This window comes from Haloferax marisrubri, from assembly GCF_001469875.2.
Taxonomy (GTDB): Archaea; Halobacteriota; Halobacteria; order Halobacteriales; family Haloferacaceae; genus Haloferax; species Haloferax marisrubri.
In genome coordinates, this window is the sequence record NZ_LOPW02000016.1 from 109,376 (window position 1) to 156,050 (window position 46,675).

General features: G+C 58.6%; 47 protein-coding genes and 7 pseudogenes. 11 read left to right on the top strand and 43 right to left on the bottom strand.

Annotated elements, in window-relative coordinates; translation table 11 throughout:
- From AUR65_RS11825 to AUR65_RS11840, 3 genes are all read right to left on the bottom strand, one after another.
- Window positions 1-661 (bottom strand): hypothetical protein (locus AUR65_RS11825; protein WP_058567099.1); only part of this gene is annotated, 661 nt, incomplete at its 3' end.
- A 1,113-nt stretch (window positions 662-1,774) separates the two neighbouring features.
- Entirely contained in the window at window positions 1,775-3,013 is a 1,239-nt protein-coding gene (locus AUR65_RS11835) for an orc1/cdc6 family replication initiation protein (RefSeq protein WP_058567067.1), read from the bottom strand.
- An 896-nt stretch (window positions 3,014-3,909) separates the two neighbouring features.
- Complete coding sequence (locus tag AUR65_RS11840; RefSeq protein WP_058567068.1) at window positions 3,910-4,233, bottom strand: hypothetical protein; 324 nt, start codon at window positions 4,231-4,233, stop codon at window positions 3,910-3,912.
- Between the two features lie 149 nt (window positions 4,234-4,382).
- Between AUR65_RS11840 and AUR65_RS11845 the strand changes: the two genes are divergently transcribed.
- A complete protein-coding gene (locus tag AUR65_RS11845) occupies window positions 4,383-5,309 on the top strand; it encodes a MarR family transcriptional regulator (RefSeq protein ID WP_058567069.1) in 927 nt (308 codons plus the stop codon).
- Window positions 5,310-5,412: 103 nt separating this feature from the next.
- Window positions 5,413-5,622: a hypothetical protein gene (locus AUR65_RS19555; protein ID WP_146047421.1), complete on the top strand. Its 210-nt coding sequence runs from the start codon at window positions 5,413-5,415 to the stop codon at window positions 5,620-5,622.
- A 250-nt stretch (window positions 5,623-5,872) separates the two neighbouring features.
- Here AUR65_RS19555 and AUR65_RS11850 read toward each other — a convergent pair whose 3' ends face one another.
- The 9 genes and pseudogenes from AUR65_RS11850 to AUR65_RS20545 form a co-directional block, all read right to left on the bottom strand.
- Entirely contained in the window at window positions 5,873-6,700 is an 828-nt protein-coding gene (locus AUR65_RS11850; protein WP_058567100.1) for a hypothetical protein, read from the bottom strand.
- A gap of 90 nt (window positions 6,701-6,790) precedes the next feature.
- On the bottom strand, window positions 6,791-7,738 hold the full coding sequence (locus AUR65_RS11855; RefSeq protein WP_058567101.1) for an ArdC-like ssDNA-binding domain-containing protein: 948 nt from the start codon (window positions 7,736-7,738) through the stop codon (window positions 6,791-6,793).
- Between the two features lie 86 nt (window positions 7,739-7,824).
- Window positions 7,825-8,163: a hypothetical protein gene (locus AUR65_RS11860; protein ID WP_058567070.1), complete on the bottom strand. Its 339-nt coding sequence runs from the start codon at window positions 8,161-8,163 to the stop codon at window positions 7,825-7,827.
- Window positions 8,164-8,406: 243 nt separating this feature from the next.
- Complete coding sequence (locus AUR65_RS19560) at window positions 8,407-9,639, bottom strand: hypothetical protein (protein WP_146047422.1); 1,233 nt, start codon at window positions 9,637-9,639, stop codon at window positions 8,407-8,409.
- A gap of 203 nt (window positions 9,640-9,842) precedes the next feature.
- Window positions 9,843-11,060, bottom strand: a complete 1,218-nt coding sequence (locus tag AUR65_RS19565) for a homing endonuclease associated repeat-containing protein (protein ID WP_146047423.1) — start codon at window positions 11,058-11,060, stop codon at window positions 9,843-9,845.
- Between the two features lie 191 nt (window positions 11,061-11,251).
- Complete coding sequence (locus AUR65_RS11875) at window positions 11,252-11,473, bottom strand: hypothetical protein (protein WP_058567073.1); 222 nt, start codon at window positions 11,471-11,473, stop codon at window positions 11,252-11,254.
- Window positions 11,474-11,764: 291 nt separating this feature from the next.
- Entirely contained in the window at window positions 11,765-13,810 is a 2,046-nt protein-coding gene (locus AUR65_RS11880; RefSeq protein ID WP_084816446.1) for a restriction endonuclease, read from the bottom strand.
- Between the two features lie 60 nt (window positions 13,811-13,870).
- Window positions 13,871-14,002, bottom strand: coding sequence for a hypothetical protein (locus AUR65_RS20450; RefSeq protein ID WP_269844095.1), 132 nt, complete (start codon window positions 14,000-14,002; stop codon window positions 13,871-13,873).
- Window positions 14,002-14,687 (bottom strand): annotated as a pseudogene (locus tag AUR65_RS20545) (DUF6166 domain-containing protein). Before AUR65_RS20545 ends, AUR65_RS20450 begins: the two are co-directional and overlap by 1 nt.
- Window positions 14,688-14,805: 118 nt before the next feature.
- Between AUR65_RS20545 and AUR65_RS11890 the strand changes: the two are divergent.
- Together AUR65_RS11890 and AUR65_RS11895 are read left to right on the top strand one after the other, a co-directional pair.
- Window positions 14,806-16,172: pseudogene (locus AUR65_RS11890) on the top strand (restriction endonuclease).
- Window positions 16,173-16,522: 350 nt separating this feature from the next.
- Window positions 16,523-16,864: a hypothetical protein gene (locus AUR65_RS11895; RefSeq protein ID WP_058567075.1), complete on the top strand. Its 342-nt coding sequence runs from the start codon at window positions 16,523-16,525 to the stop codon at window positions 16,862-16,864.
- 87 nt (window positions 16,865-16,951) lie between these two features.
- Here the strand turns inward: AUR65_RS11895 and AUR65_RS11900 are convergent, their stop codons facing one another.
- The 9 genes from AUR65_RS11900 to AUR65_RS11940 all read right to left on the bottom strand — a co-directional run bounded on the left by AUR65_RS11900 (window position 16,952) and on the right by AUR65_RS11940 (window position 21,565).
- Window positions 16,952-17,524, bottom strand: coding sequence for a hypothetical protein (locus tag AUR65_RS11900; RefSeq protein WP_058567076.1), 573 nt, complete (start codon window positions 17,522-17,524; stop codon window positions 16,952-16,954).
- Between the two features lie 74 nt (window positions 17,525-17,598).
- Complete coding sequence (locus AUR65_RS11905; RefSeq protein ID WP_058567077.1) at window positions 17,599-18,192, bottom strand: hypothetical protein; 594 nt, start codon at window positions 18,190-18,192, stop codon at window positions 17,599-17,601.
- A gap of 58 nt (window positions 18,193-18,250) precedes the next feature.
- A complete protein-coding gene (locus tag AUR65_RS11910; protein WP_058567078.1) occupies window positions 18,251-18,646 on the bottom strand; it encodes a DUF7567 family protein in 396 nt (131 codons plus the stop codon).
- A 73-nt stretch (window positions 18,647-18,719) separates the two neighbouring features.
- Window positions 18,720-19,085, bottom strand: a complete 366-nt coding sequence (locus AUR65_RS11915; protein ID WP_058567079.1) for a DUF7568 family protein — start codon at window positions 19,083-19,085, stop codon at window positions 18,720-18,722.
- Window positions 19,086-19,088: 3 nt separating this feature from the next.
- Window positions 19,089-19,580, bottom strand: coding sequence for a hypothetical protein (locus AUR65_RS11920; protein ID WP_058567080.1), 492 nt, complete (start codon window positions 19,578-19,580; stop codon window positions 19,089-19,091).
- A gap of 104 nt (window positions 19,581-19,684) precedes the next feature.
- Window positions 19,685-20,101: a hypothetical protein gene (locus tag AUR65_RS11925; RefSeq protein WP_058567081.1), complete on the bottom strand. Its 417-nt coding sequence runs from the start codon at window positions 20,099-20,101 to the stop codon at window positions 19,685-19,687.
- Between the two features lie 73 nt (window positions 20,102-20,174).
- Window positions 20,175-20,837 carry a DUF6735 family protein gene (locus AUR65_RS11930; RefSeq protein ID WP_058567082.1) on the bottom strand — a complete coding sequence of 221 codons (663 nt, stop codon included), beginning with the start codon at window positions 20,835-20,837 and terminating at the stop codon, window positions 20,175-20,177.
- Window positions 20,838-20,904: 67 nt separating this feature from the next.
- Window positions 20,905-21,285 carry a hypothetical protein gene (locus AUR65_RS11935; RefSeq protein WP_058567083.1) on the bottom strand — a complete coding sequence of 127 codons (381 nt, stop codon included), beginning with the start codon at window positions 21,283-21,285 and terminating at the stop codon, window positions 20,905-20,907.
- A 91-nt stretch (window positions 21,286-21,376) separates the two neighbouring features.
- Window positions 21,377-21,565: a hypothetical protein gene (locus AUR65_RS11940; protein WP_058567084.1), complete on the bottom strand. Its 189-nt coding sequence runs from the start codon at window positions 21,563-21,565 to the stop codon at window positions 21,377-21,379.
- A gap of 212 nt (window positions 21,566-21,777) precedes the next feature.
- Here AUR65_RS11940 and AUR65_RS11945 point away from each other — a divergent pair.
- Window positions 21,778-22,277 (top strand): annotated as a pseudogene (locus tag AUR65_RS11945) (DUF7342 family protein).
- 43 nt (window positions 22,278-22,320) lie between these two features.
- On the opposite strand, the gene AUR65_RS11950 reads toward AUR65_RS11945, so the two are convergent.
- The 3 genes from AUR65_RS11950 to AUR65_RS11960 are packed head-to-tail and all read right to left on the bottom strand — an operon-like array spanning window position 22,321 to window position 24,106.
- The gene (locus AUR65_RS11950) at window positions 22,321-23,142 is read right to left on the bottom strand and encodes an SWIM zinc finger family protein (protein WP_058567085.1); all 822 of its coding nucleotides are present in this window, start codon (window positions 23,140-23,142) and stop codon (window positions 22,321-22,323) included.
- Between the two features lie 2 nt (window positions 23,143-23,144).
- On the bottom strand, window positions 23,145-23,597 hold the full coding sequence (locus AUR65_RS11955) for a hypothetical protein (RefSeq protein ID WP_058567086.1): 453 nt from the start codon (window positions 23,595-23,597) through the stop codon (window positions 23,145-23,147).
- Window positions 23,594-24,106: a winged helix-turn-helix domain-containing protein gene (locus AUR65_RS11960; RefSeq protein ID WP_058567087.1), complete on the bottom strand. Its 513-nt coding sequence runs from the start codon at window positions 24,104-24,106 to the stop codon at window positions 23,594-23,596. Before AUR65_RS11960 ends, AUR65_RS11955 begins: the two co-directional genes overlap by 4 nt.
- Window positions 24,107-24,216: 110 nt before the next feature.
- Here AUR65_RS11960 and AUR65_RS11965 point away from each other — a divergent pair.
- A pseudogene (locus tag AUR65_RS11965) lies at window positions 24,217-24,609 on the top strand (ABC transporter ATP-binding protein); the annotation flags it as partial.
- A 415-nt stretch (window positions 24,610-25,024) separates the two neighbouring features.
- Here AUR65_RS11965 and AUR65_RS11975 read toward each other — a convergent pair.
- The 8 genes and pseudogenes from AUR65_RS11975 to AUR65_RS12010 all read right to left on the bottom strand — a co-directional run bounded on the left by AUR65_RS11975 (window position 25,025) and on the right by AUR65_RS12010 (window position 29,081).
- Entirely contained in the window at window positions 25,025-25,945 is a 921-nt protein-coding gene (locus tag AUR65_RS11975) for a DUF2255 family protein (RefSeq protein WP_042662726.1), read from the bottom strand.
- A 98-nt stretch (window positions 25,946-26,043) separates the two neighbouring features.
- Window positions 26,044-26,301 (bottom strand): annotated as a pseudogene (locus tag AUR65_RS11980) (hypothetical protein); the annotation flags it as partial.
- Window positions 26,298-26,894: a DUF7437 domain-containing protein gene (locus AUR65_RS11985; RefSeq protein ID WP_058567089.1), complete on the bottom strand. Its 597-nt coding sequence runs from the start codon at window positions 26,892-26,894 to the stop codon at window positions 26,298-26,300. The gene AUR65_RS11985 and the pseudogene AUR65_RS11980, both read right to left, overlap by 4 nt.
- Before the next feature lie 48 nt (window positions 26,895-26,942).
- On the bottom strand, window positions 26,943-27,278 hold the full coding sequence (locus AUR65_RS11990; RefSeq protein ID WP_042662724.1) for a DUF7558 family protein: 336 nt from the start codon (window positions 27,276-27,278) through the stop codon (window positions 26,943-26,945).
- The gene (locus AUR65_RS11995; protein WP_058567090.1) at window positions 27,278-27,571 is read right to left on the bottom strand and encodes a hypothetical protein; all 294 of its coding nucleotides are present in this window, start codon (window positions 27,569-27,571) and stop codon (window positions 27,278-27,280) included. Before AUR65_RS11995 ends, AUR65_RS11990 begins: the two co-directional genes overlap by 1 nt.
- Before the next feature lie 159 nt (window positions 27,572-27,730).
- Window positions 27,731-28,195, bottom strand: coding sequence for a hypothetical protein (locus AUR65_RS12000; protein WP_042662722.1), 465 nt, complete (start codon window positions 28,193-28,195; stop codon window positions 27,731-27,733).
- The gene (locus AUR65_RS12005; protein WP_042662721.1) at window positions 28,192-28,443 is read right to left on the bottom strand and encodes a ribbon-helix-helix protein, CopG family; all 252 of its coding nucleotides are present in this window, start codon (window positions 28,441-28,443) and stop codon (window positions 28,192-28,194) included. Before AUR65_RS12005 ends, AUR65_RS12000 begins: the two co-directional genes overlap by 4 nt.
- 215 nt (window positions 28,444-28,658) lie before the next feature.
- Window positions 28,659-29,081 (bottom strand): hypothetical protein, encoded by a 423-nt coding sequence (locus AUR65_RS12010; protein ID WP_058567102.1) that lies wholly within the window; start codon window positions 29,079-29,081, stop codon window positions 28,659-28,661.
- 250 nt (window positions 29,082-29,331) lie between these two features.
- Between AUR65_RS12010 and sugE the strand changes: the two genes are divergently transcribed.
- Window positions 29,332-29,655: a quaternary ammonium compound efflux SMR transporter SugE gene (gene sugE, locus AUR65_RS12015; protein ID WP_004967623.1), complete on the top strand. Its 324-nt coding sequence runs from the start codon at window positions 29,332-29,334 to the stop codon at window positions 29,653-29,655.
- Window positions 29,656-29,830: 175 nt separating this feature from the next.
- On the opposite strand, the pseudogene AUR65_RS12020 reads toward sugE, so the two are convergent.
- A pseudogene (locus AUR65_RS12020) lies at window positions 29,831-31,028 on the bottom strand (phage NrS-1 polymerase family protein).
- Window positions 31,029-32,307: 1,279 nt separating this feature from the next.
- Window positions 32,308-35,388, bottom strand: coding sequence for a PKD domain-containing protein (locus AUR65_RS12035; protein ID WP_233194364.1), 3,081 nt, complete (start codon window positions 35,386-35,388; stop codon window positions 32,308-32,310).
- Between the two features lie 295 nt (window positions 35,389-35,683).
- On the opposite strand from AUR65_RS12035, the gene AUR65_RS12040 reads away from it, so the two are divergent.
- Window positions 35,684-36,445, top strand: coding sequence for a helix-turn-helix transcriptional regulator (locus AUR65_RS12040; RefSeq protein ID WP_233194365.1), 762 nt, complete (start codon window positions 35,684-35,686; stop codon window positions 36,443-36,445).
- A 305-nt stretch (window positions 36,446-36,750) separates the two neighbouring features.
- Here AUR65_RS12040 and AUR65_RS12045 read toward each other — a convergent pair whose 3' ends face one another.
- From AUR65_RS12045 to AUR65_RS12060, 4 genes are all read right to left on the bottom strand, one after another.
- Window positions 36,751-37,485, bottom strand: a complete 735-nt coding sequence (locus tag AUR65_RS12045; RefSeq protein ID WP_233194366.1) for a hypothetical protein — start codon at window positions 37,483-37,485, stop codon at window positions 36,751-36,753.
- 284 nt (window positions 37,486-37,769) lie between these two features.
- Window positions 37,770-37,982 carry a hypothetical protein gene (locus tag AUR65_RS12050; RefSeq protein ID WP_058567094.1) on the bottom strand — a complete coding sequence of 71 codons (213 nt, stop codon included), beginning with the start codon at window positions 37,980-37,982 and terminating at the stop codon, window positions 37,770-37,772.
- A gap of 739 nt (window positions 37,983-38,721) precedes the next feature.
- On the bottom strand, window positions 38,722-39,192 hold the full coding sequence (locus AUR65_RS12055; RefSeq protein ID WP_058567095.1) for a hypothetical protein: 471 nt from the start codon (window positions 39,190-39,192) through the stop codon (window positions 38,722-38,724).
- Between the two features lie 384 nt (window positions 39,193-39,576).
- Window positions 39,577-40,188 (bottom strand): HD domain-containing protein, encoded by a 612-nt coding sequence (locus AUR65_RS12060; RefSeq protein WP_042665617.1) that lies wholly within the window; start codon window positions 40,186-40,188, stop codon window positions 39,577-39,579.
- A gap of 510 nt (window positions 40,189-40,698) precedes the next feature.
- On the opposite strand from AUR65_RS12060, the gene AUR65_RS12065 reads away from it, so the two are divergent.
- Complete coding sequence (locus tag AUR65_RS12065) at window positions 40,699-41,904, top strand: threonine synthase (RefSeq protein WP_394337342.1); 1,206 nt, start codon at window positions 40,699-40,701, stop codon at window positions 41,902-41,904.
- Between the two features lie 53 nt (window positions 41,905-41,957).
- On the opposite strand, the gene AUR65_RS12070 is transcribed toward AUR65_RS12065, so the two are convergent.
- The 3 genes from AUR65_RS12070 to AUR65_RS12080 all read right to left on the bottom strand — a co-directional run bounded on the left by AUR65_RS12070 (window position 41,958) and on the right by AUR65_RS12080 (window position 43,326).
- A complete protein-coding gene (locus AUR65_RS12070; protein ID WP_058567096.1) occupies window positions 41,958-42,470 on the bottom strand; it encodes a hypothetical protein in 513 nt (170 codons plus the stop codon).
- Entirely contained in the window at window positions 42,471-42,773 is a 303-nt protein-coding gene (locus AUR65_RS12075) for a hypothetical protein (protein WP_058567097.1), read from the bottom strand. It lies immediately after the preceding gene.
- Between the two features lie 301 nt (window positions 42,774-43,074).
- Window positions 43,075-43,326, bottom strand: coding sequence for a hypothetical protein (locus AUR65_RS12080; protein WP_058567098.1), 252 nt, complete (start codon window positions 43,324-43,326; stop codon window positions 43,075-43,077).
- A gap of 132 nt (window positions 43,327-43,458) precedes the next feature.
- Between AUR65_RS12080 and AUR65_RS12085 the strand changes: the two genes are divergently transcribed.
- Together AUR65_RS12085 and AUR65_RS12090 are read left to right on the top strand one after the other, a co-directional pair.
- A complete protein-coding gene (locus AUR65_RS12085) occupies window positions 43,459-43,755 on the top strand; it encodes a ribbon-helix-helix domain-containing protein (protein ID WP_042664891.1) in 297 nt (98 codons plus the stop codon).
- Window positions 43,745-44,029 carry a type II toxin-antitoxin system RelE family toxin gene (locus AUR65_RS12090; protein ID WP_049914854.1) on the top strand — a complete coding sequence of 95 codons (285 nt, stop codon included), beginning with the start codon at window positions 43,745-43,747 and terminating at the stop codon, window positions 44,027-44,029. Before AUR65_RS12085 ends, AUR65_RS12090 begins: the two co-directional genes overlap by 11 nt.
- A 232-nt stretch (window positions 44,030-44,261) precedes the next feature.
- Here the strand turns inward: AUR65_RS12090 and AUR65_RS12095 are convergent.
- Both AUR65_RS12095 and AUR65_RS12100 read right to left on the bottom strand, forming a co-directional pair.
- A pseudogene (locus AUR65_RS12095) lies at window positions 44,262-44,701 on the bottom strand (hypothetical protein).
- Between the two features lie 542 nt (window positions 44,702-45,243).
- On the bottom strand, window positions 45,244-46,675 hold a 1,432-nt coding region (locus tag AUR65_RS12100), incomplete at its 5' end, for a primase-associated protein (protein WP_058567104.1).

Below are 46,675 nucleotides of genomic sequence, written 5' to 3' on the forward strand. Positions count from 1 at the left end.
ACGTCCCTTCAATGCACACTTCACGTCGCGACACACCCTCCAGTTTCCCGATCGGTACCATCGTCCCCGGTGCGCCCTCGAGTTCCTCAAACACGCTCACCGCTGCCGACAGCATGTCTTTCCCGCTCAACACCGCCTCGCTCAGCCGCCGACTGATCGCCGCTCGCGACCACCCATCCAGCTTCTCTGCCAACCGTTTTGCCTGAGAGTTCACTGCGCCCAACTGTGCTTGGGTCAGCTCCGTCCGGGGATCTGCCCGGTCAGGGTCTGCCATCGGGTTCACACTTGCCGCGCGCTTCTGGAACTGCCGCCGTCGCTCAGCACTCCGTTCAGCCGCAATCACCCGCGACCGAGCCTCACGACCCTCTTGCGAGCCCAGTTCCGCACGGGCACTAATCCGTTCGAGTTCAGCTTCCCGCGCTCGAATGCGCTCTTCTTGGGCCAACGTCACGCCGTCGATCCGCTCGTCGCTCGTGTCTGCGATCCCATCTGGGTGGTTCGCATCCACCTTTGCTTGGATTTCCTGTTGCACCGTCGCCTGAAACTGCGGCGTCTCGTCGACAACCTCGAAGCCGTCTTCGTCGACTGTCGTCTCATCCGCGTGTTCGAACGCCTGTTCAGCCACCGAAACTACCTTGCGATTGGAATTGTTACTAGACATCGTTGTTCCTGAAGGCGCTAACGCGCCGACGCCCGCGACCTCACTCGCGGGATTCTCACGAACCAACCTACTCGAGCCACGGCCCCGACGTCGACCGATGACGCCGTCACCGAGGTGCCCGCGCCGCGCCTTCACGCCGGACCCTGTCCGGCGCGGCGCGGCACCGACGGCACCCCAACAAACGAGTGCGGGGGGTGAACCTCGAGGTGAGCGCGCGGTCACCGCCATATACCCAGCCGGTCACCGCGGGTCGGCGCCGCGCCGACGCCCGTCCGTCGGCAGACGCAACGGAAGCGGCCGCGGCGCCGAGACGGCACGGCCGGGGGGTATACGGTGGTGAACGGCGTCGCATACGGCCACAGCGAGGCCGCAGAGAGCGAGGACCCGCCGGAACAGCACCGCGCCCGGACCCGCACGAGCCTGTCCCGTCCGTCGCAGACGCAACGGAAACGCCTCGTGCGGCAGCCCGGTGCGGGCTGGACGCCCGCGGACCCACAGCTCGTCGCGGCCGAGTTTGAGCGCATGCCCGGCAGGCCGCACAGCCAGCCCTGAGTGAGCCCCGGACCGTGGCATACTGGGGGTGAGCACGGCGAGCCCCCAATAGCCACCGCAGCCCGGGCGAACGAGGGGTGAGGGCAATCGCCCGAACGGCGAGCAGCCCGCCCGGACCGCGCAAGCGGCCACGTCTGAGCCAGCCGTTGCGGTGGCGCGACCGCATCGAGGGAGCGCCGACCCAACGGCTGGTGAAGATGCAGCCAGCCCGGTCTCGGTCACGGCCCGGTCGCGGGCCGAGCGCTCGCAGGCCCGCCCTCGGGGCTGACCGGTATCGGGTGGCTGCACCCGGCCCGACCCGGCCCCGCGACCGTGCCCCGTCCGTCGCAGACGCAACGGCAGCGCGAAACGCCCGGGCCCGGCAGGAACGGACTGCCCGCCGGAGTGCGCACAACCCGAGCAGTCGCCCCCCCAAACGTACCGATAATCCTCACCACTCAAACACGTGCAGACGACTGATTTGATTCTCCTAGCCGGTCGTCAAGAACGTCGGAAACGTGGGGTCCCTCTGTGAACCATTTCGAGAACAGCGGTAACTGAGGAGAGAACCCAATTTCGAATTCAGATTGTCCGAAACTCCTCACCGGAGTCGGGAAGATACTCGAGAATACTTCGGTGGGCACCGAAGTCGCTGATAATCGTCTGTAGCGCGTCGACGACGGTCGCGATATCGCGGTTGAGCTCATGCTCACGATACGTACCCCCGTCCTGACCACGGTGTTCCATCTGCGAGAGCGTGAGATTGAGAATCTCGAAGTCGGACAGGAAGCTACGCATCCTGCGAGCCGTACGTGGGTCTCGACCCTGGAACTCACAGAGCTCTTTGTAACGCTGGTAGACGACCCGGGACCGCGCCGGCGTAGACTCCTCGGCAGCGAGCGTGGTCAGCGCGTAGAGTGTGAGTTGCTCGTGTTCGGTGAGGTCGCGCATGATGTCCATGCTCTGCTGTGCCTCGAGTTTGTCCTGGGCGCGTTCAACGTGGTCGGTCGTAACTGAATCCGCGTTCTCGGTGCGTGCAAGATCACCCGCCTTCCGAAGAAGGGTTATCGCTCGTCGGGCGTCACCACCATCCTGGCGACCGAGGGCTGCACACAGCGGAATCACGCCCTCTTCGAGAGCGCTCTGGTGGAACGCGATGTCTGCCCGCTGTTCGAGGACTTTCTGGAGCTCTTCCGTACCGTACGGGGGGAACGAAATCTCGGTTTCACATAGCGACGACTGCACCTTCGCATCGAGCTGCTCTCGGAACGTCGAGTCGTTACTGATCCCGATGAGGCCCAGCTGAATGTTGTCGATGTACCCGTTGTTGTCGGCACGGGTAATCTGGTAGAGGAACGTGTCGTCCGTGATGTGGTCGATCTCGTCGAGAACGATGATCACGGTTCCCGAGAGCTTGTTGAGTTCATCCCAGAGAAGTCGATAGACCTTGGATTGGGGATGGCCGGTTTCGGCGATGTGGTGCTCAGGTTCTCGGAGATTGTTCACCAGACTAATCGCCGCCTGGTAGCTCGTGCTGAGGCCGTCGCAGTTGAGAGAGATGACAGAGAGGTCGACGTCGAAATGCTCCGCCGAATCCAAGAGCTCGTTCAGGAGGAAGTTCGTTACAGCGGTCTTGCCGACGCCAGTCTTGCCGTAGATGAAGATGTTGTCGGGGTACTCACCGTTGATGATCGGCTGCAGGGCCGCTTCGTACTCCTCGATCTCGTTGTCCCGCCCGACGATGTCGTCTGGAACGTACTCGACTTTGAGTGTATTCCGCCGTTTGTACAGCGTATCGTCCGGCTGAAATCGGGGAGTCATATTGTCCTCGACTGATTCAGGCTAGAATCATAACTGTTCCGACCACCGTTTCTGCTATTTCCAGTATAACCGCCATGGGGCGTGAGTTCCACTATTCGATATCGACTCCGTCGTTTCCAGTCAATTGGAAGAATGTCGTGTTGACTGTCACGAGGAGAGAACACAGAAGACCCGACTCTCGATGAACAACCCACCCCACTATTTCCAGTAAACACAGCAGATCGCGGATGGCCGACCCACCCCGTCGTTTCCAGTAATTCGCGGTAACTCCAGGTAGCGAGTCACGAGTAAGACAGACCACAGGGTTCCAGTATTTCCAGTAAACGTTTCTTTATATACTCGATAGACTCTACTGTTTCCAGTATACTCGGTCAGAACACGAACCGATAGACTGCGGAGGGTAACAGCTGACGAGAATGACGGATCACCCCCTCCCCACTATTTCCAGTAAAGCACCACGAAAGAGAGCCACCTAGTGAGAAGCAACTCTAAATTAGAGAAAAGTTTGTATTAATAGCGTTTGAGCTAGTCCGTAGGAGAGCTAGAGGGCGGTTGCTGTTGCGGTTTACTCTAGTGAAAGAAAGCAACTCGAGAGTCCGGGAGACCTTCGTCACTAGCTTTACTGGAAATAGTGGGGGGGGGAGAGTGGGTGACTAGAGCCGCTAGCTCTCATCGTGTAAGTGTATTAGTGGAAATGGTGGGGTCTGACACTCGTCAGACATTCTGGATAGGTTAACCAACGTGGAGGGGAAGGCTGTTCACTCGTTGGTTAATGGCCAATCGTGAGTAGCACCAACGCCCACTCGTGTTCGACGAACTGATGAGACGAGACTGCCAGTCACCACACCACTATTTCCAGTAAAACACCGTCTCTCCGTCTCACCGACAAACGAGGACTAGTTATCCGAATCGACCGGCCCTTTGTACTTAGAAAGCACCCTATCGCCTTCTCTCCATTGCCAGTAGTAGTACCGATTGTCGTTGATCTCTTTCACCGTGATCGTTGCCTTCGAGGGGACGTCGTCCGGAAGGTCCTCTGGCCGCTCCTCGACCTGGTTGTTCTCTTCGTTTTCTGCTAGTCGTGCCTCTCGCTCTTGGTATTCCGCGAGCTCTTCGGCGTATCTTGCAATGTGTCGAAGGAGTTCGGGTGAGTAGTCGCCGAGGGTGTCGACGACGTCGGTGGGAAGTTCCTGTGGGGGTATCGGTGGCTCGTAGGACATGATAGCCCAACTCGTGTTAACCAACAATGAACGTCAATAGCATAGTTTTGTTGGTTAAGACTGTGTCAGACTGCAAACTGTCAACTACATTCCCTGATGTAACATTACTCGAAACCCATTTATAAATAAACTTCGTATTATGTTACAACGTGCTCCGTCGCATCGAACTTGAGGTTCTCGCCACCGTCGAACGCGGGGACACCAATTCCGAACTCGCCATGAAGCTTGACCATAGCGAGAGCTATCTCTCTCGTGCCGTCCAAGACCTCGTCGAGAAAGGGCTCGTCTACACAGAACGCGACGGTCGCCGGAAACGAGTCGTCCCTTCGGACGCTCGGGCGGTCGAACTCTACCAGGACTTGGTCCGACAACACTCGCACATCGACTTCCCCGAGTTGCTGACGGGCAAAGCTCTTGAGGTTCTCTATTATCTTGACCAACCACGATCTGTTACCGACATCTCCGAACGGAGTAACAACTACCGTAACACCGTCAACCGGATTCTCAAACGATTGCGAGACCATGGTCTCGTCGGTACCGATGATGGCCGTTACTTCTTCACTGGCGACTTCGACCGACTACACGAGTTTGCCTGTGAACTCGTGCATCACTTCCATCGGCAGCGTCTCGAATCGGTTGTTCCGGACGGGACGATTCTCTGGGAGGACTACGACGAATTTCTCGCGAAAACGGAGACAGAGATCGATGCTGAGCACTTCCACGAAACCGGACTGGCGCGATTCGCTGCGTTCGAGCTCCAGTTCCTGTTAACTCGCCACCGTTACTATCGCTACTCCGCAGGACTCGATGGGGTGTCGCCGGGAAAACTCTGTTGTCACACACTGTTGATCGACGACGGCCCTCGATATCGGTCGTACTGTCTCCTCCTGCTCAGCCATGTCGACGTCGTCGAGGCGGACCTCCGAGAGCAGGCGGCGAAGTATGGCCTCGAAGACGAAATCGACGCCTTGCTCCGCTACCTCGAGAGCCACGGCGAGGTCGACGACGACCGGCTCCCGGAGTGGGAAGAGTTCCAGGAGCTGGCGGCTGACTACGAGGTGCCACTACCACAATGAGACTGCCATAGACAGATATAGCGCCTGTCTCAAAACGGTACTTCGGGTCAATTTCGCCAAAGCGTCACGCACACCTAAGTGTGAGAAAGTCAGACCAAGGGGTATGGTATTTGCGAGTGCACTCAACGAGAACCTGTACGACTTATGGATGTGTCGTGAATGCGGTACTGTCCGTGCCCTCGGAATCTCGGAAAAGAACGCTGATGCTCCAGTTCGCCAGCAGAAACTCGAGGATCACGGGTTAGAATGCCTCGCATGTGGGAACAAAGGGATGGAAAAAATAGTCCCTGAGGAAGACGTCCCGGACTGGTAAGACGGAAGTGCGGAATTAGTTGTCGCCAATATCGGTACAACACTCCAGACCCATCTCTTCCACGCAGGACCGTCTGCTCCGCTTCCGCTAGTGAGGTTCCCTGGCTCGAAGTCGAAATTGCGACTAGTGAGGATACCGTACTGACTCAGATTGTAGACATCGGCCTAGGGTTTCCTGATATTGAACAGCCCGTTTGCTGTAGCGTGATTGAACCTTCTCGTATAGGGCAACGACCTGGGTTGTGGTTGATCTACTGAAACGTGAACTCATCAGGAAGCCGACCATCTGGGCGGGGAACACGTCCTCGTTTGATTTCGTGGTCGACGCGCCGGAGATACTTGCAGCCGCCTTCGGGTGAGCGCTGCTGCCAGTCGGGACAGGTACACGATTCGTCGATGACGTCGACTTCGTACCGGTTCCCGGACGCAGACTGTACCTCGTAGCGGCCACCCTTCGAGAGGAGTGAGACGTCCATCGCTTCGGCGACGGCACGCTTCGTGCGGGGCTCAAGATCGTCCTCCGACTGTGCGTTCTCGTCGACGACCAGTCGGTCGCGAACGTCGCCCGTTCGGCCACCGTCGGGAGCGACGGCTTCCGCAGGCCCCCTGAGCCGCTCGTGGAGCACTTCCTCCACCGGATGGCCTTCCGGCCACAGGTAGTGGACCTCGCGGCGCTCGCGATGGTCGTAGGAGCCGCACGCCGCTGCGCTCCCGGTCCAGACGCGCCAGCCCCCGAGTGCGGCCATCACGTCGACGATGTCACGGGGAACTGTCTGGTGGTCGTCCGGGAAGAACACCCGGAAGCGGGTACACGCCTCCTGCGGCGGGACGGTCTCCCACCAGTCTTCGCTGGAGCTCCAGCTGTCGTACATCGCCTCGTCGCTCCCGTAGCCGACGGTCGCGCCGTTGATCGGCGGCCAGTCTGCTGGGAGGTGGTCCGCCTCGCCTTCAAGCACCCGAAGAACGGCGTATCGGAGGTACTCGTGGGCTTGGTTGTCTGTCGTTCGGGCGACCTGATCGTGCTGCTCGGCGACGTGCTCGGCTTCCTCGAGGACCGTCGTGAGATAGGGTTCAGTCATCATTCGACGGAGGTCAGAACGCGCCTCCGCCCCTCGGCGGGCGCTGAAAAACTTAACCAACAGAACGGAAGGGATCCATCACTCTGTTGGTTAATTATGTTGGGGCGAGGATTCGCCTTCGAGCATGTCGATGAGCTCTTCTGCTGTGGAACTAATCCGTCCGAGCCGCTCGCGAACGACCTCGGGATCGTCCGACTCCCACGCAGCGAGGTAGAACGCCGACCCACTAGTGTCGAGCCCGCAGTACCGCCCAACGACGTACGCGACGGCTTCGGCCTCGGCTTCGCGTTTTGCCCGCTCGGTGTCGTCGTCGACGTCGAAGTGGAGCAGAGCGTGGGCGTACTCGTGAATCAGCGTCCGCGCGAGGTCGGCCTCGTTCTCACGATCACGCACCTCGACGAGCGGCTGGACGTCGACGAGGCTCAGCTGCTCGCAGATGCCCTTCGCCTCGCCGTGGGTCCACTCCTCGGCTGGAACGATCCGCACCGTCACGCCGAGGTCGTCAGCGGCGGCAGTCAACTGCTCGACGAGGTCGCCGGCGTCCCCGGTTGCTTCTGTGTCCAGGTCGGGAAGCGGCTCGCCCTCGGTCTGGGAGATGTCGAACACCGGCGCGGGCTTGAACCCGACCAGCCCCTCGGACCACTCCTCGGGCGGCGTCTCATCGTAGTCACAGTCGCTGTCCTCGTGGTAGCTCGGCGAATTCTCGCACTCCGGGCACTGCTTGGTGATGATCGGCGCCCAGATCCAGATGGCCGACTCACCCTCCTTGACGTGACGGTCGAACTCCTCCTGCCACGTCCGGTAGCCCGCCACCCGGCTCGCCTCGGGACACTGCCGCTTGATGAGGAGCGTGTTCCGGTAGGAGTAGTCGTGGAAACGACTCTGGACGTCCAGCCACTCTTGGAACTCTTCGCTGGCCTGCGCGTCGTCGACGCCGGCGACGAGGTCGTCGATCCACTGTTCGATGGTACTGTTCATCTCGTCTGATCGCGTGTCGGTCTGGTCGAAGGAGACCGACGAGTCTCTGGTCGTAGACATCGTGTTCACCGAATCGAGTTCACGGCGACAGCGTCTGTTCAGACCGCGCCGCACCCCTCAGGGGCGTTCAAAAACCGCTCTGTCGGTCAGCGGAGCTCGTGGCGTTCGTTCGCAAAGCCAACCGAGACGAGGTACTCGAGGAACTCGTCGAACCGCTCGACGTCACTGGGCGTGTCGGTCGCAAGATGACGCGCCCACTCGATGGCCCACTGGAAGGCGGGATCCGTGCCGCCCTTGCCGTGAATGTACCACCACCGGGCCGCTTTCAGCACGACGAGCGGATTCGTCGGCGGCTGCTCGCCGGCGAGCCCACGGGTGATAGATTCGATTTCGTCGGCGGGATCGACCTCCGCTGATTGCGTGTTGTCGATATCGACCGGAATCTCGTCGATCGAGACGTTGTCAGGACGCTGTTGTTGACTCACTGGAAGTCACCTCTGAGAGCTTTCGAAGGAGCCCTCGCCCTCTCTGGGGGCACGAAAAACAGGTCGCGAAGTCACGCCGGCGGGAGGTAGACGCTCTGTTCGCCGGCCACAAATTCTGAGCGTATCATAGTGACATTTTCAAGCGATTAGAGCGATAGGGATAATTCCCCGCAAATTGCAGTATGCTGGATTAGTCGAACAGTTCGTTTGGAGACTCTCTCATCGCTATCAAGGCGTTTCGTTTCAACCCATCCAGAACAGTTCAGCCGCTGCAATCGCGACGGTGACGGCTGTCAACAGTAATATTACGATGGTCAAGTAGTTGGTCGCTCGCTGCTGGCGGAGAGTAGCGGTCGTAGCGCGGACATTAATTTTGTCTTGGATGTAGTTCGACACCTCATCTAACTTGGAACCGATTCGATCGAGATCAGACGTTATTTGCTCTGTCTGTGTCGCCAATTGTTGGTCGTAGATATCCAAGAGTGAGTGTACAGGAGATCCTTCTGTGATTTCATTGACTTTCACTGGCTCGAGTTGTTGCCTGCGAGAACGTCTGAGAGGGGGTCTTGACTTCAGATCCGCAATTTCGTCTACGGTTTTGGTATAGCGGTTGGTCCAAGTCTCTCGAATGTCATCTAATTCGTTCTCGATTTCCAATACCGCTTGAAACTGACCCGTCTCACCTGAACCATTTCGCATGAGCCGCTCAATGCCGTGTGTCTCTTGATCCAACTCAGCGAGGAGGCTTACTCGGTGGTTGAACCATAGATATGCTCGAAGATATTCGTGAAGTGGTCTGAGTCGACGAAGCCATATTGGCTCGAAATCTGCCTCAGACTCCGGTGGGGAAGTCAAATTGAAAACAGTCAGTTTACCCCAAGGAAATGCCGTGCCTTGGGGTGCGATTAGGTCCTCTCCGTTGAGTAGCGACTGTTGGTGATCTACTCCGTAGTGAATCTTACTCAGTTCTTCCCTATTTTCCTCGAGAAATTGGGCTAACAACTCGTCTGACACGTCTCCACTATTACCGAATACTTGCTGTGCTTCTGGCGGCTCAACGTAGAATTGGACGGGTTGCCGATTGAAATCGGACGGTGCAACTGTGGGAATTTTTTCAGCTACTCCACTGAGCTGCTCAGCGAGATCGTCGATGACATATTGGGTTCTGTTCGCCTCCTCTTCTTCGATCTCTTTGACTTGCTCTTCGCTCAACTCGGCGACTGTTACAGCCTCGATAAGATGTCGAGTCTCGAAGCTGACGAATGTCTTTACTGAGTCGAATACACCAAGCGAATCATCAGTGAGTTGTAGGTCTCCTTCGAATCGGTAACGTTCCCATTGCTGACCGCCTAGAACCTGTTCACCAAATTGGTCCCCCTCATTATTGTACAGTCTTTGGAGGCTGCTCAGGAGTAAATCGCTCTCTGACTCGTGGCAAAGGTCATAACGAATCAAAGCAGCAGTATCAATCTCCATTTGTCACCGGTTTTTATTTACTACTCACCTAAAGACTGTTCAACCTGAAGGATTCGCAGAACGTGAATTAGTTCTACAATTTTTCGCATCTGCATACAGTTTCATCACTATTCAATGCTGAACACACACATGTATTCAGTAGCTGACTTCTGTCAGTCCCTAATGAGATTGTGAGGTACTGACCGGGATCTGTATTCGTCAGATCACTCAACTACTGGCTGGACTGGCATCCGCTCTATGCGCCGATGACACGGAATACAGAGAGTCAGCAGGTTACTCGGGACATCTGCATCGTCGACAGACCGATCTGAATCGTTGTAGAACCGCCGTCGTGGAATCCGGTGATGTACCGGGAGATCACGTCCGAATTCCTCGCGGTGAGCTTCGCGGCCCATACCGCAGCGCAGGCAGGACTCGTTGTCACGGGTGATGATCTCCTCACGGATCTGTGGCCAGTTCGAGCCAAACGGAACTGTCTCGGTATCTGACTGACGATAGTTTTCTAGATAGTCCGAGTCGGCCGCTTGAAGGGCCGTTCGCCACGTTCCGAATTCACGCTGATACGGTTTGATGGTGAACTTTCCGTGTTCGTTCATTTCCGTCGTTGTCGGTGGGTGGCCCAGCTCATTCGCAACAGCCCGCAGTTCGGCTAACAACTCCTTCCGTGGGATTCGCCACCGCTCATTCGGCTCGAAGCCGGCAGCTCGGAGAGCTTCATTCCACGACCCGAATCGCTCCTGATAGACTGCTGCACTCCATTTCCCTTGGTTCCGCATCTCGTCTTTCCGAGGGACATGGTCTAACTCTTCGGCGAGACTGTTGAGTTCGGATATCAGATCCTCCTCGCTCACATCCCATACGGAGTGGACTTCCAACCCCGCCTGCCGAAGAGCACGATTCCAGGTTCCAAACGCTCGCTTGTACGAATTCGAGGTGTAGGGGCCACTCCGGTCCATCTCCTCTGTTGTGGGCGGTCGACCCAGTTTCTCAGCGAACCCCTGTAAGGCAGTAATGAGTGTCTCTTCGGAGAGGTTCATTTCGACGTTCGGCTCAAAACCGGCCGCCCGTAGTGCTGAATTCCACCCTCCAAATCGCTTGCAATATGTCTTTACCGAATACTCTCCATGAGTACCGTATTCGCGCTCTGACGGAGTTCCCCCTACGATGTCGGCAACTGATTTGAGATCAGTAAGAAGGTCCTCTTCAGGCGTCACTGGTCGTCCATTTGGATCGTTCGTTCCGGTTTGAAGTCCGGCAGCCTCGAGTGCGCTATTCCACGACCCGAACCGATTTCCGTACGTCTTCGAAGCATGAGGTCCTGAATCGTCCATCTCACTCTGCGACGGGGGCCGACCGAGTTTCTCAGCGAACTTCTGGAGCCGATTGAGGAGTTCACCGTCTGAGTACAGCTTCTTGCTCATGATTCCTGAGTAGTTGAGTCACTCAGTTTGGTCCCGGTTCAGTATTTGAACGTCCGTTCTGAGGTCTGCGATGCGTCATCCTATCGATGCTGGCTGCCCCGCACCCATTCAGGGGCCCGAAAAATCGAGGGACAGGGAGATTAACCAACATTAGGGAAATTCACGCGGAACCTGTTGGTTAAGAATGGGGCTTACTCTTCGTTCTCACGCAGCTCTTCAGCCTTCCACTTGAGCCGGCGCAGAATCTGCGTTCGGTTCTGGTGGGTGTTCTCGTAGGCGACACACTCCTGAAGAGTCTCCATATCGGGAATCGTCACGATACCGGCCTCGACCAGTCGGTAATTCGATGCTTCGAGACGCATTTCGGGTGGGAATTCGTCGTCACTCTCGTCGCTGATCGTGGATTGTTCCATCTCTGTAGCCCTCCACCCGTCGAGGGCGAGAAAGACAGAACAGATGACTACGTCGCCGACGCGGCGTCAAGCCATCGCGTCTGGGAACCGATTTCGGAGTGTACCCTCTCGCTCTTCGACCCGCTCGACTTTCTCCCGCAGCTCGTCGCTGACACGCTCAATGCTTGCCAGCGCTCGCTCGCCGCCTAGCGAACCTTGTGAATCGTCGTCGCTGTCAGCTTCCAGCTGTTACTATAGTATCTGGGACAATAGGCTCGATCAGATACTCTCCTCTTCCCAAAAAGAGAGAAATTACGTCGGATTTGGAATTTGACTCTCTGAGAGTTTTTGTATTACATCACGTCCGGACAGTAGCTGTACCTCTACACCCTCTGTTTCCATAGCAGCTCGCCTCGCGTCCTGCGTAAATCCAGACGATGTTGCGACAACACAGACATCTGCGCCCTCTTGTACTGTCGAGCCGATTGCGTTTCGGACTTCTGGACCAGACACGTTGCCAGCTCCATTAGGATCGTAGCGTTTGGCCTGAATAGCGATTGTTCGCTGGCCCTTACGTGCAATAGCGTCAATTCCCCGATCTCCCGATTGCTGTGTAACTTGGACGTCGTATCCTTTCTTTTGATAGAGCTGCCCCAGAACCTCTTCAAACTGCGTTGGCGTTAACGAAAGCAGATCCGATGGCTGCCACGTCGAATCAAGTTGAGCCATTACTTCATCTCTGATAGATTTGATGTGAGTGTAGTCGTCAGTAGCGCGGGCTTGGTCGAGACGATTCTGCACCTCAGTCGGATCGATAGAACTGTGCGTCAGGTCAGTAGTTGTGAACGTCTCTGCTAATTCCTGCTCGGCGACCCACGCTTCGGCCTTCACCATCGCCTTCTCGATGCCATCTATATCTGCTTCCTGAACCGCATTACGGGCATTCTCGATAGTTGTCGCCTGGGCTTGGCCAGCTGATAAGGGATGAGACGACCCACTGTTGCTTCGAAGTGGTTCGGTCTGGGCTGCGAAATCTTCAACCGCCTTTGCTTGCTCGCAGAATTGATTGAGAGTTCCTACAGTCAAGATGGTATCAAGACGTTCCCAGATCGCTGTTGGCTCAACCACTTGGCTATCGACACGAACAGCCAGCTTACTTTTCCCCGAATCTGGCGGATTACTACTGGGCTGACTCCATCGTTCGACGGTGGTTCGTGCTTCCTCGAATCGATTAATCTCTGTAGCAGCCTGTTCAAGCTGGTCGTCTTTCGAGGATGGGAAGTTAGCAAGGGGTTTGTCAAGCAGCTTGGCTCCATCATAGCTTTGGCCACGAATTCTAACATCAAAGCCACTGTCAATCCCCGTAAGCACGTCATTTAGATCGTTTGCGGTTGCGGTATCGTTGTCAGTCCACGTCTGAGCTGCGAGTGATTGAACCTCTGTTCTTGTAACCGGTAACTCCCCAAAGGATAATCTCGAGAGCGTTTGGTTCAATACCGCGAACTGTTCAAGCCGTTGGCTCCAATCCTGGAGATTCTCACGTTGGGCTGTTTGAATAGACTGTACAACTGGTGATTCTCCCTCGGCTGAAGCATCTATGTCGAACTCGTTGTCGAGCGTCTGTGCTCTTGAACAGAGATCTTGGCGCCATTGTCGATCAGCGTAGCTTTTCACCGGTTCAGCGAGACGATTACGAACCGGCTGGCTGAACGTCGGTAGTGTTGTACCTAAGAGAACTATTGCGGCGAACAATCCCCATACCCGTGGGCGTTCCCAGAATGGTCGATAGACGGTGTAGGTCCGAAGTGTTTCAAAACGAGTGGTTCCGGCATTTGACGCCGCGTAATAGTATAACGTCGCCTCCGTAGGTCCAATCCCGTTCGGTGCGATTGACGCTGGCAAGTCCAGAACTCGTTCGAACGTCGCATATTCTCCTTGGTCGTATGTGGAACTGTTCGCAAAGAGGACTGTCCCCTCTCTAGCCGCCCGTTCGGGCCGCCAAGATGTAGGTGCGGCGACAATGGCGACCTCAAGTGGCGCCCTTGGTGGGCTCTCTGTGTTGGCATATGGATTCCCCCAACCGGTCTGCATCCGTATCCGGACGCTTCCGTTTGTGGCAATGCCAGTTGTTGGAGTCGTGATTTGGATATCGAAAGCGCCGTACTCCGTTTCACCACCTGTAGTCGTATACTCTAGCGGCACTGTCGTTGAACGCGTTACAGGATCGACTTGGTCGAACGCTCCTGTGACAGGAACTGAATAGACAAGTAGACATACTCCAAGAATGACGAGGATGGCCCGTGTCGCTTTGAAAGGAAAATCGGGTAGGTATTCGGAACGGTCCGTGGGGATCTCCATATTAGATTGCTATTTGATTACCAGAACAGTCTGGTAATTCTGACGGTTACTGTGTTGGGGTCACGAGTCGGTGTCGTCGGTGCGCTCCTGTCGGTCGTTGTATCGCTCCAGTTCGCGCCCGATTTTCTCGAGCGCCTCGACACCTCGTTCGAGGAGCTGGTGGATGGCTCGCGCCAGCCGAAGTGTCTCCATCAGTGCTCCCCCTCCCGGGGCTCGATGAGGCCGTTGCTTTCTTCGGCGAGTTCCCGGATTACCCGTTCCACGTCAGCCTCTTCGGCAACCGTCCGATGTGCGAACGGGGCAGGATATGCCCGGTCGCCTTGGCTGCAGAGTACGACCAACCACTCGTCGCTCCCATCCCCGAGTACGATGTAGTGGTCGCGATCAGCGCGCTGGAAGACCCGCCTGTCCGGGCGAGAGACGGTTCGCCAGTTCTCGGGGAGCGTCGGTGACGGCCGTCCGCCGTCGGCGAGGGCGACGACGTCGGCGGTAAGGGTCGCCATCGCGGCGTCGATCTCCTCGCCGGTGAGGTGCCAGCACGCCGCTGCACCGTCGCACTCCAACTGTGAGACCACCTGATTCCGGAACGCGATGTAGTGCTCACGGGCGAACTGCTCGTCGTCGTAGTAGTCGAGCAGGAGTGCGCACGCGAGCTGGGCGGGCCCGCTACCGTGTACCCCCACTCGAACCCGCTCGGACTGTGGTTGACGAGGTCCAGACTGCGCTCGAGGGAGAGTCGCCGATGCTCCGAGAGGTTCAGCACGACGGCTTGGCCGTCGACGCGGAAGCCGACGTATTCGACTGTGGCTTGGTGAGACTGAGCGGCCGATGCTACTGGAACCGATTCCGAACTTGCTACAGGTACATTCCCGTTCATTCGTTGCTCGCGGGCGGTTCGGTGACCCCCGCACCCCTCTCAGGGGTTCAACAAACAGGACGGCGTAGCGTTCACCAACGTATTTGACAGTTCCAACGTACTGTCCACATAATTGAGGATGGCTGTACTGGACGATCTCTCTGGCTTCGAGTTCGAGGACGTGATGGAGGACGTGTTCCGGAACCTCGGCTACGAGAACGTCCGCCAGGCCGACCGCACGGCTGACGAGGGTCGCGACGTCATCATGGAGGAGGTCGTCGACGGCACGCGGCGTGCGATTATCGTCGAGTGCAAGCACACGGGGACGGTCGGGCGGCCGGTCGTCCAGAAGCTCCACTCGGCGATCGCGACGTTCGACTTCGACGGCCCGAAACGCGGAATGGTCGTCACGACCGGCCGGTTTACGAACCCTGCTCAGGAGTACGCAAACCGCCTCCAGCAGAACGATGACCCACACCCGATCGAGCTGCTCGATGGCGAGGACCTCCGGGAGATCGCCGACGAGATCGGCCTCGACCTCTACAACGGGCGCATCGAGATTCTCTGCGACGAGACGCTCCGCCCGTACGACCCTGCCGCCGACGTCGACGCGCCGGTCACGGAGGCGTTCCGCGACATCGAGAACATCGAGGCTGCCGACCTGCCAGACCCACACTCATCGGTGACGTTCCGCCCGGTGGTCGCTGTCACCGCGGACACGAACGCTGTCTTCGAGACGTCGGTGGGCGTCATCCACCGGATCAACGACCGGACCCGATTCGTCGCCCACGCCGAACGCGGGCAGCCGCATGTCGTCGATGAGGACGTCGGGACGCTGGTCACCGAGAATCTCCACGCGACGGTCGACCTCGATGCCGAGCAGTTCGGAGAGGTGTTCGACGACGTCGAGGAGCGGCGGTTCGGGCAGACGCAAACGGAGTACAAGGAGTGGGCCGTCGAGCGCCTCCAGCAGCATCACACGACGACGGTCACCTACACGGCGACAACAACGTCACGTACAACAAGACCTGTGAGCCGAACCGCTCGGACATCTCTGTCCAGTCGATCGAACCAGTGTACCTCCCGGAAGTTCGGCACACTACCGACGTCCAGGAGTACACCTACCCCTACGAGTACTACGCGGCAGGCCCGTCACGAGTGACCGCCGAGGACGGCATCCATCAGTGCGTCCACTGTCACACGAGTGGCGTCACCGAGACGTACACCTACTGTCCGAACTGCGGGGCCATCGTCTGCTCCAGCCACACCAAAACGGAGCGGCTGGAAGGCGAACCGGTCTGTACGGGCTGCGCGGTGACGGAACGGTTCGCATTGAAGACGAAGTACTTCTACGACGAAGAGAATCTCGAGGCCTTCCGCGAGGAGTACGCCGCGATGCCGATCCACGAGAAGGTGATGGAGAATAAGCTCCTCACTGCTGGTGGGGGAGTAGTTACGGCTGTTCTACTACTGCTTGGCATCCTCGCACTTGGAGGTGTAATCTGAGTATCGAGGTGTCGAATTGGTTATCGCTCGGCCCAGGTCCGACGGTATTCAATAAAGTCTCGAGGATGTTGATGATCTCTCGCCCACTCTTTTGCTTCGCCAGGTGAGTCACACCGCTCAGCGGTTTCGCAGAGGGTACATTTCGCTGTTACCCGAATCACCATTACAGGATTTTCTGTTTCCGGCGGCTCATCCACGTAATCCATACTGGACCAATCGGACTTATCGATTAAAACGGGTATTGTTCTCTGTTGTCCTGGCAATGGTCTGCTCTGAGCGCAAACACCTCGTTCTGATACGACCCTTTGCTCCCCCTGTCAATTTCATCGAGCAACGACTATTCTACAGGTATGCCTTCCAATCAGGTCGGAGATGAGTGGACCGTCGAGTGGATGACGCCCAAGCCGAACAGCGATGAATACCTCGATAACTTGGTGCTGCGCCCGGAACAAGCAGCTGAATACGGGGACGACCTCGTTATGGCTCTGCGTGTCGACGACGAAATCCTTCGAGAGCGGGGATTAGACCCTAAAGAACCGTTTGGCTGGAAAATCGAAAACGGTGAGCTACTGATGAAACAAATTTCTCGCCAAGCGTTTGAATGGGTCGCGGAAAGCGACCGAGAGGATTCACTCTATGCACAGCAGGTATTGGATTCTCGAGCTCGACGGCGGATTCGTAACTCTCAGTAGCAATCTGCAAATCATTCGTTCCGAAGAATCATATACTGGGTGCTCCTTCTCTTCAGCACTCGAACCTTGGGAGTGTCCAATTAACGATTAGCTTGGTTGAGCTAGTAGTTCGTCGACGGCGGCCGAGAGCGGTCCTTCAAACTGCCAGCTAGCCCGATCGAAGGCTTCCTCGGTCGGACCATCCCAGCGCGGGAAGGCGGAGTGACCACTCACTTTGACGGTCCACTCGGACGGCTCCTCGAACGGATTCCGTGTCGGGAGTTCGACGACGTAGAGGTACTCTTCGTCGCCGTGGATGCCGTCGGCCGGATTCTCGACGCCGTGTCCGAGCAGAAACATCGGCTGGTTGAGGTGCTCCATATTGTCCGGGTCGAGGAGATCCGAGGGTTGGTCAGCGTGGATGCTCCGGTCACGCCCTTCGTCCACGTAGAGGGTCATCGTCGAGAGCATGTCGAGGAACAGGAATTGGGCAGCGGCGTACGCAGCCCCGCGCTCTGTTCGTGTCTCGTCAAGCAGCTGCTTCAGCTGGTCCAGGTCATGGAGGACGCTATCGGGATATCCGTCCGAGTGGCGGTAGATTTGTGCGATGCGGTCGGTATCGGACTGTTCGCCTGCGGTCTCGCTCCGTTGGATGAATCGGAGTTGACTTCGTGTCGACATCGATCACCGCCGACGCGGGTGCGCCGGCACCCATCGCCGGCGCAGAAACAACCGTCAGGAAACCTTCTCTCCAGTCACCGCCTCTTCTCCTGCATAAGATTGAACGCCTGCCATTTTGCAATTCCTTCAATTGCCTCATCTATCGTTTTCGGTCCGTTCCATTGGCTACTGAGCGCCTGATTAAATTGGGCAAGGTGTGCGAGCGCATCTGTTCCGTCCTCTACTTCCCTCATCCACAGTGTCATCTCAGAGTCGCCCCGATAGTAATCCGCTGAGAAATCAAGATCTTCTAATCGAGGGTCCTCGTGAAGCTGCATTGTGGGGATAGATTCCTCGAATTCGAGGTCAATTTTCACGATTGCTTGAAATGAGGCCATATCCAATATTCGCTTGACTCGATAACTGATCCCCGTCCCGTGTTCACGCACTTCTACATCCTTAATCCGATATGATAGGGTGTCGTGTTCGAAATCGAGATCACTCTTCTGAGGGGACATATACATGTCAAATAGAAGGTCTTCGTAATCTGGGCGTAGTCTAATTTCCTGAGCCTGTTCGATCGTGAATAAGGGCAAAGAGAACTGTACACCACCAATTTGTTCGCGTAGATCCGATTCCATTGATTTTCTTCGCTGTAGTCGTTCTACAGCGCCTTCGGTTTGGACCATAAACGATGTGTGCAATTGGTAGAGTAAAAACAAACAGGCTTGGCGTATTTGCTAAGCTCTACGCTAGGTGCGCCACCTCGTTTGGTTCCTCGACGTCGTCGAATTCGCCGCGCTCGACAGGTTCCCAATCCTCACCTGGCTCCGGACTCCACCAGTCGACCTCGTAGGCGCCCGGTGCGCCGAAGATCTTCACGCGCGCCGACCCATCAGGCAGTCCGCGGCGCAGTTTCTCGTCGACGTGGAGGTTCCAGGTCGTGGTAGAATCGAAGCAGGCGAGCACGGCCTCCTCGTAGCCGCGTGTCTCGCGGGATTCCTGGAGTTCGACCTGGGTGTTGCAGTTCTTGCAGAACACCCCCTCGAACGGGATGTGAGTGAAGACCTCCTGCCCGCAGACGGGACACCAGAGGAACTCGAATAGTGCCTCGCTGTGTCGGTCAAGTACTTCGAGGGTCATTGGTTGACTCACCCGGTCGTCCCGGGCCACCACCTCCTGCCCGGCCGAAAAACAGCGCCCAGCGCTCACTCACTCACCGTTCGGGGCCGTAGACGATGCGTGAGGGGGCTTCGTATCCACAGTCGGGGCAGTCGTACCACCGCTGGACTTTCGCCCCGTCTGCTGCCTTCTCGCCGACGCGAACGTCGTTGTTCGGACACTCCGGGCAGCTGAGGTCCGGGACCGGCCGCTCCCGGAGTTCGTCACGGAACGACGTCGCGTCCTTCGTCTCGTACCCCCGCGACCACACCGGGTAGCCGTCGACGAGAATCACCCCGCGCCACTTGTACCGGTAGGAGTCCGGCGCACGATGCAGCACGGCTCGCGCACCGGTCTCGGTGTTCCGATACGCAAGCGTCGGCGAGCGGCTCTCGCGTCGCCAGTTGGTGATGCGAGGCATTGGTTAGAAGTGGACGTCAGCGGGCACGATCCAGAGCTCTTCACTCTCCTTGAGGAGTCGATCCAGCTGTCCACGGTGACGAATGCCGGTTCCGTGTTCGGTGTACAGGAAGATCGTCGGGCCGTCGTACGCACCGACCTGGTGGAAGGCGTGCCGGGCGAGGTCCTCGTCGCGCATGATCTCCTCGTCGGAGAGCTCGTCGATGGCCTCTTTCACCCGGTCGAGATTACGCTCGAATTCCTCCTTCGTCGCCTCCCAGCCACGCTCGAGCAGGTCTTCGCCATCATCAGAGGCGACGGGGGCTGCAGTCGGCAACTCTCCCCATCGCGCCTTCCCCGCAACGGACGTGTCCTCCTCGTCGAACGTGACGTAGTAGTCGAAGACGGCGCCGGCGTGTGGGTCCGCGCCGACCAGTCGGTCAAACACCGTCTTTCCGGTGGCCAGCGCGTCGTCGTGCGTCGATGCCTCTACCAGTGCGTAAATCACCATATGCATCTCGAACACCTCGAAACGCCGACGCACCGGGAATCGTTGCTCGCTCCAACTGCGCCGGCACCCATCGCCGGCGCTCGAAAAACTTTCCTCGTGACGGCGGATTCTTAGGATTCGTCCGCTCGTTCGACAGTGATGGTCAGGTCGCCCGATTCGTAGTCGGCCTCGAAGTCGACCGCGAACGCGTCCGACTCGTAGGCGGCGTGGTAAGCACGGTGGCGTTCGAGCGAGCCTGTCGCCTTGAAGTGGAAGAATGCGGCCGCCGTGTAGGGCTTGCTCTGTGTTTCGACCTGCGACTCGACGGATGCGGGGAGCGCGATTTGGGGCGTCTCCGTGTCGATACTCGCAGCGAACTCTTTCGCTTCCTCGACGGTTGCTTGCGAATGTGCCGGTGTCTCGCCGGTCAGCACGTTCACCGGGGTTTCTGTCTCGTCGGTGAATAGGACGTCTTTGAAGGTGTGTGTTCCGAGGGTCGCCTCGGGATCCAACTCGCAGTCGTGAAACGGGTCGTCCTCTGAGGTCATCGAATCACGAGCCTACGGCGGGGCTCACCCATTCCGACCCTGAAAAACAGCAGTTGCCACGAAGCAGATCGACCTAGGAGTGGTTCAGGCTCGCCTTCTCGAAGGGTGACTCTCCGGTCGGGATGAGCAGCTCCTGTCGGTCTCCAACTCGCTCGGCCAGCTTCCGTTTTAGGTACTGCCTCGCCGTCGACGGCGTGAAGACGCCTTTGTCGATCATGTCGCCGACGACGTCTTTGAGGGCCGCGAACTGGCCCTGCAGGTGGCCGTCGCCGACCGGCTCGCCGTCGTACCAGCGCACCGTCGCGAGCGCGCCGTTCCCGACCGTCTCTCCCTGTTCGACCGTCTCCGAGTCGTACTGGAGTCCGAACCACAGCGTCCGATAGGCGGTTACCTCGAACGTCGTCGACACCACGAAGAACGCCTCGTGGTGGAGGTAGTCGAGATAGTCAGCGACGATCTCGTCGAGGGTGAGCCCGGTGGCGCGGGGCTTCGGCTCGACGACCGTCGACGGTCGATCCTCGCCAGCGAGGTAGCCGTCGACCGCATCTGCCTCGAGGCCATCGGCAAGCTCTCCGAGGAGCTGTTTCGCCCACTTGGAGTCAGTGTCGTCGCCACCGAACGGCGACTCAGCCGAGATTCGGTGCTTGAGCTTCAGGTTCGCTGCGCCCCAATGGCTGTAGTGGAGCGTGTACTGTCCGTCTGTGCGTTCATACGCAACGAGTGCGCGGTGTCCCATCGAGCAATCACCTCACGGGGCGACCGCGACTGGACCGCCCCGCACCCCTCCCGGGGGACGAACAACGCTACTCGTCGATCGGGTCGGGGGAACTGAGGTCCGCGTGGAGGACTTCGCCATCGTGAACGACGTACCGCTTGGCCAGGACTGGGAAGCGGCATTTGGTGAACCCCGCCGTCTGGATATCGAACTCTTCGTTGGCTTCGAGGTGGTCGGCGAGTTCTCGCAGGAATTCGTGGGTCACGATCCCGCCTTCGTAGTCGGGCAGGCCGTTCTCCCGCGCCTCGTACACCTCGAAGTCGTCGTACCCCCAGATGGTGAGCTCTCCGTCTTCGGTCACCTCCCAGTCGAGCGTCCCGAAGCAGTAGCTCTCACAGAGCTCGCGGACTGCCTGCGGATCCGATACGATCGCGCCGGTCGACGTCGTCGCAGCTTGCAGTGTCGCCATGTCTGGACCTCACGGGGTCGCCCCCACACCCCTGTCGGGGGCGATAAACCGACGCGAGAGGTGTCTCCCGAGGCGTGGCCGGCGACGCCAGTTAGGAGTCTGCGTGGGCGTTCGCCCCGGCTCCGTCGCTCGGCCGCGTGAGAAGGTTCACCTCTTCCAGGAGGTCTCTCGCGGTCTCGACTCGCTCTCGATCCGCGTCGTCCAACCGGTCGACGTCGAGTCGGTTGAGATTGCTGAGTATACGATGCATCCGGTAGCCCTGTTTGAACTCTTGCTCCATCGGAAGCGCCTCACCGCTCGCCGGCGCGGAAAGACTCCCAACCGGGACTGGCGTCGGGGGTGGAGGAGGTAAGATCGTAACCAACAAAACTCGGTGATACCCGCAGGCTGTTGGTTAATCAATATCCAGTACTAATGCTACTCGAGACTAGGGCCGTAGCGATCAGAGCCACACACCCGGCACTTCCAGATCGGCTGTCCCGTCCACACCTCATCCGGGATCGACTCGTGGGCCTTGAACCGATACTTCGTGAACCCCGGTCGGTTAACTAGATCAGCGAGCAGGCCGCGCCGCCTGGAGCACGACCAACGAGGAGCACCAGGCGCTCGTCGACCAGGGCCAGTTGCGCTGCGTCGAGGCGGGCGAGACGACGCGCTATCAGCCGGACTACACGCGACTGCTCTTCGAAGAAATCTGCACGCTCATCGAGGAGAACACGCGCGAGGAGTTGCGGAACGAATTGGTCGCGATAACCGAGGAGACTGAGGAGTGGCAGGCGACCTACAACGTCGAGACATGGGAAGATTTCGAACAGTCGCTCGCCGACGGCGACCTCGCAAGTAGCGAACTTCGCGAACGCCGCGACGTTATTGGACGTTGGGAGGAGTACCAGGAAGACCGCCGACTCATCAAGCACGCGTTGGCACTCTACTCAGATGTCGAAGCCCCTCGCGAACAGATGATCGATGTGGCTGACCGTGACACAAACTAATTTTCGCGGTCGTCGAACCTGCGGGCGTCATAGGGCGACACAGCTATTCGTCGGACTGCTCGCCCAACTTCTCTCGAAGCTCGACCGCGGCCTTCTCGAAATGTTCCGCGAGGAGCGGCGTTCCCGATGTCGCCCGCTCGTCGAGGAATGCGACGGCGTCAGTGATTGCATCAGCGTCCCGTTCTGCGGTCATGACACAGTCGACATACCCGTCGAGTGCCCGACTGAACGCACGCGAGAAGTGGTCGTACGCGCCGTCGACGCGCTCCATGTTGTCGTCGAGCGACTCAACGAGTGCCCGGTAGACGGTCGCCGCCGACGCGTCCCGCTCCTGCTCGCGGTACTCGCTCGCGAGATCGAACCACTGCGTGAAGTTGATGGGCTCGAAGACGACGGGGTACTCAGGGTTCGTTTCTTCGAACCGCCGGTCGATCGCGGTGCGATGCTCGTCGACCGACTGGCTCGTCGGTTCGCCAACACGGGCGAGAAACCGATCACGGAGATCCGTATTGGTCGCGAGTTCGTCACGCAGGAACGCACGGAGTTGGTCGGCGTCGGCACCGTCAAGTGTGGCGTCAAGTCGATCGCCTTCGTCTGCAGGTGGGTCGTCGACACACCGAAGCAACACGGCGACGACGTGCTTGCATGCTCCCGGCCCGTCGTACGGACAGTCGCACCACGGGGCAAACCCGTTGGTGGCGAGGTCAACACGGACATCGTACTGACGGCTGCCGCTCACGACTGCGGTTACAGTAGTGTCGATGCGGTGAATCCCGTGGATACGGCCCTCCTCACGGTATCGTTCGCCGCGTTCGAAGACTGCGTCCGTGCAGATGTCCCGGACTGCGTCCTCGGTTACATCCATCCTTATGGTGGGTTTGACGCACTATTCAGCCGATCCAGTGCATCATCCTCGTACGCTGTTCGCCACATTGCATGGACGGCACGCGTCACGAGTGACACCTCGGTCACGTCGATACAGGACGGTTCGGCGTCCGTCGTCGTGGCCTCGGTCGGCGGGTGGAAATGGATCTCGGGGGAGTGTGTGTTTGGATGGCGATCGAAGCGCCAGTTGACGTCGTTGCTATCGACGTAGTGGAACGAATACATCCCCAGTTCGCTCCACTGGATATCGAGCCGAGCGTTCTCTGCGTCGCCCAATCCATCGCTGAGACTGATCTGCAGTTCCGTAGGGGCGACGACATGATCATACGCCGTTTCGTCGACGAGCGGCTCAAGTTCGAGCCAGAGGTCACGAATCCGCTGGAGTGCCGGAAGATAGATCGGCCCGAACTCGCCGGCGCGGTCGTTACCGTTCATACAGCGAGCTGGTGGCTGGCCTCGTCGTAGGCGAGTGCGGCTTGTGCGACGGCGAGATTCTGTCGCGTTGTCCGCCAGGCGGTGAGGTCGTCCCAGCCGCCCGTCTCGTCGGCGTCGAGTTGCTGGGCGAGTTCCTCCGGTGACACCACGTCGTAGCGGTCCTCGTAGCGCCGGATCTCGGCCTTCATCTCCTGGATGCTGTCGAGCAACTCGGGTCGAGTAACTTCCTCACGCAGCTCGCGGATCCGCGACATCAACACCCGGTCGCTGTTGCGCTTGTACAGCGTTGTTTGGCCGTCCTGTTCCGTCTCCGCGAACCCGGTGTTCACGAGCGACTTGCAGTGGCGACGCGCCGTCGGCTCGCTCACGAGGGCCCGCTCGGCGATCTCGGCTGCCGATTGCCCATCGTGGGTTTGTTCGACGATTTCGTACACCCGCTCGAACGGAGTAGTGTCGTCTTTCCAGTCCGCCTTGACCTGCTCGTTGACGTCGTCCCACGTCTCGGTCATACTGGATGCTACGCAGTCTAGGAACAAATAGTTTTGTGGAGAAAATTATCTAACTCCGGTGCTTGTAGGCGAGCATTGTCAGGCTACATGCTCCTCTAACGTCTTGTGATGCGTCTGTCGAGGCTGTGGACGTGGGTGACGAGGTGACTGTCGGAATTCGTCCCGAAGATATCTATCCCGGCAGAATGCGCGTCGAAGTGGAAGACCCTTCTTCGCTCATCTCCACGCGTGTTGATATTCTCGAACCGATGGGCGACGAGATATTCGCATACATGTTGTTGGGCGAACGCCGTACATCGATGGACCAGTCGAGAGCCGATGACCAGCTGCTGATGAGTGTTGACCCCGACTCGACGATTCGAGAAGACACGGACGTCGAAGTCGTGATAGACCGGGGGAACGTCCACCTCTTTGAGACGGCGTCGGGCGAGGCACTCGCCCACGGTCTGTCCCCCGTTTCAGCCGACTTAGAGACCGAGACGACAGCCGACGAAGACGACTGAAACGGCCCGACGCGACGGCCTCGACGTCGCCGACGTTTCGACGAGCAGATGGACGACGTGGAGTCGCGTCCCCTCTGTATTCGGAGTGCGACTATCGTCGCGGGTTCCACCGAGATGGTTTGTGAGGCAGAACCGACACTTGGTACGGTTCGCAGGAATCGACGTACTGTACGAGGAACATTCGCTTCGCGTCGATCTCACTCGATCAGGATACGATCCGAGCTCTTCCTTTCGCTCTGCTCGTCCAGCGTTCCCCCGTGGATAAAGCTCGTCATCAGGAACGTGGGCCAATTCGCCAAGTGGTCGTGTTCCTCAAAATCAGAGTAGTGGTCCGTCCTCTCTTGTGAATGGCTTCCCTCGTTATGGTATTTGAACTCATGCTCCCCTTCTTCACGAAATCACTATCAGGTTCCTTCTACAGTTCCCGAACGACTTCTGCCGGCACTCCCGCGACGACGGTGTTGGCAGGCACGTCTTTCGTTACTACGGCACCGGCGGCTACGACCGAATTTTCACCGATCGTTACGTCGGGCAGTATCGTCGCACCGGCACCGATCCACGCGTTGCGTTCGACAACGACCTCCCCCGGCACCAGCGTCTTTCGACGATCCACATCCACCGGGTGACCTTCGGACGTAATCGTTACCATCGAACTGATCATGACCTCATCTTCGATGGTGATGCCTCCCAGGTCCAGAAATGAGCAGGCGTGATTGATGAAAACGTTGCGTCCCACGCTGGTATGCTTTCCAACGTTGATGTGAAACGGCGGGAAAATCTTCGTGCTCTCGTCGACTTCTTCGCCAATTATCTCTCCTACATAGTGCCGTATCTCGTCTACGTCTGTCGCTGTATTCAGCTTCCTCTTCAAGCCTATTGTTCTATTTACTTCCTCGGAGATCTTCTGATACCCTGGGTCGTCCATCGGGACCGGCTCACCGGCTTTCAGCCGATCGAAGATATCTCTCGGGAGGACTCGGATCGTCGAGGACCGGGCACGCTCGCTGATCATCGAGTCGAGGTACTGGCTTCCCTGGTACTTCGCGCGGTAGGCTTCGTCAATACGGTCGTTCAGCGCCTCGTCTGTTACCGACTCAAACGAGACGTCCTTCGTCATGCCGGCCACCTCGATTCGCCCGGCGTTTTCCCGAACGGCAGCCTGGTACCAACTCGAATCCTGACCGTTGTAGGCGCGCACATAGAGATTGCCATCTACAGCGACGCTCCAGATCCGCGTCGGTGTGCCGTAGGTTTCGCCGTCCTCACGGAACGGTGCAACGTGCAGGTCATCGGACTCAGCAATCTCGGTCAGTTCGTCTTCTGGCCATGAACTCATTGTTATCGCTTAACAGGGTGTTGTAGATCGACTTGCACTATAGTCTTCACTGCCTCTTGCTCATCCATCGCTTCGTAGCCGTCCGGCACGCGGTCGAGGTCAACGGTCTCCCTGACGATCGGCTCGGAGAACTCGAGCGGCGCCGCAACCGTCGCCCACCCCTCGTCGATTGCGTCGTCGACAGGCAGGGCTTCAATGTCGGGGTCGTCGACGGTCAGCTCCTCGTACACCCGTTCCGGCAGGACGAAGGCGATGTCGTTCCGGCGAGCGAACCCCCGGACGGCCTGGTACCGACTGTTCGACGGTTGCCCCATCGCGACGAACAGGCCGGTGTCAGCGATGTGGAGCCGGCTCACGCGTCGTCAGCGCTGTCGCCGTCGATGTCCAACTCGTCGAGTCCCGCCCCTGTGTCCTCAATGGCGTAGTGCTCGTGGACGACGGGCCGGAGCGCCTGGAGAATCATCTCCGCAGCTAGCGGCGAGATGTCCAGATCCTCGGCCATCAGGCGGTGGGTTACTTCCCCACGCTCCCGAGCGACGGCGTAGGTGAGCGCGGTCGCGAGGCCGGCGACGCCGTGGCGGTCGATGTAGGTGTCGATGTCCGCGTCCGTCTCCCGGCGGCCGACGGCGTCGATCAGCGCCGGCGTGATCGTGTACTCGCGGTCGCCCGCGGTCGTCGTCACGGTCAGTTCGATCTCCCGAGCAGCGTACCGGCGAGGCTGTTCGTCGTCGGTGACGTCGACGACGCCGGCGTCGACGAGCCGGTTGACGTAGCTGTAAGCGGTTCCCTGTGCGAACTCGAGGTCGTCAATTACGTCCTGGACGGTCGCTTCCCTCTCCCGGGCGAGGTACGCGTACATCTGGGCGAGCTGTGGCTCCTCGAGGAGATCGGCGACCGAGAGGAAGTCCTGGACGATGTCGCCGTCGGCGCGGTTTGAGGTGTGTGACACGATTCGTTCTTGATTACAGTTTACAGCGAATCAGTAAAGAGTGTTGGGTCACTCCGCCGGCGTCGCGACGAGATGCTCCTCGAGGTCGCGCGTCCAGTACGTCGCGAGCCCACCCGGACTACAGCGAGCGCACAGCTGCAACGGGCCTTCCAGATGCCCTAGTTCGACCCGGAATCCCGTGAGCGCCGCGAGCGTGTCGACGACCAGCCCACAGCCGTCACAGGCGATGTGATCGCGCTTGTCGGGATCCGGCTCCGTCTGGATCGCGCAGTCGACGCAGATCGGGTGGGTGACCCGTTCGTCCTGTCCCCAGGTGTGCGCCTCGCCGACCTCGGCGCCGGGCGAGGCGTCGCAGAAGGCACAGCCAGAGAGCGTCTGTTGCATCACTCGGCCTCCACGTCGGCGTCGCGGCCGGCCGCCCAGCCACGGTGGAAGACGACCAGCTGTGTCGTCGAGTCGAACGTGGTGCCGCTCGGCTCGTGAACCAGAACTTGGTCCTCGGGAACCAAAGTGACGACGGCCGCGTCGACGAGGTCATTGACCAGGCGTTGGGCCATTTCGTCGTCGTCGACGTCCGCCGTGTCGACGCCGATGGCGTCGCGGTCCTGGGTGAGCTGTTCTTTCTCGAACTGTTCGTAGTCGCAACTCGTGTCGTCGTGCGGATCGGGACTAGGCATGGAGAGTCACGCAGAGCACCCTATTGTGCGCTGCACGTCTCACGGCGTGCACGAGAAACAGCCCAGTCGGAGAGTCAGTCCAGTTGCAGGTTGTGATAGCCGACGACGGCAACGCCGTCGATGAACAGAACAACCTTCGGAAAGTCGAGAACCGACAAATTAGCTCTCATCGAGGAGTGAGATACCGTGCTCAACCACAGCGTCAGTAACGAAGAGACTCGTTTCAGTCTGGAGCGCTCGCATCAGCTCAGCCGCCGCTGATTTCTCGAGTTCTCCCCGTGTAGACGCAAGCACGAGAATCCCAATCGAGCCATGGACTTCCACATCGTGATCGTTCGCAGCGTCTCGTGCTGCAAGGTCGTCAGTCAGGAGGACGGCAGCGCGTTCAGATGCGACGGCGAGTGCAGCTGTCTCACCGGGGTCCAACTCGACGCCAAGGCCGGTTGTATCACTCTCAACCAGTTCGTACTCTATGGTTTCGAGCGCAGGTGGGACCATCCCCGCCTCGAGTTCTTGGTAGACAGTCTGTGGAATCAGCAGCTCGTCGACGACCGAGAGCAATGCAAGCGCGTCAATCTCGTCGAGATGAATAATGGGGCCCGCATCAGCAACCGCGAGGATCACGCATTCAGTCCCCACCGAACATCGTCTTCGACGACCTGTACCTCCTGCTCTGCTCGCTTGACACGATCTCGACCGACGAGGTTGATTGCGGTCTCGCGGTCGATGTCGTCGTCGATGTATCGCGAGAGGACGAGGTCAACCCAGAGATCTTCGACGCCGCGTTCCAACGCCTGTTCGAGGATCTCTGATTCGGGGATACCCCGCGCTTCGGCGATTTCTTGCACCCGTTCAGTGAGATCCGTGGCCATGAGTAAATGATTGCTCTGTAGTGACTTAAACATCTGTGGACCCCCTCTAGGGGTTCTCAGAAACGACCTTGGACAACCGTTTCGTTCATGCTCACATCGACATCATCCGAACCATCACTCTTCGCGAGATGGAGGTTCCGTTGGCGCTCGCTGCCACGCCGTTAACCAACATCGCGGAAGTCTGCGGTTCTGTGTTGGTTAACGATATAGTGGGCTCAGAACTGATGAAGAGACATCACGCGGAACGTATCTGGCTCAGCATTCGGCGGCTCGTCAATTCGGTCAAGGGATAACCGCGAGAGTCGGTTGACCAACTCTTCACGAACCGCTTCACGGCTGACTGTCGTTTCGTGCCAGCCGAGACGCTCGTCGAAATACCGCTTCTTGAACCGCTGACCGATGTCGTCGACGGCGATGAACTGTGTCCGCTTCGTGCCCGCCACGCTCGTTGAGACGAACTCGGCTCCGACGTCTTCGTGGGTGAGTTCGACGAGTACACACTCGACAACTGAGACGATGCCAGTCGGACTTCTGTTGTGAGGGAGCGTCAGGTCGAGATCTGCCCACGGTTCGTCGCTCGGTTGTTCAGTATGCTCGCCAGAGAGTCGTGATCGCTGTTGCTCGTGGTCGGAAGACATAGATTGCATGGGGACTGCTGACTCCTCCACCCCTCAATGGAGGATGAAAACAGCCACAGCAATTGTTCACGTACTAACGGAGTTCATTCAGACACCCCTACCGTGAGGAATATCTTCCAGCCTAAGAACACGATCAGGAATACTGATCCGCGAGTACACAGCCCAGCGCCCGTGCCAGGGTTAGTTGAATCGGTCTCGTTCAATGGATAGCAGAAGCTATAGACAGATTGGACAGCGAAGCAGAGACGTCATGTCGTGGTATATCCTCATACTCGCAGGCCTGTTTGAGATTGGTTGGGCAATTGGGCTCGAATATTCGGACGGACTCTCAAAGCCAGTGCCAACAGTCGGTACTGTTGTCGCTCTCATCATCAGTATGGTACTCCTGGCTCAAGCCGTCAAAGACCTCCCTATCGGGACAGCATATGCTGTCTGGACAGGTATCGGGGCCGTTGGGACAGCCACGCTTGGAATTATTCTCTTTGATGAACCAGCCGCTCTCGCCCGAATACTCTTCATCGGCGTGATCGTCGTCGGTATCGTCGGTCTACACGCTGTCTCGGGTGGACACTAAACCGCTGGTTGTCACTTGCCTCGTCTGAACCCGGCCCAGACACAATTGTCGACACACACGCACATTGACTGACCGGCTGTTTCGCAGGACTGCTCGTCTGAAGGAGAGGATTTCAATAAGGCCGCGTCGTCAGCGAGAGTATCTCACTATCAACCCATGTTGCGGCGACGTGGCCTCAGTTCAACCACGATCGTGTCCGCTCCCACACTGACGCAGATTTCGTGTCACGATCTTCATCCTGGTCACGCGGTGCTGCTGCCTCGACACGCTGCTCAAGCCGGTCAACAGTCGCTTCCAACTCCTCGATGTACGCCTGTTTTTCCGCGAGAGTCGCCTCGAGCGTTTCAACTCGCTCAGTCAACACCCGGTTCTTCTCGGCGAGATACGCCTTGTCCTGCGTTGATTGCGGTCCCACACTCTGTTCCGTCGTAGTCTCGTGGTCCCCACGAGGCTGCGTATCTGGGCCGTAGAACTCCGATGTCTGCTGGACTGCTCGTTCAAGTGTCTTCTCACCGTATGTCGACCCGTCTGCATAGTGGACTTCGTCCCATTTCTCGCGGTACAGCCCCGAGTCCCGAAAGAGGCGGTCCATCTGTGGGTGGTTCCCACCCGTCCAGAACGCGAGTAGACAGCAGAGTGCCATATCTGCCTCCGAGTGGCTCTCATACCCACTTGTCTGCCCTCGCCACAACCGGTCGAACTTCTCACCGTTCGCTGCCTCCCTCGCTTTTGTCAGCACAACCTCGTCATTGAGGGCAGGCTCACTCGCGTCATCACGTGCTGCTGCGGGTGGTGTTGAGCCCGGTGGCTTCGTTGTCGACACAGTATCGGACTGGACGTATTCACGATGGATGTCGACAAGTGCATCCTGTCGACGTGTGATCTCTGTTGGCGTCCCCGCAACGTGAGCACCGGTTACTGTGAAGAAGCGCGCCGTATCGTAGCACTCAACGCCTCCACGGCGATTCCGTCCTGCGGGAAGCTCACCCACAACGAGGATGTGGAAACCCGTTCCCGATGGCGACACCTCCGTGTAGGAATCTAGCTGTGTGATTATCGCCTGTGCGTCGTCGTCAATCGTACCCGTCTTGGGGTCTCGACAGTCGTCTAAATCCACACCGACAAACGGGTCGTCATCGGTGAACACAAACCCAATCCCATCAGCGTCGTCTGACTCGACAGCCGCAACCGCAGTATTGAGATCAGACCATGTCACAGAATCAGTTGCCGAACCGAAGCCGCCAGTTGCAGGGTTGACGTGGACCTTCGTCGCTTTGTCATCTCGCATCTCACTCCGCCAGCAAACCCACTGCTCACGCTCGCGAAGTTCGGGGTGGCAGCTGGTCTATATCGAGGTCAATTTCATCACACATTCGTTGTTCCTCGCTGACTCGCAGTCATCTCAGAGTCCAAATACGTCTGCATTGTCTGCTCACTTTGACAATACCCAGTTCCGACGGGGTCCCCCCTGTCTATACTAGTCGGATTCTGTCGTAACCGACAATCCGAATCTGTCCAAGATACGCCGTTCAGTTCCGCTATTATCCGAATTCTATCGTAACGGCTGTCGTAACTCTGGGCGATACTATCGTAATCTGTCGTAACCATCCGTCTGAACACTCCTTCGGCCGATTTCTTGTTGAATCGGCCGTTGTTCGTCTGACCGGGGACAAACGCTGACAGACCAGTATCAGTCATTAGATAGTTCCTCCCGAGTAAGAGCAAGCCCATCGTAATGACGAGTTGTGGCATTCCCTTCTTTCTTGACCGTGCTATCGAACTCAACGTGCTGTCTCAGCCGGCGTGTGAACCACCGCTTTGAGTCCGGTGAAAGCCCCTGTTCAGTCACCCACGACTGATACAGTTGTAAACCCGTTCAGAGGAGACAGATCCGTGGGCTGTCTCACGGAGGAACTCCTCTACGAAGCGGCCCACAACAGCATCAGGGCCGTCTGCAAGCTCCGATACGTCGACCAGAGACTCGTCCGACTCGTCTGATGTGGGGGTTGCGGCTCTTTCGGCCGCTGCGGTATTGGATTGGGTTGGCTGTGCGACGAGATCCAGCTCCGAGAGGTCACTCAAGGGCCGTACTGTGCCGTCCCGATAAATTACTGCGTCACCGTCGTTCCGAAGAATGACGATAAGATACTGTACTGAATCTTGGATACGGCAGTTCATCTTCGGGGACGAATGGCCGCTTGAGCTTAGTCCAGTCAGCAGTAAACGCCGCTTTCGAGTCGGCTTCGGAGGTCGGGCAGTCGGTCACGCTTCGGACGGGGTCGAACGAATCGCTTGGCCATACCCACACAGACGGGCCGGTCACTATTCAACCTTCGAGCGTATCGCGAGCCAGTCGTGGTCGACGTGGAGATCGGCGTTCCGAAGTGGGTCGTGAGGTGAGCGATTATGATGACGAGAGTGAGGCGGTACGCCGTGTTCAAGGTAAGATCGTACCTGTATTGCGGTACTCTTCAAAACAGCCTCGTGTCCCGGTCGAGTGCCGAGTAATCCATAGCAGTTGTATTCGGCACGTCTCGTGGAAAAGACGGCTCCTCCGGCCATGAACGCTTGTCCAGTTGGTGGTTATATCACCGCAGATATCCACCTCGGGGGCCGTTCACACTGTATTCCGGAATCTCCATTTGGATGTGCTCACTGGCGTCGTACTGCGATAACTGTGAGCAGTATCGCCACCACCGAACCGACGAGACCAAATCCGGGACTATCTACGTCGGTCGAGAGCGGCGTCTCCGTTGAATTATCACTAGCTGCGCCCTGCACGTTCTCGGATGTGACGACATCTGTCGGCGTCGAGGCTCCCGACGCTTCCGCCGCTTCGACAACTACGGTCTCGGTGACGTTCGCTGTTTGACCCGCGTCGTTAGTCACCGTCAACTCGACTGGGTACGTGCCCGGTTGGTCGAGGACCATCGTCGTAGTCTCACCAGACTGCTGACGTCCAGCTACCGACCACTCGTACCTGACGAGTGCTCCGTACGGCGTCGACGACCCGGTCGCGTCGAGCGCGAACGCTTCACCGACCGCGACCGTTGTCGGCATCGACGAGAGCGTTGCCTCGGGTGTCCCGACAAGTGTGACTGAAAACGGAGAGAATCCAGTCGTCGTGGCTTCGACCGTGACTGTTCGATTCGTCTGGTTTACGACAGTCGTATTCAACAGACGCCAAGTTCCGTTGGCGTGATGAGCGACTCGGATGGCGGTTGCAGTCGCGCCCGCGGTCCGCACAGCTGCTCGCGGGAGCTGTAGTTGAACGGTTGCGGACGCGTTCTCGGCCGGTGGCGACCCGGTTAGCTGGAATGCGACGAGCGACTGTCCGGGGAGGGCCTTGGGTACTGATTCACTCGTGGCAAATTCGACCACAGTGATGTTGCCTCGAACCTCCGCATCGGGTCCGAATTGAATCCGAGATACGGTCGTGTTCTGCGTGAAATTCACCGAGACAGGCCCGGACTGATTTGTCGGGAGCGACACTCGCTCGGCGTACGTCGGCGTCGCGTTCACAGGCACGTCGAACCGTTGTCGAATTGCAGACGCGTTCTCGAGTATCGTGCGTTCGCTGTCGCCGGTTCGTTGGACAGTAAGTGTGACCGTCGCTTCGTCCGTCTCACCGTCTTCGTCGCTCACCTCGTACGTGAACGAGTCCCTCCCCGTGAACCCGTCGGTTGGCGTGTAGGTGAACGACCCGTCCGAAGCGAGGTCGAGCACACCGTTCATTGGGTTGTTCACGACCGACACCGAGAGGGAGTCCACCGCGTCGTCGGGGTCGCTATCGTTAGCGAGGAGTCCGCTCTCGGTCGTCACATCGAGTCGCGTCTCCGCGGAAACGCTGTACGAATCGTTGTTCGCAGACGGTGCGTCGTTCGAACTCCCCCACGTAGCGCCACCACCGCCACCGACTTTCTGGACCGTCACGTTCAGCGTGCCCGTGTCGGTATTACCACCGACGTCCGAGACGTTCAGCGTGACGGTGTAAGTACCGGGGTCGGCATAGGTGTGATTCGGCGTTGGGCCGGTCGCAGTCGGCGACCCGTCACCGAAGTCCCACAGATAGGACGTGATGTCGACGGTGTCGGTCGATGCTGAACCATCGAATGAGACCGGACTGTCCTGGTCTGCTGGATTCGGATTACTGGTTGGCATGGCGACGGGTGCACCGGTATCAATGACGTAGGTCTCGCCGGTCGTGTAACTCCCGTCGGCGCTGCCGGATTCCCCGCCTTCGACCAATCGGTTACCGTCACTATCGGTGATACTGTCGTCGTCAACGAGATCGAGTCGGAGGGTCCCGTCGGTCGAGATGTTAGTGACGGAGACGACGTAACGAACGTCACTCCCGGCTACAGACACATCGCTGTCGGCGTTCTCTGTCGGCGTACTGTCGGTCCTCGTTAGCGTGAAATCACTCGCATCGACACCGGAGACGGGTTCCGAGAACGTCACGGTGAACGTCACGTTCTCAGAAGTAGTCACCCGGTTAGTCGGGCTGTTTCGAGTGACGGATTCGACCACCGGCTTTGCGATACCCTGCGCTCGCAACTGGTCACCCCGGTCGAGCGACCGCAGTACCGGGTAGCCGTCCGCCGCCGCGTCGGTGTCCTCGCTCTCGACGGTCTCCCACGTCCCCGTGAAATCGAGGCCGGACATGTTCGCTTCCGCGCTCGCACCCTGCATCTCGGGTGCCGGGTCGGTGTCGGCCGTCGCTCCGAAGCCGCTGACGTCGGTGAAGGTTATCGGCTCCCACCCATCTCCCGTACTCACACTGTCCTCGTTCGTCGTTCCCACGTCCCAGTAAGCCTGCTCCACGGTAGTCGGTTCAACAGCGGAGCCACCGACGAGGCCACCAATCCCCTGCGTCTCGTCGTCGATACTGAGAGCCCCAGTGGCGTACGAACGCTGAACCGTTCCTCCAGGATCCGCTTGGAACGACCCGAGTACTCCACCGGCGTACCAGCTCGCAGTAACCGTGCCAGTAGCGTAGGAATCCGCTATCGTTCCCGTGGAGACGCCGACCAGTCCGCCAGCAGACGTGCTGCCTCCCCCTCCGTCGACGGCTCTTGCAGCGAAGGAGCGATTGACCGTCCCCTGGTTGAAACCGACCAGTCCGCCAAACCAATCGCTTCCACGAGTCGGTTCTCCAATCGCGTAGGAGCGACGAACCGTCCCATCGTTACGGCCGACTAGGCCGCCAACTCGATAAGTCCCGGTAACCTCACCAGTGACGTGAGAGTTCTCGACGGTCCCATCGTTATACCCGGCGAGCTGTCCGGTTCTTCTCGCGCCGGTGACGGATCCGCCCTCGAGACCGATGTTGGTGATCGTTCCTCCCGACGCAACCTCACTAAACAGGCCAACGGAGTATGTCCCTCCTCGGTTGATAGTCAGGCCGGAAATCGTGTGGTCGTCGCCATCGAAGGTGCCCGTAAACTCGTTGTTTCTGTCCCCGATCGGGTCAAACCCATTGTTGCTGTCCCACGTCGATGTCTCGCTCGCGTTGATATCTCGGGTTAGAACGTAGTTATTCCCCAGTCCCTTGTCATCGATACACTGGAGTTTGTCCAGCGTGTCGACCTCGTAGTACGTTTGCCCCGAGATGGTCTGATTGGTCCATGAAACGGCGCTACACTGCGATGTGTCCGGAATATCGGCGGCTGCCACCCCCGAAAAGGCGGTGACACCGACACCCAACGAAACGACGAGGAGTGTTATTACCACGAGTAGCCACCGACTGACCCTCGCACCCATCAGACACTTACTCCGTCCAACCTTCGGTTGCGTCGATCGCGGTCCACGGTCGCCCGTAATGCGGTTTTATTCATATATTCAGTACGAATTCAACCGCAAGTATAGTCATTGGCTGAGACGGTGTTTCACGGCATGAGAAATCGGTCATTCAGACAACCAGAACCGCAACCACAGCTGTGTGACGGTGACGCCAACACTCCGGCTGCGTGGCGTGATATATTGGAGGAGACGAAATACGTATCATTCATAGCCTCATGATAGTCGTATGAATTGCTACAGTCGTGACCCCTCCCGACTGTTGAACTACCATCCACTGTTGGCCGCGGTCCGTGACCGGTCGGTCGACCGGTCGACATTGGAGACTGAACTCGGAGTGTCCAGAGCGACCGTCTACCGCCAGACTTCCACATTGGTCGACGAGGGACTACTCGAACGGACGAGCCTGGGATATCGGACGACCGGCGCGGGAGCGGCGGTTCTCGACGCCGCCGACCGCTTCGAACGCTCGCTGGCGGCGGCCGACCGGCTGAAGCCGCTGCTCGAACACCTATCGCCGCCTGCCCTCACCGAAAACCTCCACCTCTTCGCCGATGCGATAGTGATGGCAGTCGACTCCGAGTCACCCTACGCCATTGAGCAACGCCTCGAATCCATCATCAGCGACGTCGACGAGCGAATCTACGGGGCTGCAACGAGTTTCGGCTCACCGGTGACGCTCGCTCGGACCGTCGACCGCGTCAAGGGAGGCGTCGACTTCGAGTGGGCCCTCCCGCAGGCGGTCCTGGAACGCCTCGAACGCCAACACGGCGAACTGCATGAAACAGTACGTGCCCACGACAACGCTGCCGTCTACGTCACCGAAGACGTGATCGACCTCTCGTTGTACGACGACACGCTCGTGCTCACAGGGTTCGACACCGACCGAGGAACGCTGGCAGCCGTCGCCATGACCGACAGCCCTGCAGCCGTCGACTGGGCTTGCGACGTCTTCGAGACCCATCGTGAGCGCGGCGAGCGACTAACCTAAGTGGGCCACGGCGACGCCACCACCGGAACTCACGAAATACTGTGCAAAAGTATTGTGAGTTTGTTGGACCAACACAGTCGTAGCCCACCAGAGTGTTGACCCATCTGCGGGTGTTGGCAGCCCCGTGACCATGCGGAACTAATGTTGAGACGCCTGCACCCCTAGCTGGCGAAAACAACTCTCTATCGGCGAGATTGGAGTAAGGGTTGTAGATAACCCCCAAATCATGACAAGAACCTCGTGCTGAATAGAGAGGATGAGTTCAGCAACTCGTCCGTACCTATCTCACGCGGCCGTTAGTCGAGTCACTCCTTGCGAAGGTGCGCGGAGGCTTCGCGACGACCTGCGCGTAACAGGAGGACGCCGAGCGCGACGAACCAGACGATCTGGGTCAGCCCGAAGACGCCACCGCCGATCTCACCGAGCGCTGGAATCGCCGAGAGGATGCCTGCACCTCCGACCACGAGCCCGAGATAGTTCACCAGTCGGTGGAGCGCCCGCGTCCGGAGCGCGACCACGCTCACGAGTAGCGTCCAGAGGCCGCCGACGATCTCGTTGCCGCCGCCCAGCCCGTCGATGACCGGACTGACCGCCAACCAGACCGTCGTCGCCTGCGTCGGGTCGGTGCTGTAGAGGTCGACGACGACGCCCGTCGCGAGGGTGGCGACCATCCCGCTGGCGATGACGAGCCCGGCCCAGATGAGCCCGAACGCGGTCGTCGCTCGCATCAGCATCGGTGCCCCGGCCGCGAGGCGCTCGTGGAGCGTCAGCACGAGCGCCACCAGCACGATGCCGAAGACCACGTAGATGAGCAGGTACATCGCGGACAGCGTCGTCTCGTTCGTGGCGAACAACTCGACCTGCTGGAGCGCCCCGGTGACGCTCGCGAAGTCGAGGACGACGAGGAAGTACGCGATCCCCGCCACGTAGATGGCCGCCTCGACCAGCGCGGCAAGGCCGCCCATCGTCAGATAGTTCCAGCGGCCCACCGTGGGCGACTGCTCGATACTCTCCCCTACTTGACCGGTCGTTGCTGCCATTCGGTTTCTTCCACAGTGACATTACCGCCGGAGGAGATAGCCCTGTCGTACACGGTTCTCCCCCACCGATGGAGCGCGAGCGGCCAGTGGACTACGCGAGTGGATTACCGACCGAGCATCGTCGCGATGCCGGCGAACACACGCAGGAGCGGTCGCTGAACCACCCACGGGAGTCCTGCGAGACGCACGTCCGCTCGGTGGTGAGAGAGAACTGCGCCACCGCGAACAGATCCGGATAGCCCACAGTAGCGCTGCGGCGCTCGGCTCGTGGAGTCGTCGGCCACTCAATCGGTACGACCGTCGCGTCTCAGCCGTGGCGATACGAGCGAGATGCTGGTGGCGGCCGCTCCCGAAGCGAGGATGACGATGATTCCGGCGTCCGGGGTTCCCCGGAGGACGTACGCAATCCCGATGATGAGTACACCCCAGACGAGTACGTTGGCGAGAACGAGACGCTCGCCGGGACTCTGGAGCGCCTTCCGAACGTTGTAACCCATGCCCTCTGGACGCCAGAAACGGAGATAGCCCTTGTGCTTCCGCTGTAGCGGGGCTGAACGCTGCTGTGTGGTTCACGGGGGGTCACAAACGGAGTCTTCCAGTCTGACTCGGTTCGAGTACTGTGACGTTGCGCCGACCCGTCTGACCGACTCGCGCTCTGTATTCAGCACGAACCGTTCGAACTACTCGGGTTCTGTCAGGAACACCGTGACCGACTCAGAGAGTGTAATCAGTGGGGAAATACCAATAGTTCCATGCTTATATTGATAATTCAGCCATCGGGTAGTACTGCTTAGCGATTAGAATCAATACTCCTGCGTTTCTTACATTCTCCACAAAAGTCTGAGGGCAACTCAGATATGGAACCGACCTGTTTCTCTGAAGTGAACAGATTATGGGTTACGTAGTGGTCTGCCCATCCGCAGCGAGTGTTTTCTGCAAAGTGCCACTTCTGATCCTCTTTTCGTTTTATTATCACTATGAGGTGTGGACTGGCGAGATGTATCAAAGTTTGGTACTGTTATTATAGTGCCTGATTCATCTCGGTCAATACCAGAGGCCTCCTCTGACCGATACGCGCTCTCTATTCAGCACGACTGTAGAAACCTCACCGAACGCTGTCAGAAGCGGCGTGCTGAATAGAGAGGGTAGATTCAGCAATTGACTACGTGCTGGTTGGGTTGTTTGGCTACGTCCACTGTGATCGAAACGGAACGACCGGGATTCATCAATAACTGATTACGTCTTCCGTCTAGCGACGTACCATTCGTATCCGTATTCCACAAAAGCCCCTAGTGGGCCGGCAATGGGGAGAGTAATCATACCCCCGAATAGAACGATTAGAGCAGTGATGAAGATGAACTCGGAGACCGCACCCACGAGTGCGCCAGCGGAAAATTGACTCAGAGAGAACATGAGGCCAATCAGAGTTACGAATATGACGAGCGATCCGAGCGCTGAAACGGCACCTGCTATCGCACCGTAGACCGGTTCTGGTTCATCCGGCATCATCACACGCCAGATGACGGTCGCTACGATGAGATCGACGAACGGTGTGACGATCATCCCAAAGAAGATGATCTCACCTCCTCGTCGATACTCTGCTAGGCTCGGGGTGGCAAATCCTCGGGCCCTGAACGTCTGGAAAAAGTTACAGACGTTAACCAGAACGGCAAAGAGGAGCGCCGACGCGCCGGCGGCGAGGTTCATCCTCGACTTCGACCGTGGCCTCGTAGTTCCCACCCCATGGAATCTTGTCCTGCCGAGTCGGATTTCGGTGTTCGTTCGGAGGGATGATGAGTGTCGTCTGGATCTATTCGTGGCCGCCGTCGACGTCGTGAACGCCGACAGAGATGTTCTTCTTACTGCCCGTATCGTTTTCCACGAAGACATCGGTCGCGCCCTTCGTGGTCCCAAGGGAAGACATGCAACCAGCGACACCAGCCAGGAGGGCAGTACCTGCACCCTTTGCAGACGCGCAAAAACACCACTAACTACGCAGGGAGAACCAGGTATCGTAGAACTACTGTCACACTTTGGTTGACGCAGTCAGTACAGGCGCGACACCGACCGTGGGAGTTTCGACTGACGTCTTCAGAGTTGGCAGGGTCGTCCGAGTTCTCGTTCGTACTGCGATTTAATGTGTTCGAACAAGTCCTGGCCGAGCTCTGTCTGGATGCGAGGCGCGGCGGTAGCAAAGAACTCGTCCAGATTCTCGAACTCGGCAAAGTGGTCGTTCGCCTCGGCTTCGTCGTACCGACCTTGGCGCTCGTACTTGAGCGCCTGGAGACAGTTATCGATCAGATCCATGTCCTTGACGAACTGTGCCGTCGGGGTATCGCGGGCTTCGTACTCTTCCCAGAGCGACAGCAGTTCAGTATCTTTGAAGGGCCCGACGAGATCGGTTACTGCGCTCCGTTCAGCCGCCTCCTTCTCGGACGTGGTGATGGTCTGGCGTCCGTCTTCCGCGCGAGTTGCGATATCGCCCGTTCGAGCTTCGCCGAGGTCGTGAATGAGTGCCATCGTCACTGCCTTCTGACGGTCAACCCCTTCTTGCTCGGCATAGAGAAGACACAGCGACGCTGTCCCCCATGTGTGGGCTGCGACCGATTCAGGCGAGTCGATATTCCGAAGCTCCCATCCAGTCCGAGTTTCGTCCTTCAACTCGAACCACTCGAGCAAGGAGTCGAGTTCGTCGGTCATCATATCGGGGGAAGACGAGTGGCCAGTTCAAATTATCGAGAGTATTCAACCGGGTCGCCAACATTCAGTTAATAGGTCCGCAGACCCACTACCAGCAAGTTCGTCTCGGTCTCCGGTGAAAATAACTGACTTTTGACCAATTATATGATCGCCTCAGATAGATGTCCCCCACTCGGGAGTGAGCAGCCACGCCGCGAACCCCCTCGCGCTTAATGCTGGCGTCGAGAGCACATTCACTTGAGCCCGGAACGCCGAGCTTGCCCGGCGCAGCTATGGTCGGTCGCAAGCGAAGCGAGACGCGACTGTACGGAGCGTCTCGATGCGAACGGTGAGCAGCGTGAACCGTGAGCAAGCGGAGGGCGGAACGCGGCGAGCGGGGCGGGCTGTATCGTCCCACACCAGCAAGCCGGTGGAGCGCGTTGATTCCGCAACGAACCCCAGGCGGGACAGAAAGAGGACGTACGTTCGAAACCGCAAGCGAACGCATATGTCTCCGGCCACCACAGCATCGCTATGTCTCTCTCGTTGAGCTGTTACCGTTGCGGGGAGCGCTACGACGACGGCGCCCGGGTCAGGTGCGCCTGCGGGGAAGCACTCTGGGTTGACACGGACCCGACGGCATTCTCGTGGGACGACTGTCGAGACCGGGATGGGATGTGGCGGTACGAAGCGCTGTTGCCAATTGATCGCCCCGAGGGTGTCGCGCGGGCCGCGGGCGGCACGCCCCTCGTCAGGAGCCCCGGACTCGACGACGCCGCGGGCGCTCGGGTGTTCGTCAAAGACGAGGGTGAGAATCCAACTGGTGCGTACAAAGACCGCGGGAGCGCGGTGGCCGTTCCACACACCGTCGCGACCGGTGGCGACGTCGTCGGCACGGTCTCGTACGGTAACATGGCGATCAGCACCGCTGCCCACGCGGCAAGCCTCGATCGGGAGTGCGTCGTGTTCGTTCCGGAGCAGACCTCGTCAGTGCGGCTGGAGCTCATCGCTCAGTACGAGCCGACCATCGTACAGGTTGCCGGCGACTACGGGAAGCTGTACGGGGACGCGCTTGAGCTGTCCAAGCACCTCCCAATCGACGTGCTCGTGAGCGACGTGCCCACCCGCATCAGCGGGTACAAAACGGCACTATTCGAGATCTACGAGTCGCTCGCCCCGGCGGCGCCCGACGTGATCGCGCTACCGGCGAGCTCCGGTGGATTCGCTTCGGGGATCTGGCTCGGAATCCGGGACCTCAAGCGCGCGGGACTGATCGCGGAGCCGCCGCGCCTGTATCTCATCCAGACCGCGACAGCCGACCCGCTAACGCGGGCGTTCGAGGCCGGGGAGACGGAGCCGACGCCGCTGTCACCCGACGAGACCGGCGACACCATCGCTCACTCGATTGGGAACCCGGACCCGCCGAGCGGCGCTCGTGCGCTCGCCGCGGTTCGCGATACTGACGGCGCCGTCGTCTCCGTTACCGACGACGAGATACGGACCGCTCAGCGCCGGTTTGCCGTCGACGGCGGGTTCTGCGTCGAGCCGGCGTCCGCGACGACGCTAGCCGGCGTGTCACGCCTCGCGGAGCGTGGCGATATCGCTGCTGATGAGTCCGTCGTCCTCGTGCCGACCGGAACGGGGTTCAAGGAGATGGGAACCAGCGAGATGGAGGTCGCGACCGAGACGGTCCACAGGGACGCCCTTCGGGATCGGCTCGAATCGTTGCTCGCCTCGTAGCGCTCGTGGTTCGACGCGAGAGAGATATTTCAGTACAGTTGAAGCCCGGAGAATTAGGGCTCGTTGAGCAACGAGCGAGCGCGTTGCACGTAGCTGTTCGCACCCCAGCTACGAGCGTCGCTGATGTCATCGAGGAGCAGGCGCGCATCAGCAGCTGAGAGCTGTTCAGTTCGAACGAACACCGAGAGCAGCGTCGGCGTCGTGACGAGTCGGGTATCAGCGAGTGAGGCGTGGATCAAACCAAGTTGGTTGAACTCGTCACAGAGGAAGAGCACAGCATCGAGTTCGTTTGCGAGGGTGACCGCCGCGTTCTCACCGTCATCGAGCGGAAACTCCGCATCAAACTCGACCGACTGTGTTGTGAATGAATCCGTTTGGTCGAGGACGGCGGACGCAGCGTGCCCGTGGACGTCATCGTAGGAGGCAATCTCACGGAGTTCATCGATGACCGCCGTTGGGACGACGACCTCGTACTGTGAAAGACAAAGTGCGAGTGGATCGGGCTCGTCGCCAGTAACGATCCCGAGACTCACGAGGGCGGAGACGTCTGCGATAAGCTGCGCCATCTATACGTCGGCAACCTCGTCGATGAAGTCCTCGTCTAACTGTTGTTTCAACACGCGGAGGTTGGCCGCCTCTTCGGCGCCGACGAGCGCTTTGAGTTGCTCGAAGGTAATCTCGTCGTCGTAGTAGGCGGCGGCAATCTCCTGGACGAGTTTGTCGTCGTGAGCGGCGTCTTGGAGGTACTCCCGAAGCGCGGTCACGAGGACGTCTGTCCGGTCTTCCCCAAGGACTGCAGCGAGTGCATCCGCCCGATCGATGAGCCGATTGGGGGCCCGAAACTGCACGCGCTTCTTCTCGGTGCTCATGATGTGTACATTGTGAGCCAACGCACTTAGCCGTTTTCGTGTGTACGATGTGAGCCACACGCGGACCTCTGGGTTACGTACCGATCTCGTATTCTTTTCTTCCAACGGTGCGCATCGAGGTCTTGCGTTTAGTACGTCACCGCTCCACTAGGATAGCATCGAGTACAGAGCTGGAACGGTCCTTCGAGATGACCAGTTCAAGGAACTGGCGGACAAGCGTGCCCGAGAGGACAGTAGTAAGAACACGGTCTTTTGGCGGTCTCTGTGATTACAATAGGGCCCGCATCAGCAACCGCGAGAATCACGCATTCAGTCCCCACCGAACGTCGTCTTCGATAGCCTGTACCTCTTGCTCTGCTCGCTTGACGCGGTCTCGACCGACAAGGTTGATTGCGGTCTCGCGGTCGATTTCGTCGTCGATGTATCTCGAGAGAACGAGGTCAACCCAGAGATCTTCGACACCGCGTTCCAACGCTTGTTCGAGGATCTCCGACCCGGTGAAGCCCCGCGCTTCGGCGATTTCTTTTACCTGTTGGTTGAGATCCGTGTCCATGGTTAGACAATTACGCTATCATGATGTGGATACGTACAGACCAATCTTTCGACGACACCGAGAATTCGATCAAGGCAATCAGGTAGTTCTTCGGAGAAGGCTTATGTCTATACGGACGCATAGCACACGTATATGTCCGATGCTGATACAGGGTCCAGCAATAACGGCCCAGAGATGGTGCAAATAAACCTCCGGCTAAGCAAAGCCTTCCTCGAAGACATCGACGCAACGTGGGAAGAACAGGGGTTCAACTCACGGAGCGAATTCCTTCGCTACGCTGCTCGTGACGCCATCAAACATCCCGAATTTTCGCGAGAAGGATGGAAGCAAATCGCAGCGAGCGAACACGACCTCCGGTCCGGTGAATCAGATTTAGTCTCGCGAGACGAAGTCCTCGAAATGATGGATCGAGACACGGATGGTGAGTGAGGAAGACTGGACGTGGAAGTTCTCACCACGCGCTGCGAACCAATTCAAAGGGCTCGATACGCACGTTCAAGACCGGATCGTCTCAAAGCTCGACGAGATTGTCGACTCAGAGTGGCGAGATCCTGACGACTTTGTTGAGCCGTTAACTGGTGGGCCATTCTCGAAACTACGTATCGGACAGTATCGTCTGGCTTGTGTCTTGGACTACGACGAGTCAATCCTCGAGGTCCATCGAATCGAGCACCGAAGCGGTGCGTATACTGCCGACGATTGAACTTCAGAACAAGAAGCATCAGTATCTCAAATTAGCGGCTGGTTTTTGAGCAATGAAGTATCCTCAGTTCCGGAGTGATACGACTATCTTAACCAACAGAATTTGGTCTTTCCTCACGTAATGCACTCTCGAGGCGTTCGACAAGAACTGTACTAATTGAGCGTCGGCACATCCAGAGGGATAGTTGCATTGTAGCTCGAAAAGAGCAAGAGGTGTTGGTTAAGTCTGGCCCCTACGGCGTTCGGAGATCTTGAACTGGCTTCACCTCGAACGTGTCTGGCTCGCCGGCTGCTCCTTCACCAGCCCACTCCGCCGACGTCGAGGGCGACCGTGTGAGCTGGGTGATGAGTTCGTCGCGAACGGTTCGTCGAGGAACGGTGGTCTCGTGCCAGCCCAGTCGGTCGTCGAAGCGCCGTTCTGGAACTGCTCGCCGACGTCGTCGGCGGCAACGTACTGCGTCCGCGTCGACCGCCCGACCTGGTGGGCGACGAAGACGGCGCCCACGGCCTCGTGTGTGAACTCGACGAGAGCACACTCCACGAAGGCGACGACCGACGCGTGATCCCGGTCGGTCGGAACCGCCATCTCGAGATCCGCCCACGGCGCCTCATCGTCGGGGGTAGTTCCTGTGTGATCCGCTGCTCGTGTCTTGCTGCGTTGGTCCGAAGTCATCGTCTATCGGGGGCACGTGATGCGCCCCGCCACCCCCTCGCGGGGGCGATAGACACCACCAAAACGCACCCGTTCAATCTATGCGCTACATCTGACACTTCCGTAGGTCCGCTACCCTTGTGATGGCCCCTCGGCCTGAGAGAGCCGGCGGCCTTCGCACATTGCATATCGCCTCTTTCTTTGGACGAAAACCGCGATATGCAAGACACTATAACGACCTCAAATCGAAGAAGAACTCCGTCGGGCCGATTTGAAGGCGTAGAAGGTACCTCGACGAGTTCTGAAATAACTCTGTGGTTTCAAAAATTGCTCGACGGCGGGGTAACAAAGGTGATATCGGCGATATCTGACTTCTTTGGGGTCACTGCTTCACCTATTCTGATACCCTCGAGGTTCTCCGTCTCGGCACTTCGAATTGTGGATCACCCCCGATTCTCTCGATACTGGCTGTATTAGACGCTGAAAATTGCTCGACGGGGGATTCAGAAGGGGATATCTTTGGTCTGTAAACAATTCTCGACAATCTGAGGGAAGACTATGATTTAGAATTTCTCAGCGGGACCGGCGGACTGCTCGTCCACTTGCTCGTACATCTCATCCGGGAACGGGAGGCTGCCCCAGATCGAGTAGGGACACTGGTCCTGGCCGGTACAGTAGCGCTGTAGATCGTCGTTATCGCAGTTCATCGGCAACGGCGTGTCGCCGTCGATCGTGTTCGAGAATTCGTAGCGAACCTGGTACTCGGTCTCCTGCTCGTCGTACCACGGCCACCGGGAGAAGACGTCCTTGAGGTCCGCGACGATCTCGTCGAGGCTGCTGTCCTGGTACTGCGGGAGCCACATCACCATCCGCGCGAAGTTGTAGAGGTCCTTCCGGACGGGCTTCTTCTGGTGTAGCCGCTCCTCCATATTCGCCATACAGGGGAGTTCGAAGAGGTCCTCGATCTCTCGCACTTCGATCTGTTCGGCGCCGGTTCCGGCTCGCCCGATTCGGTACGTATTGACGCGCCCGTCGCGGTCGATCGTGACGGCCGAGTGGGACTCGTGATCGGCTAGCGTCTTCGCGAGACTGCTCGGACTCGAGATCCAATCCGTCACGGACGATTCCCACTCGTCCTCAGCCTTATACACCTCAACCGCTCGATAGAACTCCTTCGCCGTGTGGAACTCACCCTTTTGCGCCACGTCATCGGGCGCATCACTAAGAGCCCGCCGGAGGACGCGAATCGTCCGTTCCCCACGGTCCCAGTTCCGCCAGATGCGCTCGTGATGGCCGGTCTCGAGGAAGCGGTCGATCCGCTCCGTAATTGCCGACTCGTTCGTGGTCAGCCACGATAGCTGGTCGTCGGAGAGCCCGTCTTCCTGCACCCGCAGGAGCTTCTTGAACGCCCGCTCAGCGTAGTCCCGATACTTGCTGTCGAAATCGCCGACCGGGACGTACAGGTTGTTGTCCTTCACTCGCGTCAGTATCTCTCCACCATCGTCACTCTCCGGCGATGACCCGCCCTCCGCTCGAACGAGACATCTGCGTGACGCCGCTGCCATCGGGATTTCGAGGTACAGTCCATCTCCGAACTCCGGCATCTCCGTGATTCCCGTACAAACTCGGCCGGGATGCGGCCCATCCTCGCCGGGCTCCTTACTGTACAGCACCTCCGCGATGTCCTGCTGGAGCGTTCCATCACCGTGGTTTCGGAGGAGTGATGCGAGATTATTGACGTACAGTTCTCGGATGTCGTAGAGCACCTGGATGTTCCGGGGCGGCGCGTGCTCGAATTTCGGATGTGCTTTCACACAGATCGCACTCAACGTCGCAAGCACGGCGAGTGTCGCCGGTTCGTCAACGAACGGCTCTTTGGCAGCGTCGGCACGAACCTGTTCTTTGAACGCGGCCGTTCCAAACCGCTCAATGTCGTTCATGAGGTCCGCGGGCTGCTCTTCGCCGTCGACAACGTATCGATTGTAGCCACGCGTG

Excerpts from the sequence above, each read along its gene's own strand:
- AUR65_RS19555 (WP_146047421.1), top strand. The coding sequence starts at position 5,413 with ATGGTATTTGCGAGTGCACTCAACGAGAACCTGTACGACTTATGGATG.
- AUR65_RS11935 (WP_058567083.1), bottom strand. The coding sequence starts at position 21,285 with ATGGCGACACTGCAAGCTGCGACGACGTCGACCGGCGCGATCGTATCG.
- AUR65_RS12010 (WP_058567102.1), bottom strand. The coding sequence starts at position 29,081 with ATGTCTTCCGACCACGAGCAACAGCGATCACGACTCTCTGGCGAGCAT.
- AUR65_RS11955 (WP_058567086.1), bottom strand. The coding sequence starts at position 23,597 with ATGAACGGTAACGACCGCGCCGGCGAGTTCGGGCCGATCTATCTTCCG.
- AUR65_RS19560 (WP_146047422.1), bottom strand. The coding sequence starts at position 9,639 with ATGGAGATTGATACTGCTGCTTTGATTCGTTATGACCTTTGCCACGAG.
- AUR65_RS11835 (WP_058567067.1), bottom strand. The coding sequence starts at position 3,013 with ATGACTCCCCGATTTCAGCCGGACGATACGCTGTACAAACGGCGGAAT.
- AUR65_RS12005 (WP_042662721.1), bottom strand. The coding sequence starts at position 28,443 with ATGGCCACGGATCTCACTGAACGGGTGCAAGAAATCGCCGAAGCGCGG.
- AUR65_RS12080 (WP_058567098.1), bottom strand. The coding sequence starts at position 43,326 with ATGGACACGGATCTCAACCAACAGGTAAAAGAAATCGCCGAAGCGCGG.
- AUR65_RS11850 (WP_058567100.1), bottom strand. The coding sequence starts at position 6,700 with ATGACTGAACCCTATCTCACGACGGTCCTCGAGGAAGCCGAGCACGTC.
- AUR65_RS11925 (WP_058567081.1), bottom strand. The coding sequence starts at position 20,101 with ATGACCTCAGAGGACGACCCGTTTCACGACTGCGAGTTGGATCCCGAG.
- AUR65_RS12050 (WP_058567094.1), bottom strand. The coding sequence starts at position 37,982 with ATGGGTTACAACGTTCGGAAGGCGCTCCAGAGTCCCGGCGAGCGTCTC.
- AUR65_RS12085 (WP_042664891.1), top strand. The coding sequence starts at position 43,459 with ATGTCCGATGCTGATACAGGGTCCAGCAATAACGGCCCAGAGATGGTG.
- AUR65_RS11995 (WP_058567090.1), bottom strand. The coding sequence starts at position 27,571 with ATGCCTAGTCCCGATCCGCACGACGACACGAGTTGCGACTACGAACAG.
- AUR65_RS11975 (WP_042662726.1), bottom strand. The coding sequence starts at position 25,945 with ATGAGTTCATGGCCAGAAGACGAACTGACCGAGATTGCTGAGTCCGAT.
- AUR65_RS11895 (WP_058567075.1), top strand. The coding sequence starts at position 16,523 with ATGCCTTCCAATCAGGTCGGAGATGAGTGGACCGTCGAGTGGATGACG.
- AUR65_RS11950 (WP_058567085.1), bottom strand. The coding sequence starts at position 23,142 with ATGGATGTAACCGAGGACGCAGTCCGGGACATCTGCACGGACGCAGTC.
- AUR65_RS11880 (WP_084816446.1), bottom strand. The coding sequence starts at position 13,810 with ATGGAGATCCCCACGGACCGTTCCGAATACCTACCCGATTTTCCTTTC.
- AUR65_RS11875 (WP_058567073.1), bottom strand. The coding sequence starts at position 11,473 with ATGGAACAATCCACGATCAGCGACGAGAGTGACGACGAATTCCCACCC.
- AUR65_RS12060 (WP_042665617.1), bottom strand. The coding sequence starts at position 40,188 with ATGATGACCGACGAACTCGACTCCTTGCTCGAGTGGTTCGAGTTGAAG.
- AUR65_RS12090 (WP_049914854.1), top strand. The coding sequence starts at position 43,745 with ATGGTGAGTGAGGAAGACTGGACGTGGAAGTTCTCACCACGCGCTGCG.
- AUR65_RS12055 (WP_058567095.1), bottom strand. The coding sequence starts at position 39,192 with ATGAACCTCGCCGCCGGCGCGTCGGCGCTCCTCTTTGCCGTTCTGGTT.
- AUR65_RS11915 (WP_058567079.1), bottom strand. The coding sequence starts at position 19,085 with ATGCCTCGCATCACCAACTGGCGACGCGAGAGCCGCTCGCCGACGCTT.
- sugE (WP_004967623.1), top strand. The coding sequence starts at position 29,332 with ATGTCGTGGTATATCCTCATACTCGCAGGCCTGTTTGAGATTGGTTGG.
- AUR65_RS19565 (WP_146047423.1), bottom strand. The coding sequence starts at position 11,060 with ATGAGCAAGAAGCTGTACTCAGACGGTGAACTCCTCAATCGGCTCCAG.
- AUR65_RS11910 (WP_058567078.1), bottom strand. The coding sequence starts at position 18,646 with ATGACCCTCGAAGTACTTGACCGACACAGCGAGGCACTATTCGAGTTC.
- AUR65_RS11960 (WP_058567087.1), bottom strand. The coding sequence starts at position 24,106 with ATGACCGAGACGTGGGACGACGTCAACGAGCAGGTCAAGGCGGACTGG.
- AUR65_RS12065 (WP_394337342.1), top strand. The coding sequence starts at position 40,699 with ATGTCTCTCTCGTTGAGCTGTTACCGTTGCGGGGAGCGCTACGACGAC.
- AUR65_RS11840 (WP_058567068.1), bottom strand. The coding sequence starts at position 4,233 with ATGTCCTACGAGCCACCGATACCCCCACAGGAACTTCCCACCGACGTC.
- AUR65_RS11920 (WP_058567080.1), bottom strand. The coding sequence starts at position 19,580 with ATGCATATGGTGATTTACGCACTGGTAGAGGCATCGACGCACGACGAC.
- AUR65_RS11990 (WP_042662724.1), bottom strand. The coding sequence starts at position 27,278 with ATGCAACAGACGCTCTCTGGCTGTGCCTTCTGCGACGCCTCGCCCGGC.
- AUR65_RS20450 (WP_269844095.1), bottom strand. The coding sequence starts at position 14,002 with ATGGAGACACTTCGGCTGGCGCGAGCCATCCACCAGCTCCTCGAACGA.
- AUR65_RS11905 (WP_058567077.1), bottom strand. The coding sequence starts at position 18,192 with ATGGTCCAAACCGAAGGCGCTGTAGAACGACTACAGCGAAGAAAATCA.
- AUR65_RS12040 (WP_233194365.1), top strand. The coding sequence starts at position 35,684 with ATGAATTGCTACAGTCGTGACCCCTCCCGACTGTTGAACTACCATCCA.
- AUR65_RS11900 (WP_058567076.1), bottom strand. The coding sequence starts at position 17,524 with ATGTCGACACGAAGTCAACTCCGATTCATCCAACGGAGCGAGACCGCA.
- AUR65_RS12075 (WP_058567097.1), bottom strand. The coding sequence starts at position 42,773 with ATGAGCACCGAGAAGAAGCGCGTGCAGTTTCGGGCCCCCAATCGGCTC.
- AUR65_RS11855 (WP_058567101.1), bottom strand. The coding sequence starts at position 7,738 with ATGTCTACGACCAGAGACTCGTCGGTCTCCTTCGACCAGACCGACACG.
- AUR65_RS11930 (WP_058567082.1), bottom strand. The coding sequence starts at position 20,837 with ATGGGACACCGCGCACTCGTTGCGTATGAACGCACAGACGGACAGTAC.
- AUR65_RS12070 (WP_058567096.1), bottom strand. The coding sequence starts at position 42,470 with ATGGCGCAGCTTATCGCAGACGTCTCCGCCCTCGTGAGTCTCGGGATC.
- AUR65_RS12045 (WP_233194366.1), bottom strand. The coding sequence starts at position 37,485 with ATGGCAGCAACGACCGGTCAAGTAGGGGAGAGTATCGAGCAGTCGCCC.
- AUR65_RS11940 (WP_058567084.1), bottom strand. The coding sequence starts at position 21,565 with ATGGAGCAAGAGTTCAAACAGGGCTACCGGATGCATCGTATACTCAGC.